This window comes from Pigmentiphaga sp. (assembly GCF_033795525.1).
Taxonomy (GTDB): Bacteria; Pseudomonadota; Gammaproteobacteria; order Burkholderiales; family Burkholderiaceae_B; genus Pigmentiphaga.
The window spans coordinates 959029-1010287 of the sequence record NZ_JARYGM010000001.1; the positions used below are offsets into that span (position 1 = coordinate 959029).

Genomic DNA, 51259 nt, shown 5'->3' on the forward strand with positions numbered 1-51259 from the left:
CAGCAATTTCCTCGGCCACGCGCAACACCTCCTGGGCTTGCGCGGCCGCGATGAACACCACGCCACTGCTGTCTGCGACCGCGTAGTCCCCGGGGTGCACCGTGATATCGCCGATACGCACCGGGACGTTGGTACCGCCCTCCGCCACCCGGCCGCGTGCGGTAAACGCCGTAGTGCTCCGGGCATAGATGGGAAAGTCGTATTCGTGAGCTTCGTCGGCGTCCCGTACGGGTCCGTCCGCAATGACACCAGCCAGGCCGCGCACCTTGGCACCCAACGACAGGATGCCTCCCCACGAGCCCGCGTCTATGCCTGTACGCTGCTCGACCACCACGATATCTCCCGGCTGGGCCGACTCGATGGCGGTCGTGCCCAGGTGCCGCGGCGCCCCGTCCAGCCGCGGTGCCTGTTGCGCTTCGACCAGCTTGAGCGTCACCACCCGCCCCGCTATGCGGCGGCTCGCCGACCGCCGCGGCAAGCCCGTCACGGTGCCCTTCAAACCCAGCTTGTCCAGCGCATCCGAAAACGCGCAACTGTCGATCTGCCGCATGCGGCGCACGATGTCCTGGCTATTCATGATGTCCCCTTCCCCGATGCCCTTGCTTTACCGATATGCCTATTGCCACGACGCAAACGCCATGCCGCTGCCGGTGCCTGCCTCCGTGCGATAGCAAGGCACGTAATCGATCAACTCCATTCGCCGCCCCAGATCGTTCATGAGCGCCACTAGCGGATACCAGCTCTTGATCTCGCAGGTGTTGCCTTCGAAATACGACTCCGGCACCGCAGCCAGCGCCGCCTCGTCACCGTCACCCATGGCATCGAGGATGCGCCGGTCCAGTTCCTCGTCCACCACGAAATGCGTAAAGCCGCCCGAAGCGATCACCGCCACGCGCAAATCCGCGGGCAAGGCGTCGATGGCCTTTGTCAGCGCATGGCCCACCTGCAGGCAGCGGCGCGTCAGCGGACGATTGGGCGGCACCCCGACATTGGTGAACAGCGGCACCGAGGGCGGCGGTGCATCTTCCATGATGCGGCGGTAAATGAAACCGAACGCGTGCGGAATGCCATGCTGGCGGTCCGCGCCGCCGGGGAGGCGGTAGGAAACCGCTACGTCGAACCCTCCCCCTACCAACGCGGACACCAGGCTTTCGGCCGTATCGCGGGCGCCAGGATAGACCGCCCCCCCGGGCGGGCAATGCCCTTCCTCGGCGATCGCCACCCCGGGCGGCAGGCGCCGGACCTGTTCCTCGGACAATGGGATGTTGGGAATCTGTTCGCCCGCGTACACGGTAAACGCGGCAGTCAGGTCTTCCCGGAAAACCTCGCGCTGATCATTGCCGAGGATGATGGCCACGTCCGCCCGCGCTTCGCGGAAGCGGCGCGCCATTTCGTCCAAGGCTCGCTGGCACGCCGCGTAGCGGCGCTCGCGCTGCGCCAGGCTCGCTTCCTGCTGGAAGCCCGGCGCGCGTTCAGCCAGCAACGAGGCGTAGTCCATCTGGCGCCCGCGGTACCAGTGGCGCGGATTCTGCCGGTCCGCCCCCGCGCGCAAGTCCCACATCTCGGGCGGCGTGGCCAACAACGGGCCATGCGAACACGCCAGTGCACAAACGATCTCTGCCATAACCGGTTCCCCTTCGGTTGCCCGTGCCGCGGCACGTGGCGGCCGCATTGCCTTTCGGCTTCTTATTACGCATACTGTATGAGTTTACGGCACCCTGCGCAAGACAGGCCTGATCCGTCCTCCCCCCATCTGCTACAGCCAGCCGCTTCCACACAGGAGACATCATGAAACTCATTGGCTTGCCCCCCTCGCCCTACACCGCCCGCGTCCTGCTCTTCGCCCGCATCAAGGGGATAGACCTTCCCCGGGAATCTCCCCCCGGCGGGCTGCGCTCGCCGGAATTCAAGGCACTCAACCCTATTGGCAAGGTGCCCGTCCTGCAAACCGACGACGGCCAAGTGCTGCCCGAGTCCAGCGTCATTTGCGACTACCTCGAGGACCTTGGCGCGGGGCGCACAGGATTACCCGGCGGACCGCTCGACAAGGCCCGTGCCCGCTTGATCGCCCGCGTCTACGACTTGTATGCCGCGCCGCACAGCACGGTACTGATGCGCCAGGTTGGCGAGGCGGATGCGGACCTGAACGCGCGCTCCTCAGCGCTGGCGGGGCTTGCCGCGGGCTTGGCCCATGTCGAAAGACTGCTGGCGGCTTCGCCTTACGCCGCCGGCGATCTCCCTTCGCTGGCGGACTGTGCGCTGCTGCCCCCGGTCGTGCAGCTGAAACGCGTTGCGGTCCCGATGTTCGGCCTGCAAGATCCGACGGCCGGCACAGGCAAGTTCGCGCAATGGTGGCGCGCCATGGAGGCAGATGCCCTGTTTTCCGCCTTCGCAGCCGAATACGACCAGGCCGTGCAAAGCCTGGTCGAGAAAAGGTTGGCCGGGACATAGCGCTTGCGTCACGCGCCCGGCCGCTGCGAGCCGGGCTCCGCGGCTCAGGTCGCCTCTTGCGCCAAGGGGGCGCGATCGAATCCCATGGCCTCGTAGTAGGCCCGGGTGACGGCTTCCGGCTGTCCGGCCTGGAAAATGTAGTCATGCAGGTGCCGGCCGAAGATCGGATGCGCCTTCAGCTCGGCCAACGTCATGCCCTCGGTCAGCACTTCCCGGAACGCCAGGGGCAGTTCCACGCGGCGGTTCCTGTCGGGATCACGCAGCAGCCCTTTGGGCTCCGCGCCGGCGGCCACGGCCTCCAGCTCCTCGAAGAATTTCCTCCGGATCATCGTAATACCCCGGTCGCTGGCGCTCAGGTGCTCGAGCGTACGGTCGGCGATGGTCCCTTGACCAACCCAGGCAACGAAGTCCTGGTTCATCACATGCGTAGCGATCCAGTTCCCGGATTCATCGCGGATAGGACCATACCAGGTCGGTATGCTGTCCTGTACATAAGGCTCGCTTTCCTTGGGAACTCGCGTAAACGACCAGCATACGCTCAGCGTGCGCTGGTCATCTATCGGCACCCGCCATTCGAAATGATCGCCCAGGAACACGGCATTGGGCCATAGGCATACGCGGCCGACCGCCCACAGCGGATCGGCCTTGCTGGCATTGCCCCGCACACGTTTGTAGAGAAACCCGAATTCGAATTCCTCGAAGTCGACCTCCTTGTGCGGCGCCGAGTACGGCTGCAGCACGCCACGCTGGCGCAGGCTCCAGTTGTTGTGCATCCATTCGAAATGCACCGGGTCGATCGAGTTCTCCTGGCATTGGAACCAGTTGCACGGGATTTCGGAAAGAACGATCTGGCGGAATCCGTTGGGCCACGAAAAGGCCTCCCAGTCGGGCAGCAGCGGCGCCGGCTCGGGACCCATGTACGCCCATAGCAGGCCTGCTTTCTCTTGCACCGGATAAGCCTTGATACGCACGCGATCTTTCATGCGCGCCTCGGGATGGGCGAGGTCGTCGTAAGGCTGCTCCAGACAGGAACCGTCCGCCCCGAAACGCCAGCCGTGGTAGTTGCAGCGCAGTCCTTCGAGCTCGGGAAAGCCATGGGTCAAATCGGCGCGGCGGTGCGGGCAATGGCGGTCCACCAGCCCCCATTTGCCGCCGAGGTCGCGATAAAGCACCAAGTCTTCGCCGAAAAGCCTCACCGGCTTGGTGGCCCGATGCTCGAATTCGGTTACGCCGGCGACCGGCATCCAATAGCGCCGCAACAGGTCGCCCATGGGCGTGCCCGGCCCGACGCGGGTCAGTAGCTCGTTCTTCTCTCGAGTCAGCATGGCGGTCTCCTCCAGGCTTCATTGTATATATATATTATATATTACACTTAGACGGAGCAAGCATCGTTTGCGGTCGTCCGCAGCCCGATCCCGGTTGGCGGATGCGGAATCGAGACAGCGCGCCGACCTATAATGCACAGGCTTCGTCAACGCCAGGAAAAGGATCTCTATTGGCCAGCAGACTGCCCCGAACGACCCCGGCATGGACCGCGGTGCCCAATGAAACGCTATCCGGCGGCATCGTGGCCCAGATACGGGCAGCGGTGATGAGCCGGGAAATCGAAGCGGGCCAGTTTCTGGGTAGCGAGGCCGCCCTGTCCGAGCAATTCGGCGTCAGCCGCATGGCCATGCGCGACGCATTGCGCACGCTCGAAGGACTGGGCATCGTCGAAATCCGCATGGGTGCGCGTGGCGGCGTCTGGGTCGCCCAGGGCAACCCGGACCGCCTCGCCGACGCGCTGGCCGTGCACCTGAAGCTGATCGGCGTAACGTCCGGCGAAGTCTTCGATGCCCAGATGGCGATCGAGGAAATGGCGGCCAAGCTGGCCGCCGAGCGGCGTGAAGAAGCGGACCTGGCGCGGCTGAACGCCGTGCTGGCCGAACTCTCCTCGCTCAAGTCGGAACTCAACCGCTTTGCCGATGCGTCGATGCGATTTCACGAAGGCATCGTACTGGCTTCCCACAGCCGGATCCTCCTGGCGCAGTTCCGGGCGCTCAGCATCGTTCTCGAACCCGTATTGCGTCCGCACCTCACCCCTTCCTCCGCGGTGCGCATCATCCGGCACCACAAAATGCTGCTCGCCGCCATCGAAGCCGGCGATGGGCAAGAGGCCGCCCGCATCATGCGGGAACGCCTCACCTACCAGCGCACCAAGACCCTGTCGCAGGAAGCGGCGCCCCGCGCCTGACTCGCAGCTTCTACTACTCCGCCCACTCTCACGCCTGCCTGCGCGGCGGGCGCCCGCGCGCGTCTTTACAGCGCCTTCCGGCTCATGTAGTGTATATGTATATCATAGATAAAAATTCATAAGCCGGGGCGCATGCATCCGGCACCACCAGGAGGAGCACCGCGGACACGTCGGCACAGACGCGGCGCGGCCTTCGCCTGCAACGGCTGCCCTACCCGGGCGGCTCCCTAAGCCGGCTTTGCAGGATGGGAAACATCATGGAGACAGACATGAAGCACGCATCCCTCGTCATCCCGCGGCTGCTTGCCGCGGCCTTGGCATCCGCCTGTTGCATGGGCGCCTACGCTCAGGAGAACGGCAACGCCGCCAAGTATCCCAGCCGTACCGTGAAAATCGTCGTGCCGTACAGCCCCGGCACCAGCGCCGACAGCATCGCCCGGCGCACAGCCGAGCATTTGTCGCATCGACTGGGCCAGAGCGTCTATGTCGAGAACCGGCCCGGCGCCAGCGGCATCATCGGTACCGCCTATGCCGCCGGCGCGGCGCCCGACGGCCATACGCTGATGGTGGGGCCCACCACGCACGTGATCACCCCGGCGTTCCGCCCGACCCCCTACGACCCCGTCAAGAGCTTTACCCCCATCGGCCAGATCGCCGAAAGCGCGCAGGTCATCATCACCGCCACCGGCACGCCCGCGAGCAACTTCCAGGAGCTGGTGGCCTATCTCAAGTCCAAGGGAGACGACGCCGCCTATTCGTCACCGGGCATAGCGTCGACGGCGCACTTGTACACCACGGTGCTGCAGAACATGGTGGGCGCGAAGATGCGCCATATCCCTGCCGGCGGCCTCAACGCCGCGATCATGGATGTCGTGCAGGGCAGCGTGACCATGATGATCGCGCCGATCGAGGCCGCGCGGCCGCTCATCGCCTCTGGCAAGCTCAAGGCGATCGCGCAGACCGGCAGCGCCCGCTCTCCCCTGCTGCCCAACGTGCCGACGCTGGCCGAGCTCGGCCATCCCGACTACCAACTGGCAGTCTGGGTGGGCCTGTACGCGCCCGCCGGCACGCCGACGCCTATCATTGCCCGCCTCAATCGTGAACTGAAGGCCATCTTCGACACACCGGAGGCACGCACCAATCTTGCCGAAAGCGGATTCAATGTCGTCTTGGGCAGCCCCGAGGACCTGGGCCGGCTGACGCGGACGGAATTCGAGCGCTGGACCAAGGTCATCAAGACCGCCGGGATCAATCCGGAGTGAACGGGACCTCAAGCGGCCAACGCCGCATCCCACGCCGCGGCGATCACCGCCCGGTCCAACCCCCTGGTAATGAACACGATGCGAGAGGCCCGGTCATCGTCGGGCCAGCCCGCCAGGCTGACGGGCTCGTGAAACAGGTGCTGGACCGCATGCACTGCCACGGGGGCCGCTTCGCCCCGCACGTTCAGCACCCCTTTGACGCGTAGCAAGGCCGGCCCGTGGAAATAGGCTAGGCCGCCCAGCCAATCGCTCACGCACGCCCAATCCAACGGCTCATCGAACCGGAACGCATACGTACGGATATCCGCGTCATGCCGCAGGCCGGGCGGATGGTTGCAGCCGGGCCCGCAGATATGGCGCGGCATGTCGCCCAGGTAGCGGCCGCCTTCCCCCCCGTCCATCGCCGAGGCGGCCACTTTTGCGGGCAGCAGCGGGATATCGAACACCAAAGCGGGATCGACGACACCCCGGTCGGCGACGACCAGCCTAGCGCCGGGGTTCAGGTGCGCCAGCCGCCGCGCCAGCTGCTCGACGGCTGCGCCGTCGGCCAGGTCGCGCTTGGTGAGGACCAGCCGATCCGCCATGGCCGCCTGCTTGACGGACTCGGGCTGCCGGTCGAGCTGGGCACCGCCGTTGACCGCGTCGACCGTCGTGATGACGCCATCGACCCGGTAGGCGCGGCGCACCCGGGGATCGCGCAGCAAGGAATGCAGTATCGGCGCCGGGTCGGCCAGCCCCGTCGTTTCGACCACGACGCGCCGGAACGCCGGCACGTCGCCTCGCCGACGCTTGGCGTCGAGTTCGCACAAGGTCGCCGCCAGGTCGTCCCGCATGGTGCAACACAGGCATCCGCTGGCCAGCAGGACCGCCTCGCCCTCGACCATCTCGACCAGCTGGTGGTCGAGGCCGATCTCGCCGAACTCATTGATGATGACCGCCGTGTCGGCCATGTCGGGGCACCGCACGAGCCGGCCGAGCAGCGTCGTCTTGCCGCTGCCCAGGAATCCGGTCAGCAGCGAAACGGGAATGCGGGCGTCCAGCCGGTCAGGGGCCATGGCAACAGCCTCGCGGTCGGGGCCGGCGGCGGCTATCGGACAGGCAGCTTGAAGACCTTGCGTGCATTGTCTTCGAAGATCTTCTGCTTATCCGCCGCGCTCAGCCAGTCGAAGCCGTCTATCAGCGGCTTTACGTCATCCATGGACCGGCCGGTATCCGGATCGACGGCCGAGCCCACGCCCGGGCATTCCGTGCCAAACAGGCAGCGGTCCGGCCCCACCGTCTTGATCAACAGGCGCAACGCTTCTTCGGTATAGAGAACGGTATCGAAGTAGAGTTTCTGCATGCGGTCGGTAAAGCGCTCGCCCTCTGGCCGGCGCAGCGTCGGCGCCTGGAACCGGCCCAACTGGTATGGCACCGCGCCGCCGCCGTGGCTGACGACGATCTTCAGGTCCGGGAAGTCCTTGAACACGTCGGAATTGAGCAGGCCGAATACCGCAATCGTTTCTTCATTAATGAAATGCAGCGAATAGGGCACGCGCTCCGAGCGGGATCCCGTGCCATGGATATGCGCCGGCACGTCCAGCTCGCAGAGCTTCTCGTACAGCGGGTACCAGTAGCGGTCGCCCAGCGGCGGCGCCTCCTCGCTGCCGTTCTCGAACGGATCGGGATTGAGCAGGCAGCCGGCAAAGCCGAGCTCCCGTATGCAGCGCTCGAGCTCGGGCAGCACTCTGTCGACCGGCTCGCCGGCTACCTGCGGCAGCCCGGCGACGCCGGCGAAGGTATCCGGGAATAGCTGGGTCTGCCGGTAAATGATGTTGTTGCACTCTTCGGTGAACCAATCGATGATCCGCGCCGGACGCTCGGACTGCATCAGCTGGAAGGGCCGGGGCGATACCAACTGCAGATCGGTCCCATGCTTCTTGAGATAGTCGAGGTGCCCCATCGGCCAGGTCTCCGCCTTGTTGGCGGCCGCGCGGATTTCATCGTCCGTCACCTTGACCTTGCCACGTCCATGGCTCCCGCGAGCGGCCAGCAAGCTGGCCTTGTATGCCCAAAGCTCCGTCGGGGCGCTCACGTGGGCATGGCAATCGATAATCATGATCTCGTCTCCTCGTTGTCGGCGGGCACGGCGCCGCCTGCTGCTATGTCGTGGACGGTCGTTGATGGCGTCTTGTGGCCAGGCAATGCCGCCCGCAAGAATAGGTCAAGCCCCGATGACGTTCAACAACGCATGGCGCCTCTCGTTCGCAACCACCTCGAGCGCGCGCCGCAGGGCCGGGATCAATGCCTCGCGCTGTGTCACGCGTTCAGCCCAGCCCCCCGACGCCTCGGCATACTTCTCGAAGTCCGGCACCGGCTCCAGCGACGATAGCGGGCCGGTCCCCGTGGCGTGGGCCTGAGCGTAGCGCGCGGCATGGGCACCCGGATAGACCGACAGGGCAGAACGGTAGACGGCTTCCCATCGGGCATTGTTGAAGATCACGGTAAGCACTGGAAGCCCCTGGGCAGCGGCAGCGTGGTGGCAGGCCGCCGGATTGGCGAAGATATAGGCCCCGTCGCCGAGCACGCAGATGACGGTCTTGTCCGGCGCCGCCTGCTGGGCGCCGAGCGCGGCGGGCAATCCCCACCCCAGGCCGGCGGCTGGGGAATGCGCGAAATAGGTGCCTGGCTCGTCAAACGTCATCTGGGGCCGGATGGCCGAGTATTCATTGACCAGAATCGCGTCGCGCGGACGCACTTCGTTCAGGCAGTAAGACAGGAACAGCTTGGTGATCGGCCCGTCCTGGGCAAGTACGCGCTGCAATGCGCTGCCGGCCGCCTCGCGCGCCGCACGGGCCGAGGCTTCGATCGCAGCACGGCGCCCGGCGGCGGTCGCCGCGGCGCCGGCCTCGTCGAGCGCGGCATGCAGCGCTTCGATCAACGGCCGGGCGCTGGCGGTCAGCGTCAGGTCGGAGCGGAAACTGCGCACGGGATAGTTGCCGAACAAGGGATCCGTACCGGCATGAGCGACAAAGGCATCGTCCCTCGGAGCCGTCTTGCCGGGAATCCACGGAACATCGGTCTCCAGGAACAACAGCGCATCGGCGCCGGCAAAAACAGCCTGCATGTCATATCCCACGTGCAACCCATGGCTGGAAGGAAAGTTGACATGGCGCGGCTTGGCTTCGGCCACGCCTATGCCGAAACGCTCGGCCAGCGCGACAAGCGCGGCCACCGCGCCTGGGTCGGCGCCGGCAGCGGTTGCGACGATGACCGGATGGGCGGCCGCCGCAAGCTTGTTCGCCAGCTCCCGCACGGCGCGCGTATCGGGATAGGGAGAAGCCGGGATCGCGGGCGGTTTCGAGGGATGGAAACCGTCCAGCTCCTGCGCCAGGATCTCCCGCGGCAGGGTCAAGTACACCGGGCCGCGCGGCTCCGCCATGCTGATGCCGATGGCTCGGTCCACCACCTGTTCCATATTGGAGCCGTCGCGCAGCTCGTAATCCCATTTGACGAGCTCGCGCACCATGCCGCCCTGGTCCCGCATCTCCTGCGCCCAGTGGATCTCGCTGGTCCGCGCGCCCCGCCTGCCCTCTTGGAACAGCGGCGTGCGGCCGGCGGTAAAGAGCATTGGCACCTGGCTGCGGGCGGCGTTCATGACGCCGCACACTGCATTGGCCGCGCCGACGCTCACATGCAACATGACAGCCTGCGGCCGGAGGGACACCATGTAATAGCCGTGAGCCATACCCACCGCGAGGTTCTCGTGGGTGCACAGGATAGCTGTCGGGAAATCGATGCCCGATTCTTCTGCACGCGCGTAGGCCTCGACAATGGATACGGTATCCGTCCCCGCCCCGACATAGAAGTAGTCGATCCCGCGCCGTTTCAACAGCGCAAGATAAGCCTCGCCCACCGATTGCGCCGGCACGGCGCCGCCTTCGGCGGGGAAAGCGTCTGCGCGATCCTGTCTCATCTCGACCCCTTTCTGCGTGGGATGCCCAGCCTCGCTGCGGCCGCCCGCGGGCAGGTCTGCTTCCCGCTTGCCGCACAAACTGTCATACCATTATATAAAAATGGCCAAACCACCACGCCTCAGGGATTTCCCGTGGTGCGCGGCCTTCTTGACATTCCGTATCTAACACGCATACTGTATGTTAATTAGAAAAACGCTGCTCCGGCCGGGAGCGACAGGACGCAAGACGGGAGACACGCACCATGCTCAGCGAGGCAAAGAATCGCCAACTCACCCAGGTCGGGCCCGGGACCCCGATGGGAGAGCTGCTCAGGCGCCACTGGCATCCGATCGCGGCCGTCAGCGAGTTCGACAAGATCGAGACCAAGCCGGTACGCCTGCTGGGCGAGGAACTGGTGCTGTATCGCGACCTGAGCGGAAGCTTCGGGCTGCTGGAGCGCCGCTGCGCCCACCGGCGCGCAGACCTGTCTTATGGCTTCGTGGAGCAGTCAGGACTCCGCTGCAACTACCATGGCTGGCTGTTCGACCAGCAAGGCCGGTGTACCGAGCAGCCATACGAGGACATCGCGGCGCCCCACGCACGGATGAAAGAACGCGTGCGCCTGGCTGCCTATCCGGTCGAGCAGAAGGCCGGCCTGCTATGGGCCTACCTGGGCCCGCAGCCCGCTCCACTGGTGCCGAATTGGGAGCCCTTCACGTGGAAGAACGGCTTCGTCCAGATCGTCATTTCCGAGATTCCCTGCAACTGGCTGCAATGCCAGGAGAACTCCATCGATCCCATTCATTTCGAATGGATGCACAGCAACTGGAGCGTGCGGCTCAAGGGTGCGACCGGTCCGTATGCCCCTACGCACCTAAAGGTCGACTTCGAGGAATTCGAGTACGGCATCGTCTATAAGCGCCTGCGCGAGGATACGAGCGAGGAGCATCCGCTCTGGACTGTCGGCCGGGTATGCCTGTGGCCGCAGGCCTTCTGCCTGGGAGATCACATCGAGTGGCGAATCCCCATGGACGACGAGAACACGCTCAGCATCACCTGGGCCTTCTCACGCGTGCCCAAGGAGCAGGAACCTTACGAGCAAGGACGCATTCCTGCCTGGCATGGTCCGGTCACCGACCCGCGGACCGGCCGATGGATTTCCAGTCACGTCATGAACCAGGACTTCGTTGCGTGGGTCGGTCAGGGCAGAATCGCCGATCGCACCAAAGAGAACCTGGCGTCCAGCGACCGCGGCATCGCCATGCTGCGCAAGCGCTTGGGCGAAGATCTGGACGCCGTTGCGGCCGGGCGGGATCCCAGCGGACTGATACGCGACCCGCGCATCAACGAATGTATCACCCTGCCTATCGCCGGCCGCCATTGGTTCACGGAGGGAATGACGCGCGACCAGCTGCTTGCGCATCCGATCTTCGGCAAGCACCTGGACGACTACCCCTTCCAGGCCGGACAGCCTGCCGAAGTCAAGGCCGAATTCCGAACGGCCATGGGTTTGGCCGGGCGCGACCCACGGCCGGCTAGCGCGGGGCCCGAGGAACCTTGACGACCTGGGCTTCCATGTAGCCTTTCAATCCCAGCTCGGCATACTCCCGTCCCAAGCCCGACTCTTTGCAGCCGCCGAACGGCACGGTCGGCTCGGTCCCCACGTGGTGGTTGACCCATACCGTACCCGCCTCCAGCCTGGCGGCCAGCGCTTCCCCCCTGGCCAGGTCGTTGGTCCACACCGAGCCGCCCAGCCCGAAGCGGGTATCGTTGGCGCGCCGAATGGCATCATCGACATCTGTGTAGCGAATTACCGGCAGCACCGGCCCGAAAGGCTCCTCGTCCACGAGCCGCGTCCCCTCCGCGATGTCGGCAACGATGGTGGGCTCGATGAAATAACCGGGTCCCGGCAAGGCGCGTCCGCCGGTCAGGATGCGTGCACCGCTGCGCCGCGTATCCTCGAGAATGCCGAGCACGCGGTCATACTGCATTTTGTTTTGCACCGGCCCCAGCGCCACCCCGGGGTCGAAGCCGTCTCCCACGCGGGCTTGGCGTGCGAGCGCCACCAGCTCATCGCACATCGCGTCGTAGATACGCTCATGCACGTAAAGGCGCTTGATCGCCATGCAGACCTGTCCGCTGTTGACGAACGCCGCCTGGAACAGGCGTGGCGCGACCTGCGCAGGATCGACATCGTCCAGGACGATGGCTGCATCGTTGCCGCCGAGCTCCAGCGTCACGCGCTTGAGGGTGGCGGCAGCGCTTGCCAGGACCCGCTTGCCGGTCGCGACGGAGCCGGTAAAGGAGATCTTGTCTATCCCCGGATGCTCGGTCATCCATTGGCCGAGCTCATTGCCGCCAGCGACCACGTTCAACACCCCCGGCGGCAGGATGTGCCGGGCCAGCTCGCCGAGCTTCAGCGTGGTCAGCGGCGTATAGGGAGAAGGCTTGACGACGATCGTATCGCCCACATACAGCGCCTGGGTGATCTTGGGTGCGGCCAACACGATGGGCACGTTCCAGGGCGTGATCGCCCCGGCGACTCCCAGCGGACGATAGCGCAGTTCGACACGGCCTTGTGCGTCATCGCGCAACAGGTCCGGCTTGATATCGATACGCGAGAGGTCATCGAACTGCGCCGCCGCGCGCTTGAGTTCGTCACGGGCGCGATCCAGCGGTTTTCCTTGCTCGGAAGTCAGCAGTGGCGCCAGTTCTTCGATGGCCGCTTCGAGCGCCTGGCCCAGCTTCAGAAGATACGCCCGGCGGTCGGCAAACGATCGTTCGCGCCAGGACGGGAACGCCCGCCGCGCCGCCTCGACCGCCCGATCCAGTTGCTCTCGGGAGGCGTCGGGGCACTGCGCGAAGGGCACGCCCCGGGCCGGATTGATGACATCGAAGCGGGCGCCGCTGCCTTCCAGGCGGCCGTCGATGACATGGAAGAACTCGCCGATCCGGCCGGCCTTGGCCGGCCAGCCGCCGCTATCCCAGGATTGGCCATGCCCGGTCTCCTCGCTCGTATGCTTATATCAAACATACTGTATGAGTGATAATCCGGCCATGTCAAGACAACATGCGGCCGTCTCGTCGACGCCTTGTCACCGCCTGCCTGATATCGAGGCCTATGCGAAATCGCGACGCGTCCAACGGGCCAGGCGCGTATACTGGAGCGGGCTCCATCCCACCCCCGACAAGGTTGATGCGGACGATGCAGATATAATCCGTCATACCCTCTGCGGTTTAACGAAACGGTGGAATCCATAACAATGGCACGTACGAGAGCCGACCTGCCCGTGTGGCGCGCGGGGCGCACCGAATCCACGGCAATGCGCGTCGAAAAACAAATCAAAGAAGCGGTACTGGACGGCAAACTGCTGCCTGGCGACTTTCTCGGGTCGGAGAACGACCTGGCCGAACAGTTCCAGGTAAGCCGCCTTCCGATACGGGAAGCCATGGGGCGTCTGCAAGCGCTCGGCGTCGTCGACGTCCGCACGGGGGCCGGCGGGGGAACACGCATCGCCAACGGGAATGACGCCCCTGTCGTCGAAGCCCTCGCGATCCAACTCAAATTGATGGGTGTCGGCTCGGCCGAAGTCTTCGATGCCCAGGTAACCATCGAGGCCAGTGCGGCCGAAATGGCCGCGAAGCTGGCCACGTCCGACGATATCGCGCACATGCGGGCCTGCCTGGCCCAGGTCGAGGAACTGGTCTCGGACCAGGAAGCGTTCACGCCCGAGAAACTGACCAACGCATCGCTGGCCTTTCACCAGTCCATCGTCGATGCCGCGCACAACCAGTTCCTGTCATCGATCATGAAGGCGATTTCGTATGTGCTGTACCGATCGGTGAACCCCTACACCACCACGGCGGTGGGCAAGCGGCTGGTGCAACGGCATCGCAAGCTACTGGCGGCCATCATGGCGAAAGACAGCGCCCTCGCCCGCCAGCTGGTCACCGAACACGTTGCCAAGGTAAGGGCCAAGCACGGCGCGGCGGCCAAGAGTCCTGTCGCCGGCAACTGAACCGCACGGCGGCGGCTGCTGCACGGCGGCCGCTACCATGAAAAACGGCGTCCCAAGGGACGCCGTTTTTCATGCCCATGGCAGGATTGCCGGCTTCAAGCCAGCTTGCCGTGGCACTGCTTGTACTTCTTGCCGCTACCGCAAGGACACGGATCGTTGCGGCCCACCTTGGGAACGACGTTGCGTACCGTCCCGGCGCCGACCGCGGCGGAGGCGGCATTGGCCTCGGCCAGTGCCTCGTCGTAGTCGGAGTGATGGTACTGCACGTTCTGCACATGCGGCAGCGCGGCTTCTTGCTCTGCCTGTTCGACCTGCTCGGCCGACTGTACCCGCACAGTCATCAGGACCTTGACGACATCGTTGCGGATACGGTCCAGCATGCCCGAGAACAGCTCGAAGGCTTCGCGCTTGTACTCCTGCTTCGGGTTCTTCTGCGCATAGCCGCGCAGGTGGATGCCTTGCCGCAGGTGATCCAGCATGCCCAGGTGTTCGCGCCAGTGGGTATCGATGGACTGCAGCAGGATCGAGCGTTCGAACTGGCTCCACATCTCGGCGCCTACCTGGGCGACCTTGCTGTCGTAGGCCTCGGCAGCGGCCTTGAGCAGGCGCTCGAGCAGGTCCTCGTCGGTGAGGTTGGGCTCGCTTTCGAGCATACTGGCCAGCGGCAGCGGCACCTGCCATTCCAGCTCCAGCGTTTTTTCCAACCCGGCGATGTCCCATTGTTCCTCGACCGAGTCTTCCGGCACATACTGGCGGAACACTTCGGTGAAGGCGGCCTGGCGCAGATTGGCGACCATGTCGGCCACCGAAGGCGCTTCCAGCACCTCGTTGCGCTGTGCATAGACGACCTTGCGCTGGTCGTTGGCGACGTCGTCGTACTCCAGCAGCTGCTTGCGAATGTCGAAGTTGCGGGCCTCGACCTTGCGCTGGGCCGACTCGATGGAGCGCGTCACCATGCCTGCCTCGATGGGCTCGCCCTCGGGCAGCTTCAGCCGCTCCATGATGGCCCGCACCCGCTCGCCGGCAAAAATGCGCATGAGCGGATCTTCCAGCGACAGGTAGAACCGCGACGAACCCGGATCGCCCTGGCGTCCGGCGCGGCCGCGCAGCTGGTTGTCGATGCGGCGCGACTCGTGGCGTTCGGTGCCGATGATGCGCAGTCCGCCCGCGGCCTTGACCTGTTCGTTCAGCGGTTTCCATTCGTCGCGCACCTTGGCGATGCGCGCCTCTTTGTCGGCCTCGGACAGCGATTCGTCGGCCCGGATGAGGTCGACCTGCTTGTCGACGCTGCCGCCCAGCACGATGTCGGTACCGCGGCCCGCCATGTTGGTGGCAATGGTGATGTGGCCCGGCTTGCCGGCCTCGGCCACGATCTCGGCCTCGCGGGCATGCTGCTTGGCGTTGAGCACTTCGTGCTTGAGCCCGGCCTTGGTCAGCATGGCCGACAGCAGCTCGGAGTTCTCGATGCTGGTCGTGCCGACCAGGACCGGCTGGCCGCGCTTCTGGCAATCGCGGATGTCTTCCAGGATGGCGTTGTACTTTTCCTGGGTGGTCTTGAACACCTGGTCGTTCTGGTCGGCCCGGATCATCGGCCGGTTGGTCGGCATGATCACGGTTTCCAGGTGGTAGATTTCCTGGAACTCGTAGGCCTCGGTGTCGGCCGTGCCGGTCATGCCGGCCAGCTTCTCGTACATCCGGAAGTAGTTCTGGAAGGTGATCGAGGCGAGAGTCTGGTTCTCGTGCTGGATCTTGACGCCTTCCTTGGCCTCGACGGCCTGGTGCAGGCCGTCGGACCACCTGCGGCCGACCATCAGGCGGCCGGTGAACTCGTCGACGATGACGACTTCGCCGTTCTGCACCACATAGTGCTGGTCGCGGAAGAACAGGTTGTGCGCCCGCAGCGCGGCCATCAGGTGGTGCATCAGGCTGATGTGGCGGGGCTCGTACAGCGATTCGCCGGACGGCAGCAGGCCTTGCCGCTCGAGTATTTGCTCGGCTTTCTCGTGGCCGGCCTCGGACAGGTAGACCTGGTGGCTTTTCTCGTCCACCCAGAAATCGCCGGGGGGTTCGGGTTCGTTCGATTTCGGCTCGGACGCCATGCGGGTCAGCAAGGGCGGCACCGCGTTCATGCGGATGTAGAGCTCGGTATGGTCTTCGGCCTGGCCGGAGATGATCAGCGGGGTACGCGCCTCGTCGATCAGGATGGAATCCACCTCGTCGACCACCGCGTAGTAGAGCGGCCGCTGGCGGCGGTCCTCGACGCGGTACTCCATGTTGTCGCGCAGGTAGTCGAAGCCGAACTCGTTATTGGTGCCGTAGGTAATGTCGGCCTGGTAGGCGGCCTTCTTTTCCTCGTTGGGCTGCTGCGAAACGACCACGCCCACGGTCAGGCCCAGGAAACGGTAGAGCCGGCCCATCCAGGACGCGTCGCGCTGCGCCAGGTAGTCGTTGACTGTCACCACGTGGACCCCGCGGCCGGCCAGCGCGTTCAGGTAGACCGGCAGCGTTGCCACCAGGGTCTTGCCTTCCCCGGTGCGCATTTCGGCGATCCGCCCGGTATGCAGCACGATCCCGCCCAGCAGCTGGACATCGAAGTGGCGCATGCCCAGGACCCGCTTGCCGGCTTCCCGTACGACGGCGAAGGCCTCGGGCAGCAAGTCGTCCAGCGTCTCGCCGTTCTGCAGGCGCTGCTTGAACTCTTGCGTACGGGCCGCGAGTTGCTCGTCGGTGAGAGCGGCCGTCTGGGACTCCAGCGCATTGATGCGATCGACCAACTTGCCATATTGCTTCAGCAGCCTGTCGTTACGGCTGCCGAAAATTTTCTTGAGCAGAGAGGAAACCATGCGCGATATTTGCAAGCAGCCGAGCCACCGGGCGACAGCCTGGCGTCCCAGCCGGGATATGGGATAAGCCAGCCAGTTTAGCACCAGGAGGGCCCACCCCCTACGCCCTTCGCGCGCTCCCTCGAGGGGGCGGCGCTGGCGGACTGGCGCAGTCAGGTCCGCGGCGCCCTGGGCCCGGGGCGGCTGGCTCCCGGCGGCAGCGTCCGGCCCTGCCTGTCGGGTTCGCGCTCGATGGGCGCCGCCGGAGCGCTTCGGGGGGCTACTCCCGGGTCAGCTTGGCCTCCTTGACGATGCGTGCCATCAATTTCTGGTCGTCGGCAAACAGTTTGGCAAAACCGTCGACGCTCCGGGCGTCGGGCGTGACGCCCTGGGTGGCGAGCCGTTCCTTGATGACAGGCATTTCCAGGACCTTGGCCACCGCCGCGTTGATCCGCTGGACCTCCTGGCGCGGGGTACCGGCCGGCGCCAGCAGGCCGAACCAGGATTCGAACACGTACGAGGGCAGGCCCGCCTGGGCGATGGGCGGGACGTTGGGCAGCAGCGGCGAGGGCTGGCGCGAGGTGACGCCGATAATGCGCAGCCGCGGGTCCTGCAGATACGCCCCGACGCCGGCATTGGGCACGATGACGGCATGCGCGCGTCCGCCGGCGACATCGTTGGCGGCTTCCTGGGTGGATTTGTAGGGGATGTGCAGCATGTCCAGCCCTGCCGTACTCAGGAAGTAGGCCATTGCCAGGTGGGTAGAGCTGCCGATGCCTGCCGAACCGTAGTTGAGCTCACCAGGACGCTTACGGGCGTAGGCGATGAACTCGGACACGTTCTTGGCCGGCAGCGCGCTGCTTATCATCAGCACATAGCTCTGGGTGCCGATGTTGGCCACCGGCGTGAAGTCCTTGATAGGGTCGTAGTGCGGCTTGGCGCCCAGCTCGGCCGTGACGAAGTGGCTGGAGGCGGCCATCAGCAGCGTCCGGCCGTCCGGATCGGCGCGCCCCACATTGGCCGTGCCTATGGCGCCGCCGGCGCCTGGACGGCTTTCGATGATGATGGTCTGGCCCAGCGTCTGGCCCAGCTCCTGGTAGAAGGTCCGCGCCAACAGTTCGCGTGCGCCGCCGGCGGCGAAGGGAACGACGATGCGGGTAACGGGGCCATTACCCAGCTGGGCCTGCGCGGGTTTCAACGGTACGGCGGCCGCCATGCAGGCGGCCAGGATTGCGAGCCATTTCATAGTGTCTCCAGAAAGTATAGGAATGGAATGCCAGGGCGGCGGCCCCATGCGTGCTTGTGCCGCCGCCGATCGTCTCTACAGCACGCGCGTGACGTCGTCGAACAATTCGTCGACGGCGTAGCGGCGCGGAATCAGTCGCTGGTCGTGGGCGTAATGAATAATGAGTTCCAGCGCATGTCGATTGGGCTCCACCCCGAACGGCGTGAGATCCGGTGATGTCGCGCCCTGCCTGGCGACGGCCTTGCTATCCCGCAGCAGGCGGTAGACCTCGCGCACGACGTCGGGGTGGCGCTCACACAGCGCGCGGTCGACCGCCACCATATGATTGATCGGTACCATGGCGTGCCGGGCCCCCCAGGCGCTTGCTGCGGCGTGGGGATCGGGCAGTACCGGCGCCAGACGCGGGTCGTCGGGCAGGTCCGTACCGATGATGGCGGCGTCGAGTTCCCCGGCCAGCAGCATGTCCACCATCTTGTGCCCTTCCTCCGCCCGCACTACGCCCGGCGGATCGGGAAACTCCGCCAGGTGCCCGTCTTCGAACGTCACCCAGCGTATGGCGTCCAGGTCCACGCCGTACTCGTCCGCCAGGATGCCGCGTACCCAGGTGACCGTGGTCTGGGCATAAGCGCGAATGCCGATGCGCTTGCCCGCCAGTTCAGCCACGCGCAGCCGGCCGCGTTCGACGTTGTAGACCAGGCAGTGGTGCTGGTAGCGCCCCGCGCCGACCACGGCCGGCATCAGCACCAGCGGCTTGCCATAGGCCTTGGCCTGCAGGAAGGTCACCAGTGCAAGTTCAGCCACGTCGAACGCGCCTTCCCGCACGACGCGCTTGAACGCCCGATTGGCGACCTTGACCGGATCGAACTCGAAATCGACCAGCGGCGAACTGACCTCGCCGCGCTTGAGCGCCAGCGTATTGGGATAATCGCCCAGCAACGTGCGCAGCGTCATCGCCTCCATTACGCCCTCCCTCCGGCCGTGGCATTCAGCGCGGGATACAGCGCCTTGGCCGTACGGTGGAAAATCCACTCGCGCTCGTCGGCGGACAAGGTGGCGGTCGCCTCCAGCGCCTCGCCCAGCAGACTGGCGAGGCTGCCGGCCGATGCCGGGAAGTTGGACCCCCAGGCGATGCGCGAGGCACCGAAGACATCGACGACGCAGCGCAGGAAGCTCGCCTGGGTGGCGGCGCCCTGCTTGGCCTCACGCACGTTATGGGTGGTCAGCTTGAAGAAAAGATTGGGGTAGGACGCCAGAGCGAACAGGCTCGCCGCGGCGGCGTACGGGGGGCCGTCGTCCAGTGTGGGCCGCGCGAAATGATCCAGCAGCACGCGCACACCCGGGAAGCGCCGCAGGATGTTTTCCAGTTGCGGCAGCCCGTCGGCCCGAAGCTGCACGCATACGGGAATATCCAGCTCCTGCGCCCGTTCCCAGGCGGGATAGCCGCGCGGATCGTCCAGCCTGGCCTCCCGGTCGGCCGCAGTGTGGCCGGCGATGAATACCCGCATGCCGTGCAGCCCGACGCTGTGCCAGTGCGAAATACGTTCGACGGCGTCGCCGGCCGTCAGGGCGATCGAATAAACGCCGATGAAGCGATCCGGCCGCGCCGCCACGGCATCGGCGACGTACCGGTTGTCGTGGCCGTAGCACGTGGAGGCCTGCACCAGGGCCACCTTGGCGATGCCGGCTACGTCCATGGCAGCCAGCATGCCCTCGTAGGTAACGGGGCGTTCGCGCGACCACTCGGACTGCTTGCCGGACAGGGGCGCCAGCGGGTAGGCAGACCGGTCCGCAGCGATGACGTGGGTATGGAGATCGATGATCGATGTCGGCTTGGGGAAAGACACGGGGGACTCCTGAGCGAAGGCGCTCATCATGCCCCGTGCAGCATAAGTAAACTACTAAAAAATGCCGCACTATTCATAAGCAATTGCTTATGCTTTTTAGAAGGCCCGATCGATGGCAAGACTCGACTGGTACATCCGCGCGAACCTGAAACCTCGCCATTTGCAATTGCTGGTGGCGCTGGACGAACTGCGCAATCTCGGCAAGGTGGCGGTCAGCCTCAATATCACCCAGCCCGCGGTCTCGCTCGCCCTGGCCGAGCTGGAGAAAGGCCTGGGCTTCAAGCTGTTCGACCGTACCGCCCGGGGCGTACAGCCCAATGTCTACGGCGAATGCCTGATCCGGCAGGCGCGCGTCATGCTCAACACGCTGGCCCAGACCCGCGACGAACTGCGCGCGCTGCTGTCCGGGGCATCCGGCCGCACCGCCCTGGGCGCGATGCCCGCCATGACCTCCGCCCTGGTGCCGCAGGCCCTGGCGGCGCTCAAGCGCGACTCGCCCACGACCACCGTGCACGTCCAGGAAGGCTCGATGGATACCCTGCTGCCCGAGCTGCGGCGCGGCAACCTCGACGTACTGGTCGGGCGCCTGAGCAGCCGGCCGTCGGCCGACTTCAAGGAAGCCGTACTGTTCGAAGGGTCCAGCATGGTGGTCGTGGGCCGGCATCATCCCCTTGCCGGCGCGAAGAACATCGGCTGGGGCGACCTTCGCGGCCATCCCTGGGTACTGCCGCCTGTGGCCTCGCTGCCGCGCGAACCGTTGGAAGCCGCGTTCCAGGACCACGACATTCCCATGCCGAGCGACTACATCGAGACGCTGTCGGTACCGGTGATCGCCACGTATCTTCAAACCACGCAGGCGGTGGGACTGTTGTCGCGGGTGGCGGCCCGCCACTACTGCGACCTGGGGATGCTGGCCATCCTGCCCCTGGAACTGCCCGGGCTGCTGCGGCCGATCGGCTTGACATGGAGCCGGCAGCGCGCCCTGTCGCCGGCCAGCGAGCTGCTGATGAAATGCCTGACGGAGGTTTCCGCGGGACTGAAGCTGTAGAGACTAGTCCAGCGCTCCCGGGGCCGGGAGCGTCACGACCTTGGAAAACGATTCGACAGGCTTCTTGCCCGGGCCGTGGGTGAGGAAGTTATTGGGATTGACGGCCACCCCGCCTAACCGCACCTCGAAATGCAGATGCGAACCGGTGGAACGGCCGGTGCTGCCCACCAGCGCAATGCGCTGGCCGCGCTTGACCAGGTCGCCGGGCTTGACCAGCAGCCGGGAAGCATGGGCATAGCGGGTGACGAGATCGTTGCCGTGGTCGACATCGATCATGTAGCCGTAGCCCGCATGATATTCGGCGGCCTGGACCACGCCGCCGGCAGCCGCCACGATGGGCGTTCCCGACGGCGCGACGAAATCGATGCCTTCGTGTAGCGAACGGGTACCGGTAAAAGGGTCGACCCGCCAGCCGAACGACGATCCGTTATAGCCGTGGGTAACCGGCATGACGGTAGGCGTCATGGCCTTGCGGACCGAAAGCGTGGTGAGCTGGGCATCGAGCACGCTGAGATAGTCGGCACGTTCGGCCAGCTGGGCTTCGAGCCGGTCGAGTTCGGAGCTGACTTCCTGGGCCGACATGGGGTTGGACGACACCAGCAGGCCGCCCCGCCCGGGCACGCCCTTGGCGGAGAAAGCCGGCGCGACGCCTGCGAGCCCGGCCACCCGTTCGCCCAGGGCGTCGAGCTGCATCAGCTTGGCCTGCATTTCGCCCACGCGACGGGCAAGCAGGTTGATGTTCTCGCGCAGCACCGCCTGCTGGCGCGCTTCCTCGCGGCTGCGCTGGACAACGCTCGGTTCGCTCCAGGGCCAGCGGCCGACGGTGGCGTAGTTCAAAAGGAGTGAACCCAGGACGACGATGGCGATGATCGCCGCGATCATCCCCGCAATGAGGCGGGGGGTTATGGTGAGTGTGCGGTCCTCGGACAGACGCGGATGCACTATGATGATCTGCACGGGACGTGCCTCCTGGCTTACAAACAATCGCGCCGTGCGCGGCGCCCGTATCCTCTTTGATGTTCCCGAGACTCGTAGGAGTTCGTGATCGAAACTTTTCGTACCCGGCCGGCTGCGATGACAAGAAAGCGCCGCAAGCAGACCTACACCGATCCCGCGCAGCAGACCGCGGCGCTGTCGTGCCTGGTTCGCGACGGCAAAGGCGCCAGCCTGCTGGGTACGGCACGGCGCCTGATGGATCTGGAGCGACAGGTTCGCGAAGCCTTGCCTGCCCCGCTGGGATCAGCTTGCCGCGTGCTGCGATTCGAGGACGGCCAACTGACGTTGGGTGTGCCAGCGGCCACGCATTCAGCCAAACTGCGCCAGCTGGCGCCGCGGCTGGTGGCAGCCTTGGAAAAGTACGGGTGGCAGGTTAACGGAATCGCGGTCCGCGTTCAAGCGACGCTAACCCGACTCGATGAGACCGAATTGTCACAAACGGCTGCGCGCCGCGAGCCGCCGAGGCCGCTCGGCAAGGAAGGCATCAAGGCGTTCGCCCAGCTGCGCGGGCAGTTGCGGGCGGGTCCATTGGCAGACGCGGTATCGCGGCTGCTGGAACGCCATCAGGAGGAAGATCCGGATGCCAACCGTTAGACCGTAGGTGGGATGTCCATACGGCTGATGGGATGCCGGCCGGCGAACACTGCCGGCCACCGCCTCAAGCGAAGACCCAGTCTTCCTTGAAGGCCTGGGGTGCGGTTGCCTTCGACGTGAAGGTCGCCAGCTCCCACGCGTCGCGCCGTTCAAGCAGCGCCCGCACCAGCTGGTTGTTCATGCCATGCCCCGATTTGTGCGCCACGTAGCGGGAGATCAGGGGCTTGCCGATCAAGTACAGGTCGCCGATGGCATCGAGGATCTTGTGTTTGACGAACTCGTCCTCGTAGCGCAGGCCATCGCTGTTCAAGACGCGGAATTCGTCCATCACGATGGCGTTATCGAGGCTGCCGCCGCGGGCCAGGCCGGCGGCCCGCAGATTCTCGACGTCCTGCATGAAGCCGAAGGTGCGCGCACGGGCGATTTCCTTGATGTAGGAATGCTTGGCGAAGTCGATCTCGGCAAAGTTGGACGTCGCGTCGATGGCCGGATGATGGAAGTCGATGGAAAACGCCAGCGCAAACCCGTCGTACGGTTCGAGTCTCGCCCATTTGGCGGCGCTTCCCTCGCCATCGCGAACCTCGACCGGCTTCAGTACGCGGATGAATTCCTTGGGCGCATCCTGTTCCTCGATACCCGCCGATTGCAGCAGGAACACGAAGGTGCCCGCGCTGCCATCCATGATGGGGACTTCCTCGGCCGTAAGATCGACGTGCAGATTATCGATACCCAGCCCGGCGCAGGCGGACATCAGGTGCTCGACGGTCGATACGCGGACATCGCCCTTTTGCAGGACGGAAGCCATGCGGGTATCGCCCACGGCCAGGGCCGAAGCGGGGAGGTCGACCGGCTCGGGCAGGTCGATCCGGTGGAACACGATACCCGTATTGGGAGCCGCCGGGCGCAGCGTGATTTCCACTCGCCGCCCCGAGTGCAGGCCGACTCCTGTCGTGCGAGTGACGCTTCGTATGGTGCGCTGACAAAGCATGGCGGCTGAAAAGATCCGGGTTAATACTATATTGTAACGTTTCTGTGTTAGAGCGAGGGACCTTTAACAGGTTCCGTGCCCGCTCCGGCTACAAGCGGGCGGCAAAACCGCCCCGACGGCGTCCGCAATTCCCGTGCCACGAAGGCCGGAGCCCGCTCGCAACGCCCGTCAACCCGGCTTGCAGGCACCGCGCCGCCCAGGGAACGGACAGACCCGGCCATCGCCCAGTCCGCCCGCATCGCCCTCGGGCAAGGATGCCGCGGCGGTCTATGCCTACAGTTGCTTGAGCAGGGTTTCGGCGTCGCTGACTTCGTACTTGCCGGCAGCCTCGACATTGAGCTGCTTGACCACGCCGTCTTCGAGCAGCATGGAATAACGCTGCGAACGCACGCCCATGCCGCGTTCGGTCAGATCGAGCTCCAGGCCCAGCGCCTTGGTCCACTTTGCCGAACCGTCGGCCAGCATGCGCACCTTGCCCTGCGTGCCCTGGTCCTTGGCCCAGGCCCCCATCACGAACGCATCGTTCGTGGCCACGCACCAGATTTCATCCACGCCCTTGGCCTTGAGCGCATCGTAATTCTGGACATAGCTCGGCACGTGCTTGGCCGAGCAAGTCGGGGTAAAGGCTCCCGGCACCGCGAACACGGCAATCTTCTTGCCTTTGACGAGATCGCCTACCTGGAACGCATTCGGTCCCAGCGAGCAGCCCTCGGTTTCCACGGCGATGAATTCGGTCAACGTACCGTCGGGCACGCGATCGCCAACTTTGATGGTCATGGAAGACTCCTTGTTATCCAGAAAAAAGGAAAGGCCGGTGGGCAGTATAGGACGCCGCTCGCGCCAAATGCACGATCGCAAGAAAAAATGCCCCCAGCGCCCCAAGGGCCCCCAGCAAAGCCCCCGCCCCGCCCCAAGACGCCCTAACACGTCAGGGCGCCGCGGATCCGGCTCCGCCGGTCCGCCAGCGCCGCCCCCTGGGGGGCGCCCGAAGGACGTAGGGGGGGCCCTGTCAATCAGCCTGCTTGCGCAGGAACGCCGGGATGTCGAGATGCTCCATGCCCGAGCTTTCCAGCGCTTGCACGCGCATGGATGCATCGCGCGGGTTGCGGAAGACCGTGGGGGTGTCGTAGTCGTGGTAGTTGGTGCCGCCGGTCTGGGCGTTGTACGCGGGAATGTTGTCGGTGCCGGTACGCAGCTGGGGCACGGTGTTCTGCACCAACTGGGGCTTGGACTTGTTGCGGCCCAGGCCGGTCGCGACCACGGTCACGCGCAGGTCTTCGCCCATGGCATCGTCGTACGACACGCCGAAGATCACGGTGGCATCCTCGGCCGCGTAGCTGCGGATGGTATCCATGATCTCGCGGGTCTCGCGCATCTTCAGCGAACGGCTGGCGGTGATGTTGACCAGGACGCCGCGCGCGCCGTTCAGGTCGATGCCTTCCAGCAGCGGGCACGCGATGGCCTGTTCGGAGGCCACGCGGGCGCGGTCCACGCCGCTCGCGATGGCCGTACCCATCATGGCCTTGCCCTGCTCGCTCATGATCGTCTTGACGTCTTCGAAGTCGACGTTCACGTTGCCGTCCACGTTGATGATCTCGGCAATGCCGGCGCAAGCGTTGTGCAGCACGTCGTCGGCAGCCTTGAAGCACTCTTCCTGCGTGGCGTCCTCGCCCAGCAGTTCATAGAGGTTTTCATTGAGCACGACGATCAGGGAGTGCACGTGCTGCGACAGGGCGTCGATGCCTTCCTCGGCCATGCGCATGCGCTTGGTGCCTTCGAAATGGAACGGCTTGGTGACGACGGCCACGGTCAGGATGCCCAGTTCCTTGGCGACTTCCGCGACGACCGGGCCCGCTCCCGTGCCCGTGCCGCCGCCCATGCCGGCGGTGATGAACACCATGTTGGCGCCCTGCAGCGCATCGCGGATTTCTTCGCGGGCGGTCTCGGCGGCAGCGCGGCCCTGTTCGGGCTTGGCGCCGGCGCCCAGGCCGCTGCGGCCCAGGCGGATCTGCACCGGCGCATTGGTATGCGACAGCGCCTGGGCGTCGGTATTCGCGCAGACAAAATCCACGCCTTGCACGCCGCGACGGATCATGTGAGCCACGGCGTTTCCGCCGGCACCGCCCACACCCACGACTTTGATAACCGTTCCGCGGGTATCGGTATCGAGCATTTCGAACTTCATAAGAACCTCCGGGGACATTTGGCGGATAAGTGGCGGCTGGGAAATGTGAAATGTGAAATGTGATCGGGCCGAATCGACCATGACCCCGCCTTGGGATCGCGCTTCACGTTTCACCTTCCCCGGTCACGCACCTCCTCGATTCAAAAAAAGGGTTACGACAAACTTCTCAAAACACGGACAGGAACTGCTTCGGCCGGCTTGCGACGACCGGTATGGTCAACGACTTCAAGGTTCAAAGAACGGACACTGCTTCAAGAACGGGTTGGACTCGAAGGACTGCACTCACTCAAAGAACGTATGCGACGGGGCATCGCGTTAAAAATTCCCCAGAAACCACTCTTTCATACGAGCGAAAACCTGTGTGACATTTCCGGTCTGCTGCGCCACCTTCCGGCCGCGCACACGCTGCAGGCGCGCCTCGGACAGCAGGCCCATCACCGTCGAAAAGCGCGGGCTGCGCACCACGTCGGCCAGGCTGCCCGAATACTCCGGCACGCCCAGGCGCACGGGCTTGAGGAAGATGTCCTCGGCCAGCTCCACCATGCCGGGCATCTGCGAAGTACCGCCGGTCAGGACGATCCCCGACGACAGCAGCTCGTCGTAGCCCGACTCGCGGATGACCTGCTGCACGAAGGTGAACAGTTCCTCGACGCGCGGCTCGATGACGGCCCCCAGGGCCTGGCGCGACAGCTGGCGCGGACCGCGGTCTCCCAGGCCCGGCACTTCGATGCGTTCGTCGGGGCTGGCCAGTACCTGCTTGGCCACGCCATAGCGCAGCTTGATTTCCTCGGCGTCGGGCGTCGGCGTGCGCAAGGCAGCCGCGATGTCGCCGGTGATCTGGTCGCCGGCGATGGGAATCACGGCCGTATGGCGGATGGCCCCGCCCGTGAAGATGGCGATGTCGGTCGTGCCGCCGCCGATGTCGACCAGCGCCACGCCCAGCTCTTTTTCGTCCGGCGTCAGGCAGGCCAGGCTCGAGGCCAGCGGCTGCAGGATCAGGTCCTGCACTTCGAGGCCGCAGCGGCGCACGCACTTGACGATGTTCTGAGCGGCGCTGACCGCGCCGGTAACGATGTGCACCCGCACTTCCAGGCGTATGCCGCTCATGCCTATGGGCTCGCGGATGTCTTCCTGGCCATCGACGATGAACTCCTGGGTCAGCACGTGCAACACCTGCTGGTCGGTCGGAATGTTGATGGCCTTGGCCGTTTCGATGACCCGCGCCACGTCGGTGGCGGTGACTTCCTTGTCCTTGATGGCCACCATGCCGCTGGAATTGAAGCTGCGGATGTGGCTGCCGGCGATGCCCGTGAACACGTCGCGGATCTTGCAATCGGCCATGAGCTCGGCCTCCTCCAGCGCCCGCTGGATGGAGTTCACCGTGGTTTCGATGTTGACGACCACGCCCTTGCGCATGCCGCGCGACTCATGCTGCCCGAGACCGAGCACTTCGAAGCGCCCTTCAGGCAGCATCTCGGCCACGACCGCCACCACTTTGCTGGTGCCGATGTCGAGCGCAACGATCAGATCCTTGGTTTCACGAGTCATGGTCTTTTCTGGTTAGGTTGCATGGTTGATGCAGGTTTCCTTGAATTCGTCTTGGTGCTGGCTTCCGGCTTGGCGGTCTTCACCGCGAAGCCGTTCGGATAGCGCAGGTCCGCGTGCTCGAGCCGGCCAATGCGCGCCTCGATCACCGGGATTGCCTGCACGAACCGCTGCACGCGGGATTCGAGCGAAGCCGTATCGGTGCCCGGCGCGGTCGTGGGCTCGCGGCCCAGGTCTATCGTCGCGCCGTTGGACAGCTCCACCTGCCAGGCATAGCGTGGTGTCAGCACTACCCGCAACGGGTCCAGCTTGACCGGACCGAACCAACGCACCAGCTCCGCATAGCGCTGCGCCACCAGCTTTTCCGATCCTTCCGGGCCGGCGAATACCGGCAGATGCCGGTCGTCCTCGACCTCCCCCAGGTTGGCCGTGAACGACTCGCCGTAGGTATTGAGCAAGCGGTTCTCGTTCCACAGGCCCAGCACCTGGTGCTCCTGCACGGTCACCACGAGCGAATTGGGCCACTGCCGGCGCACCGATGCCTGCCGCACCCAGGGCACGGTTTCGAACACCTTGCGCATCTGCTCGAGGTCGGCAGTAAAGAAATTGCCCATCAAGCGGCCCGAGATGGCCGTATGCACACTGGCCGGCGTGACGTGCTGCAGCGTGCCGTCCTCGGCCTCGATCCAGATCGTCTGCAGCGCGAACATCGGCCGCTGCGCCAGCCATAACAGCAGGCACGCCCCCAGCACCAGCGCGGCAGCGAGGTACAAGGTATTGGCAATCAGATTCAGGGTACGGGAGTCGTTCCACACAGAGCGTCCGATTCAAGCGCTTACGAAGAACGGCCCGAAACCTTGCAGCGCGCATCCCGCAGGATTTCCACGCACAAGGCTTCGTAGCTCATGCCGCTGGCGGCAGCCGCCATGGGCACCAGCGAGTGGCCGGTCATACCGGGCGAAGTATTGATCTCCAGTAAATAAGGTTGGTTGTCGGCGTCCAGCATGACGTCTGCCCGTCCCCAGCCCTCGCATCCCAGCGCGCGGTAGGCGGCCAGGCTGATTTCCTGCACGCGGCGGGCCACCTCGGCCGGCAGCGGCGCGGGGCACAGGTAGCGGGTGTCGTCGGTGAAGTACTTGTGCTCGTAGTCGTAATTGCCTTCGGGCGCGATGATCTCGATCACCGGCAAGGCCCGCGCCGACCGGCCCGAGCCCAGCAGCGCAACGGTCAGCTCGCGGCCGCGAATGAAGGACTCCGCGAGCACTTGCTCGTCGTACTGGGCTGCCAGGTCATAGGCTGCGCGCATGCCCGCGGCGTCGGTCACCTTGGTCACGCCTATGGTGGACCCTTCGTGCGGCGGCTTGATGATCAACGGCAGTCCGAGACTGGCGGCAACCGCCTCGAGGTCGGAGTTGCGGTCCAGTGCCTCGAAACGCGGCGTGGGCAATCCTTCGTTGACCCAGATGCGCTTGGTCATGGTCTTGTCCATGGCCAGCGCGGAAGCCAGCGGGCCGCTGCCCGTATACGGCAGGCCCAGCAGCTCGAGCGCGCCCTGCAGCGTGCCGTCCTCGCCATATCGGCCATGCAGCGCGATGAAGACGCAGTCGAAGCCCTCCGCCGCCAGCTCCGCCAGCGACCGCTCGCCGGTATCGAACAGATGCGCATCGACGCCTGACTTGCGCAGTGCCTCGTACACGCCGGTGCCGGACATGATGGACACTTCGCGCTCGGCGGACGTACCGCCGTATAGAACTCCGACCTTGCCGAACTGCGCGCTCATTGCTGTGTCCCTTTCTGATTCGATTCCGTGGCGAACAGCGCCCCGATCCTGGCCGGCATGCCCCCTATGGATCCCGCACCCATCGCGATCACGACGTCGCCGTCGCGCGCGAAATCCACGATGGTCCGGGGCATGTCGGCGATGTCTTCGACGAAGACCGGCTCGACGCGCCCCGCGACCCTGACCGCCCGGGCCAGCGAGCGGCCGTCCGCGGCCACGATGGGCGGCTCGCCGGCGGGATAGACTTCCGCCAGCAGCAGCGCATCGGCCGTACCCAGCACTTTGACGAAATCCTCGAAGCAATCCCGTGTGCGTGTGTAACGATGAGGCTGGAAGGCCAGCACGATGCGATGGCCCGGGTAAGCCCCGCGGGCGGCGGCGAGCGTAGCGGCCATTTCGACGGGATGATGCCCATAGTCATCGATCAGCGTGAAGGTGCCGCCGCCGTTCTCGGCTGCCACGGGGAAAACGCCCGCCTGTGTAAAACGCCGGTTCACCCCCTTGAAGGCGGCAAGCGCCTCGCGAATGGCATCGTCGGCCACGCCGAGTTCGGTTGCGACGGCGATGGTCGCCAGGGCGTTGCGCACGTTGTGCTCGCCCGGCAAATTCAGCACGATCTCGAGCGGCGGCAGTTCCACCTGGCGGTCGCGCCGCAGTACCGTAAAGCACATGCGAGGACCGTCGGCGCGCACGTCGATGGCGCGAACCTGCGCATCCGCAGCAAAGCCGTAGGTCGTCACCGGCCGCGACACGAACGGAAGAATCTCGCGCACGCTGGCGTCGTCCACGCACAGTACCGCCGTGCCGTAGAAAGGCATGCGCTGTGTGAACTCGACGAACGCGCTCTTGAGGCGAGCGAAATCGTGCCCGTACGTGTCCATGTGGTCGGCATCGATGTTCGTGATCACCGACATGACCGGCAGCAGATTCAGGAAAGAGGCGTCGGACTCGTCGGCCTCGACCACGATGAACTCGCCTTGTCCGAGCTTGGCGTTTGCGCCGGCCGAATTCAGCCGTCCGCCGATCACGAAAGTAGGATCGAGCCCGCCCGCCGCCAGCACGCTGGCGATCAGGCTGGTGGTGGTGGTCTTGCCGTGGGTGCCGGCTACCGCGATGCCGCGCTTCAGGCGCATCAGCTCGGCCAGCATCACGGCTCGCGGCACGACCGGGATGCGCTTCAGCCGCGCGGCGATGACTTCGGGGTTGTCGCCGGCTACGGCGGTGGAGGTCACAATCGCGTCGACGCCTTCCACGTGTTCGGCGCTATGGCCCTGTGTAATGCGCGCCCCCAGCTGCGCCAGCCGGCGGGTGGTGGCATTGTCGGCCAGGTCGGAGCCACTGATGCGGTAGCCCAGGTTGAGCAGCACTTCCGCAATGCCGCTCATGCCCGAGCCACCGATGCCAACGAAATGGATGTGTCTGATTCGATGTCTCATGATATTTAACGTCGCGCCGCCGCCTCGCAAATGTCGGCGATCCGCTCGGTAGCACGCGGATGCGCCAGCGCTCGCGCGCGGGTCGCGGTTTCGGCCAGTTCGGCCCGTGTACGTTGCCGCAGCCAGCCGGCCAGCCAGTCGGCCGACAGGGCCGATTGGGGCTGCAGCCATCCTGCCTGCGCCTGGCTCAGGTATTTGGCGTTGGTCGTCTGGTGATCGTCTACTGCATAGGGGAAGGGCACGAACAAGGCCGCCACCCCGGCGGCGCAGACTTCGGCCACGGTCATCGCGCCGGAGCGGCAGATCACCAGGTCGGCGTCGGCATAGGCCTCGGCCATATCGGCGATGAAGGCACGGCAATCGGCGTCCACGCCCGCTTCAGCGTAAGCCGCGCGCAGCGCATCGATGTGCTTTTCGCCCGCCTGGTGCACCACCTCCGGACGTTCGCCGGCCGGCAGCGCGGCAATGGCCTGCGGCACGACGGTGTTGAGCGCCTGCGCGCCCAGGCTGCCGCCGACCACCAGCAGGCGCAGCGGCCCGGTCCGGCTGGCATAACGTCCGGCCGGGGGCGCAACGGCGGCGACTTCAGGGCGGACAGGGTTGCCGGTCAATTCGCCAGGCAAGGCTCCCGGGAAAGCGGTCAGCACCTGGTTGGCCCAGCGAGCCAGGACACGATTGGTCATGCCGGCCACGGAATTCTGCTCGTGGACCACCAGCGGCGTGCCGCGCAGCCTGGCCATCAGGCCTCCCGGCAGCGCGACGTATCCCCCCATGCCCAGCACCACGTCGGGCCGATAGCGGCGCAACGCGGACCGCGCCTGCGCTGCCGCGCGGACCAGCGTGAAAGGCAGCTTGAGCAGGGTAACGGGCCCCTTGCCGCGCACGCCGGAAAAACGTACCGGCGCGAGCGGAATTCCCTGGGGCGGCACCAGGCGGCCCTCCATGGCTTCCGGGTTGCCCATCCATACCACGTTCCAGCCGCGCGCGCGCAAGGCCGCGGCCACCGCGAGCCCCGGCATGATATGGCCTCCCGTACCACCGGCCATCACCATCAGCGTGCGCGGCGCAGCGTTCATAGCCGCCCTCCGCGCATCAGGATCCGGTTCTCGTAGTCCACCCGCATCAGAACGGCGAGCGCCGCCATATTGGCGATGATGCCCGAACCGCCGAAGCTCATGAAGGGCAGCGTCAGTCCCTTGGTCGGCAACAGGCCGAGGTTAACGCCCATATTGATCAGCGCCTGCACGCCTATCCAGAGCACCACGCCCTTGGCAACCAGGCCGCTGAACACGCGATCCATGGCGATGGCCTGACGGCCGATCTCGAAGCCGCGGCGCACGATGACGAAGAACAGCGTCACCACGACCAGCACGCCGACAAAGCCCAGTTCCTCGCCGATGACCGCGAGCAGGAAGTCGGTATGCGCCTCGGGCAGGTAGTGCAGCTTTTCGACGCTCGCACCCAGACCGACGCCGAACCACTCGCCCCGGCCGAACGCGATCAGCGAGTGCGACAGCTGGTAGGCCTTGCCCAGCGCATTGGCTTCGGTCCAGGGGTCCAGGTAGGCGAACAGGCGTTCGCGCCGCCACGGCGCCGCCCAGATCAACAGCAGGAAGGTCGCGACCAGGACGGCAGTGAGACCGCCGAACAGCTTGCCGTTGATTCCGCCCAGAAACAGTATGCCCATGGAAATCGCGACGATCACCACGAAGGCGCCGAGGTCCGGCTCGAGCAGCAACAGCAGACCGCTGGCCGCCATCGCGCAGGCCATAGGCAGGAAGCCGCGCACGAAATTCTGCATGTAGGCCTGTTTGCGCACCGTGTAGTCGGCCGCGTAGATCAGCACGGCCAGCTTCATCAGCTCGGAAGGCTGGAAGTTGACGATGCCCAGCGGCAACCAGCGGTGCGAGCCGTTGACTTCCTTCCCTATGCCGGGAATCAGAACGATGACCAGCAGGAACAGCGCGATGCCGAAGACCGGCATGGACGCCTTCTGCCACGTATCCATGCGGATCGTGAAGACTGCGGTGGCCACGCCCAGGCCCAGCAAGAGGTAGAGCGTATGGCGCACCAGGAAATGGTAGTTGCCATAGTTGGCGAACTTGGGCGAATCGGCCAGCGTGACCGAGGCCGAATACACCATGACCAGCCCGAGCAGCAGCAGGGCGATGGCCGAGGTGACGAGCACCGCGTCGTAATTGAGCATCCGAGTGCGGCTCGGCCGCACGGCATTGACGCTACCGGTCAGTTCGGCGAACAGGCTCATTGCTTCATACCTCCCCCCGGTCGGCCGCGAGGGACTGCACGGCGTCGACGAAGACCTCCGCGCGGTGCTTGTAGTCGCGGAACATGTCGAAGCTGGCGCACGCCGGCGACAACAGGACGGCATCGCCCGGCTGCGCCTGCTCCATGGCGGCGGTGACGGCCGCCGCCAGGTCCCCGCTTTCGATCAGCGGCACGCCGGCCTGGCGCAGCGCCTGGGCGATCTCGGGCGCGTCGCGCCCGATCAGCACCACGGCCCGCGCGTGCAGCGCCACGGCCCGCGCGAGCGGCGCAAAGTCCTGGCCCTTGCCGACGCCGCCGGCGATGAGTACGCACCGCTGTCCCAGGCCTTCGAGAGCGGCCACGGTGGCGCCGACGTTGGTGCCTTTGCTGTCGTCGATGAAATCCACGCCGGCGATGCTGCGCACGAATTCCACGCGATGCGGCTCGCCCCGGTACTCGCGCACGGCACGCAGCAACGGCGCCCACGGCAGCCCTAGACTGCGGGCGAGCAACAGGGCCGCCTGCGCATTCAGCGCATTGTGCGTCCCGCGTATATACAAGGCGTCGACCGGCATCAGGCGATTGATGCGGCCTTCGGGGCGCGTTGCGATCTCGCCCTTTTTGCGCCTTGCCGGCGGCGCATCGACATCGCCGGCGAGCGCTTCGGCCAGCCAGGCCATGCCGTGACTCAGGTCCAGGCCCAGGTCACCGGCCCAGGCCGGCGCTTCGCGGCCGAAACCGCGGACCCGCTCGGCGTCCAGCCGCTCGACCATGGCCGCCACCGCGGGATCGTCGCGATTGACGATGGCCACCGACGCGGCTGCGAGCAGCTTGGCCTTGGCCGCGGTATAGGCTTTCATGTTCCCGTGCCAGTCCAGGTGGTCCTGGCTCAGATTCAGCACAGCGGCAGCATCCGGCTGAAGGCTATGCGTGGTCTCGAGCTGGAAGCTGGAGAGCTCGAGCACCCACGCCTGCGGAAGCTTGTCCTCGTCCAGCGCCGTCATCAAGGCAGTCAGCGCCGCCGGGCTGATATTGCCCGCCACGGCAACCGACAGGCCGGCCGCCTCGAGCAGCTGGCCGGCCAGCGCGCAAACGGTCGTCTTGCCGTTGGTGCCGGTCACGGCCAGCACACGCGGCGAGTAGGAGCGCGTCGCGCCCAGCTCGCCCAGTGCCTGGGCGAACAACTCGATTTCGCCGACCACGGGAATACCGAGCTCGCGCGCGGCGCCGACCAACTCCCGGGCGGGCGCCGCATGCGGCGGCAGTCCCGGGCTGATGACGATGCGGTCGACACCGGCCAGCAGATCCGGATCGAAACAGCGTTCGCCGTTCCGTTCGCACAGCGCCGAATCGCCCAGCCGGAACTCGGCATTAGGAGCACCGTCGCGCAAGTCTTCCAGCCCCGCCGGTTCCGCGCGCGAATCCGCTACGCGCAGGCCGCACCCCGTCCGGACACACCAGCGCACGGCAGCCGCGCCCGATTCGCCCAGGCCCAGGACCAGGGTGAACGGCGCTTGCGGAGTGGCTTGGAACGGAGTTTCCATCGTCAACGATTCGTCCGACACTTAACGCAGCTTCAACGTCGCCAGCCCGACCAGCACCAGCATCATGGTGATGATCCAGAACCGTACGACGACCTGGGTTTCCTTCCAGCCACTGACCTCGAAGTGATGATGCAGCGGCGCCATCTTGAATATCCGGCGGCCTTGGCCATAGCGCTTCTTGGTGTACTTGAACCAGCTCACCTGCAGGATCACGGAAAGCGTCTCCACCACAAACACGCCTCCCATGATGAACAGCACGATCTCCTGCCGCACGATCACCGCCATGGTGCCAAGCGCGCCGCCCAGCGCCAGCGCGCCGACGTCGCCCATGAAGACCTGCGCCGGGTAGGCGTTGAACCACAGGAAGGCGAGTCCGGCCCCGCCCAGCGCCGCGCAAATCACCATCAGCTCCGACGCGCCCGGGATATAGGGAAACAGCAGGTACTTGGAGTAGTCGACCCGGCCGACCACATAGGCGAACACCCCCAGCGCCGCGCCCACCAGGACCGTGGGCATGATGGCCAGGCCGTCCAGGCCGTCGGTCAGGTTGACCGCGTTGCTGCTGCCGACGATCACGGCCCAGGTCAGCGCGATGAAACCGATGACGCCGAGCGGATAGCTCACGCTTTTGAAGAACGGCACGATCAAGTCGGCGCGTTGCGGCAAGTGGTAGCCGAAGCCCCCCGACGCCCAATCGACCAGCAGCGACCAGGTGCCGGCAGCGTCGGGCGCCGAAATCGCGAACGCCAAGTAGACCGAGGCCACCAGGCCGATCAGCGTCTGCCAGAAGAATTTCTCGCGCGCCGGCATGCCTTCCGGATCCCGGCGTACGACCTTGCGATAGTCGTCCGACCAGCCTATCCAGCCGAAACCGAAGGTGACCAGCAGCACCACCCACACGAACCGATTGCTCCAGTCCGCCCACAACAGGGTTGAAACACCGATGGCGATCAGGATGAGCGCGCCCCCCATGGTGGGGGTCCCGCTTTTGACGAGATGGGTTTCGGGACCGTAGGTGCGGACGGCCTGGCCGATCTTGAGTGCAGTGAGCTTGCGGATCACCCGGGGACCCGCGATCAAGCCGATGAGCAGCGCGGTCGCGCACGCGAGCACCGCGCGCAACGTGATGTAGCTGAACACCGAGAAAGCCCGGTAATCCTCGGATAACCACTGGGCCAGTTCAAGCAGCATGCTTACTATTACCAATTGAAGGATGATCGGACGGGAAGCCGGCTTGCAGCGCCTGTACCACCCGCTCCATGCGCATGAAGCGCGAGCCTTTTACCAACACCGATGCGGGATGGGCCGCCATGACGGCGGACGCCACCTGCTCGGCCGTATCGGCGTGCATGCCGCCTTCGCCAAACGCTTGCACGGCGTCCCGTGCGGCCTCGCCCAGGGCGAACAGCGCGTCGATGCCCTGCTGCTTGGCATAGGCGCCGACTTCCGCGTGCATGGCCGGCCCCTGGTCTCCCACTTCGCCCATGTCCCCCAGTACGAGCATGCGCGGCTGCGGCAGAGTCGCCAGCACGTCGATCGCCGCCCTGACCGAATCGGGATTGGCGTTGTAGGTATCGTCGATCAGCAAGGCACCGTCGGGTAGACGATGCCGTTGCATGCGGCCCTTGACCGGCGCGAACTCGGCCAGGCCTCGCACCACGGCGTCCAAGTCGACACCTGCCGCCAGCGCGCACGCGGCCGCGGCGAGAGCGTTGCGCACGTTGTGCAGCCCGGCCGCCGCCAGAACCACCTCGGCCCGCCCTTGCGGGGTATGCAGCAGGAAACGGGTCTCGAACGGATCGAGGCGAATATCCTCGGCCGTGACATCGACCTCGCCGCCCAGGCCGAAACGCAGGCACTGGCGTGTCCCGGCGAGTTCGGCCCAGATGTGGGTGTAGGCGTCGTCGCCGGGAAAGACGGCCACGCCATCGGCGCCCAGGCTGCCGATGACGGCGCCGTTCTCGCGCGCCACGGCTTCCACGGTATGCATGAACTCCTGGTGCTCGCGCTGGGCGTTATTGACCAGCGCCACGGACGGGGCAGCGATGCGGGCCAGCTGGGCGATCTCGCCTGGATGATTCATGCCGAGCTCGACAACGGCGCAACGGTGCGTGTCCCGCAGCCGCATCAGGGTCAGCGGCAGGCCGATCTCGTTGTTGAAGTTGCCTTGGGTGGCCAGGCGCGCCTCCAGACCATGGCGTGCGGCCAGGATGGCGGCAATCATTTCCTTGGTCGTCGTCTTGCCGTTGCTGCCGGTTACGGCCACCAACGGAATGACGAACCGGTTCCGCCACGCCGCCGCGAGCTCGCCCAGGGCGCGGCGGGTATCGGCCACGATGATCTGGGGGATGCCCGCATCATCGACCGGCCGCTGCACCACCGCGGCCACCGCGCCCGCCTCGCCCGCCGCACGCACGTAGGCATGGCCGTCGAAGCGTTCGCCGCTCAGCGCGAAGAACAGTTCCCCGACGGCAACATTGCGCGAATCGGTACCGACGCTGGAGAAGACGGTGCGTTCGGCACCGTCGCCATGCAGCACGCCCTGCATCGCGCCGGCGGCATCGGCGAGGGTCATCAGGCCGGCCGCGGCAGGGGCGGCGCGGTAGTCGGACAGCGCTTTCATTGCTTGCTCGACATCGGAGAACGGATGGCGGACCCCGCCGATTTCCTGGTATGCCTCATGCCCTTTGCCGGCAAGCAAGATAATGTCGTTCGGATGGGCGCCTGCGACGACATCGCGGATCGCGCGCGCGCGATCGAGCTCGGCGCGCACCGCGGCGCCGGCCGGCACCCCGGCGAGTATCTGCTCGATGATGGCCTGCGGTGGCTCGCTGCGCGGGTTGTCGCTGGTCACCATCACCATGTCGGCGTGGATGCAGGCGACCCGGGCCATCTCCGGCCGCTTGCCGGGATCGCGATCGCCGCCGCACCCGAACAGGCAGATGCGCCGGCCGCCGCGCGCCTGGGCCACGGGGACCAGCGCCTCCAGCGCCCGCGCCAGCGCATCGGGCGTATGGGCGTAATCCACCACCACCAGCGGCGCGTCCTCGCCCGGCTGCCGCCCCGGCGCGCCGACAGGCTGCAAGCGTCCCGGCGCGGGCTGGGCGGACGAAAGCGCGGCGGACACCCGCTGCACATTCCATCCCAGTTCGAACAGCACGCCGGCCACGGCCAGCAAGTTGGATACGTTGTATTGGCCGAGCAGCGGCGTCGCGATCTGCACCGCACGGCCCTGCCAGTTCAAGGTGAACATCATGCCGTGGCCGGTGGCGTGCAGGTCCGAGGCCCGCAGCAGCCGCGGCGCGGGATCCGGCGATGCGACCGCTTCCACGGTATAGGCGGTCAGCGAAATCGGCCGGGGCCCCTGCTGCAGCGCGCAGATCAGCCTCCGGCCCGCCTCGTCGTCATGGTTCACGACTGCGGCCGACACGCCCTGCCAGGAGAACAAGCGGGCCTTTTCCGCCTCGTAGGCGGCCATGTCGCCGTGATAGTCCAGGTGGTCGCGAGTCAGATTGGTAAAGACGGCAATATCGACGTGCAGACCGTCCATCCGCCCTTCGGCCAGTCCGATGGACGAGGCCTCGATCGCGACGGCGGCCACGCCATCGCGGCGCATGTCGGCCAGGGCGCGATGCAAGGCCACCGCGTCCGGGGTGGTCAGCCCGGTCGCCAGCGAACGCGAGGTGCCGCCCGAATCCGGCATCTGTATACCCAGCGTACCGATCACGCCGCATGGCGTGCCGTCCGCCGTCAGCACACGCGCAATCCACTGGGTGCAGGACGTCTTGCCGTTGGTACCGGTCACGGCAATGACGCGCATGTCGCGGGAGGGGTCGCCGTACCAGCCGGAGGCCACCACGCCGAGCACCCGCTTCAGGCCGGCCACGGGCAGCGCCGGTATGCCTCGCTCGCCCAGGGTCTGCATCAACGCGGCGGTGCGTCCGGGCTCGGCGTCCTCGAATACGATGGCACTGGCGCCGCGCTCGAGCGCCTGGCCAATGAAATCACGCCCATCGCTGCGGGCGCCGACATAGGCCAGGAAGATGTCGCCACCTTGCACCGCCCGGGAGTCCAGGCGCAAATGCGAGCCTGGACTGACATGCTGACGCAGCCAGTCCAGGATGGACGAGACGGGGGAGGCCGCGGACGTCACAGGCTCTCCTCCAGCGGGTGTTCCGGGATGACCAGCGACTTGAACGGCGCATCGGGCTCCACGCCCAGCATGCGCAATACGCCTCCGGTGATCTTGGAGAAGGCCGGGCCTGCCACCGCGCCGCCGTAGATGCTGCCGGCCGTGGGCTCGTCGATCATGACAGCCACGACGATGCGGGGATTGGACACCGGCGCGAACCCAGTAAACGACGCCACGTATTTCGTGACGTAGGCGCCATTGACGATCTTGCGCGCGGTGCCGGTCTTGCCGGCTACGCGGTATCCCATGACTTGCGCTTGCGAGGCGGTCCCGCCGGGGCCGACCACCGCCTCGAGCATCTGCCGCATGGTGCGTGCGGTCTTGGCAGAGTAGATGCGCGTCCCGGCCGGCGGGCGTTCGGTCTTCAGGAAAGTCAGCGGTACGGTGTCGCCGTCGCGCGCGAACGCGGTATAGGCGTGCGCCAGCTGCACCAGCGACACCGACAGGCCGTAGCCGTAGGACATGGTTGCCTTCTCGATGGGCTTCCATTTGTCGTAGGGACGCAGACGGCCCGCCACCGCGCCGGGGAAATCGAGCTTGGGCGCCTGCCCCAGGCCCAGCTCGGTGTACTTTTCCCACATTTCCTTGTTCTCGAGGCGCTGCGAGATGAGCGTCGTGCCGATGTTGCTCGACTTTTGCACTACGCCGGCGACGTCCAGCTTGCCATAGCCATGCGTGTCGGTGATCGTGCGGCCGTAGAACGTCATGCGGCCCTTGCCGGTATCGACCACCGTGGAGGGCTGCACCCGCCCGAGATCCAGCGCCAGCGCGATCGAGAAAGGCTTGATGGTGGAGCCGGGCTCGAACGTGTCGGTCAATGCCCGGTTGCGCAAACGGGCGCCCGTCAGCGTCTCGCGATGATTGGGGTTGTAGGTGGGCAGATTCGCCAGCGCAAGGATTTCCCCGGTGTGGGTATCCACCACGATAGCGGCGCCGCCCTTGGCCTTGTGGCGCTCGACGGCTTCTTGCAACTGCGAAAACACGAGGTACTGCACCCGGGTGTCGATGGAGAGGGTCAGGTCATGGCCATTGGCCGGTGCGCGCACCGCCTGCACGTCCTCGACTACCCTTCCCAGGCGGTCTTTGATGACCCGGCGGCTGCCCGGACGGCCAGCCAATTGGGAATTGTAGGCCAGCTCGATGCCTTCCTGCCCGCGGTCCTCGACGTTGGTAAACCCGAGCACGTGGCCGAGCACCTCGCCCTCAGGGTAATACCGCAGCGTCTCCCGTTGCTGGTGGATGCCATCCAGGCCGAGCGCGGCCACTTTTTCGGCCACCTCGACCGGCACCTGGCGCTTCAGATACACGAAGGTCTTGTCTTCGTTGGCCAGCTTGCGCTGCAAGTCGCGCAATGGCGTATCGAGCAGCTTGGCCAGCTCGGCCAGCTTGCCCGGCGGCGCCTTCACGTCCTCGGGGATGGCCCAAACGGCCCGCGCCGGGATGCTCGAGGCGACGACCACGCCGTTGCGGTCGGTGATCTTGCCGCGCGACGCCGGCAGGACCAAGGTCCGGGCATAGCGTGATTCGCCCTGTTTCTGCAGGAACTCGTTGGACAGGCCCTGCAAGTACAAGGCACGGACCGCCAGCGTGGCAAAACCCGCGAACAGCAGGAACAGGACGAAGCGCGACCGCCAGGCAGGCAGCTTCAGATGCAAAACGGGATTCTCGGACGAGAACCGCACGCGTTTCATCTCGCTCCTCCCGCCGCCGGCTTGGGCGGCACTGGAACGCCGGGCGGCCCGTAGGGCAGCAGGGCCGGGCCGCTCTGGCCATCGCGCGGTTGCGCGAGGTAGATCGTGCGCGCGGGCGTGACCGGCTCCATCTTCAGCGCCGTACGCGCAACGCTATCGATCAGCGCATGCTTGGCATGATCGGTTTGCTCGAGCTGCAGGCGGCGCCATTCGACGTCGAGGTCGCGCGCCGTCGCCTGCGCCCGCTCGAGCTCGACGAACAGACTGCGTGCCTGGTACTGGCTGCTGACCAGGGCAAGCGCGCAACCCACCAGGGCCGCGGTCAGGACGAAAAGCAGGCGCCCCATGCCGGCCTCCTATGCGCAAGCGAAGGAATGCGCGCGCGGCGTGCGCGAGCGGGCCGGCGGACGCCGCCTGGCACCCGGCGCGTCGGGCATCTTGACGAAGACCTTGCCGCCTCCGGCCGGCAAGTCTGCATGCGTGCGTTCTGCAACCCGCAATACCGCCGAGCGGGCGCGCGGATTGGCGGCGATCTCCTCTTCGCTGGGCAGGATGCGCCCGACGGACTTCAGCACAGGCTGGGGCCGCTCGCTTTCGCGCAGCGGCAGCCGGGCAGTCTCCGCGCCGGGGCGTGCCGCGGCGGCGATGAACTGCTTGACGATGCGGTCTTCCAGGGAATGGAAGCTGATCACCGCCAGGCGGCCGCCCGGAACCAGCAAGTCCAGCGCCGCCGCTAGCGCACGCGGGAGCTCTTCAAGCTCCTGATTGAGGTGAATCCGTATAGCCTGAAAGGTGCGGGTCGCTGGATGCTGACCCTTTTCCCTCGTGCGGACGGCACCAGCCACGATGTCGGCAAGCTCGCCTGTGGTCGTGATAGGCCGTTTCTCGCGGCTAGCTGCAATCGCCTTTGCAATCTGGAAAGCAAACCGTTCTTCACCATAGCGTGCTATGACCTCCCGCATATCGTCGATGCTCGCGTGAGCGAGCCATTGCGCGGCAGTTTCGCCGCGCGTCGTGTCCATCCGCATATCGAGCGGGCCATTGCGCATAAAGGAAAATCCGCGCTGTGCATCGTCGATCTGCGGGGAAGAAATACCCAAGTCCATCATCAGGCCACTGATCCCGGTGACGCCCAACCGGGACAGCTCCTCGGCCAGGGCGCCGAAACCCTCGTGAACCACCGTCACGCGACCATCCTGTCCGGCCAGCGCGCCGGCCTCGGCAATGGCCTGCGGATCCTTGTCGAAAACCACCAGCCGGGCGCCAGGCCCAAGCCGGGCCAGCAATGCGCGCGAATGGCCGCCCCGGCCGAAAGTCGCGTCGACCCACACCCCGGCGCCCACGCCGTCGGCGGGTACAGCCAACGCGTCTATCGTCGGCTCCAACAGAACGGGCCGATGCTGGAATGGGGTCGTCACGGCTTCAGAAAGAAAACTGGTTCAGAACTTCGGGCATGCCCTGCGCCAGCATTTCCTGCTCGCGTTGGGCCAGAACGGCAGCGTCCCAGAGCTCGAAGTGCGCGCCCAGACCGAGCAGCATCACATCGCGGCTGAGGGAGGCGGCGGCACGCAATTCGGGAGCGATCAGGATGCGGCCCGCGTTATCGAGCTCTACATCCTGGGCGTTGCCGAGCAGCAGCCGCTGCAGCGCGCGCGCCTGCATGGGAAATGCGGCGATCTGTTCGCGCTTGGTCTCCCAGATGGGACGGGGGTAGATCAGAAGGCAACCGTCGGGGTGGCGAGTCAGGGTCAGGCGGCCTTCGGCCTGCGCCATCAGCGCGTCACGATGCCTGGTCGGGATCGAGACCCTTCCCTTCGCATCGAGCGTGAGCGCGCTGCTGCCTTGAAACACGACTCGTCACCCCACTTTTTTGCACAAAATTCTACTATTTCCCACTCTAAAGGAGCGCCGAAGCGGGGTCAAGCTGCCCGAAGCAAGTTTCTTCATACGTAACAAGGACTTAGGCGCACTTTGGCCAACATCCACAATGCGAAATGTTCTATAAAATCAGGGCATTGGGATTTGAAGTGAAGGTGGCGCATGAAGAATTGCGAGGCGCCCGCGGCAAAAGGGCCGACAAGGTAACAAAAAACAAGGCATATCGCGGGCCGACGGGCCACGACGGCGGCACAGGCGGCCAGCATCCGCGAAAGAGAGCCCGGGCCCGGGGCGGGATAGCGTATTCCTACGACTGTACGGGCCCATCCCCGCGCTCCAATATGAGTGGCAGAAGAAACGCGCGCCGTATTTCCGGACGCGCGCATTCCGGGAGACGACCATGGAAGCTGCCAGCGCCGGCCGCGGGGCCTGCCTTGCCCTGTTCCTCCACCCCACCGCGCAGACGCAGTCCGGCCGCGCTCTCCGGGGCCGGCAGCCGTGAACGTCGCGCGCTTGCTGGCCCGTGCGGCCCAGGTCCATCCCGACCGGCCGGCCCTCTACCACGGCACGGCGCTGCTGCACGATTACCAAACCCTGGCTGCACGCGCGGCACGCCTGGCGGGCGAGCTGCTGGGCTCTGGCACGGTGGGTGGAGGCTGCGGCAACGAACTGGGCCGCTTCCTGAAGGACGGGGATGTACTGGAACTGGAGGTCAGCGGACTGGGCGTGCTGCGCAACCGTATCGTCGCGCCGCATGTTCCGGAGCCGCCGCCGTTCCCGATCCACATCCCGGTGTAGACCGGCCGTTCACGGGACCGCCGGCAGCGCCAACATGCGGGAAACCAGTTCGCCGACCGTCTTGACCTCGAGCTTGCGCATCAGGCGCAAACGATAGGTTTCCACCGTACGCGGGCTCAGCATCAAATCCTTGGCGATCTGCTTGCTGGTCCGCCCCGCCAGGATCAGGGCCGATATCTCGCGCTCGCGCGGAGTCAGCGCCATGCCCAGGGGGCGCCGCACGCGCAGATCCTCGAACGCCCAGACGGCGCAGGCGTAGGGTTGCTCGGGATCCACCGGCTGGCCCGACACTGCGCACCAGAACATTTCGCCGTTGCGATGGAGCATGATGCGCTCGTCGCGGTAAATGCCCGCGGCCAGCATCGCACGCACGCCGCGCGCACCGATGTCCTCATACTCGGCGTGCGACGGATACAGCATTTCGGTGGTATGGCCCAGCAGTTGCTGACGGGTATAGCCGAACATATCGGCGAAAGCGCGGTTGCAGCGCTCAATGACGCGGTCGCGCGTCACCAACAGCCCGACGGGCGCAAGCTCGAAGGCGAGATCCGGCAGCGCGGAGGCAATGGGAGTCATGGGCTCGACGTACAGGCCCCGGCGACGCGGCCATGAGGGCGGGCCGGCGCCTCCGAGAACCGGGTCTTTTCCGATGACCGCTTTGTACAATACCTGGGCGCGCGCGGCGACGAGGGATTTACCCCCAAGACGGGGGGCCGCCGACGCAGAATGAAGGCAAAGCAGATCGATAGGCCGGATTCTGTAGACGGGTCACCCCGCCGGCAGTCATTCCTCTAGGCCGCCCGTTGCCGGACGGCTCAAGCCACCTACCCGCATGCTCGGACGGACCGCCCTGTGCGGCCGAAGCCGCGCGCATGCCTATTTGGTGTTGCTCCGGATGGAGGTTGCCGCGTTTCACCCTGCAGCGACTCGCCCCGGCCATGCCGAAGCGAACGGCACGGAAGTGGCCGTACCGGTGCGGCATCCGCCGCCCTCGCCGCAGACTCGTCTCTGTGGCCCTGTTCCTCGGCTTCGCGCCACGGCTTGCACCGCGGCGATCGCCGGACGGCCGTTAGCCGCCATCCTGTCCTGTGGAGTCCGGACCTTCCTCGCTGCCTCGAGGGCACCGCGACTGCCTGATCTGCTCCGCCTTGGTATTTTACCGCTGGCGGGTGCGTCCTGGGCGGAAAACTTCCTTATCGTCGTAGAAGCCCGGCGAGGTATTGTCCGGCCACCAGCCGGGCAGGCCGAGCACCGGCAGCGGGCACAGGTCGCGGGTACTGAAGAAAGGCCAGTTATCCAGCCAGTCCGCCACCAGCCGGTCGACCGTGGCGCGCCGCTGGTGCGGCGAGGCGCGGAAATACGAATCGTCGACCGGAATGATCAGCGTATGCGCGGTGATGGATTTGTACGGGCGCACCAGCTTTTCGAGCAGCCCGTGGCCGACGGCCCAGGGCTCGGTCTGCATCAGCGTGGCCGTCCGCCGTTCGACGAACAGCGTGCGCCAATCGAAGCGGCGCAGGGCCTGGGCCAGCTCGTCGCTGGAGCAGGCGAGCACCAGGCCGTTCTCGTCGAAAACCGTGACCGCGTCGCGCAGCGGCCCTCGCCGCGCCCCGGCCGCCGTCTTTTTCAACGCCCGGGCCTGCAGGGCATTCAAGCGGGCCTTGATTTGCGGGAACCCGAACCAGACCAGGCCGTTGAAAAGGTCGTGCAGGTTGTCTCGAGTCGGGATGCGCCCGGTCTGGTAGATATGGGTCTCGTAAGCCCGGTCTTCAGGCAAGTCGGACTGGGGCGCGAATACCAGTGGCTTGCCCGACGCCGCCCGCATCCTGCCATTGCGGGATCCATTGGCAGCCTCGCCGGCCGTGAGCAGCCGGTTCAGGCTATCGCACAGGGGCTCGGCGCTGGCCCTCGCCAGCATTTCGCCCTTATGGGCAATGCCGGCGAACCAGGGCTGCCCCCAATCGATATGGCTTAGATCGATACCCGCCACGGCAGGGTCTCCCCGCCGGCCAGCGGAACGATAGTTTGCAGGCCGAACGGCAGTTCGTCCGGAATGCGAAACGGCTCCCGCACCAGCGTCAGCTTGCCCGTGTTGCGGGGCAGGCCGTAGAAGTCGGGACCGTGGAAGCTGGCGAAGCCCTCGAGCGCGTCCAGCCTGCCCGCATCGTCGAACGCCTTGGCATAGAGCTCCATCGCATGCAGCCCCGTGAAACAGCCGGCGCAGCCGCAGGCGTGTTCCTTCAGCCCCCGGGCATGCGGCGCGCTGTCGGTGCCCAGGAAGAATCGCGGGTTGCCGCTGGTGGCGACCTCCACCAGGGCCTGGCGGTGCGTCTCGCGCTTGAGCACCGGCAGGCAGTACCAGTGGGGCCGGACACCGCCCTGGAACAGCGCATTGCGGTTGTACAGCAGATGCTGGGGCGTGATGGTCGCCGCGATCGGCCCTTCGGCGTCGCGCACGTACTGGGCGGCGTCGGCCGTGGTGATGTGCTCGAACACCACCTTCAAGCCGGGAAAGGCGCGGCGCAGCGGAATCATGACGCGATCGATGAAGACTTTCTCGCGGTCGAATACATCGATGGCCGGGTCGGTGGCCTCGCCGTGCGTCAACAGCGGCATGCCAAGCTTCTCCATCGTCTCGAGCACCTTGCCGCAGCGTCCCAGCAGGTCCGTGACGCCGGCATCGGAGTTGGTAGTGGCCCCGGCGGGATAGAGCTTGACGGCGTAGACCGCGCCCGATTCACGCGCCCGGGCGATTTCCTCGGCCGCGGTATTGTCGGTGAGGTACAGCGTCATGAGGGGGGTGAAAGACTGCCCGTCCCCGCTTTTGTCGAGCGCGGCCAGAATGCGTTCGCGGTAGGCCAGCGCCTGCGCCGTCGTCGTCACGGGCGGCTTCAGGTTCGGCATGATGATGGCCCTGGCGAATTGCCGTGCCGAATGGCCGACGACGGCTTCGAGCGCCTCGCCGTCGCGCAGATGCAAGTGCCAATCGTCGGGGCGGGTAAGAGTAAGCGTCGAGATAGTCATGAATGGGCCGCAGGCGTGTCAAAGGGTGGGCCGCCACAGCAGGCTCGAACGCCGCGGCGGCCCGGCTGCCTTCCATTTTACGACCCCGGCGTGCAGGCACGCGAATTCCGGCTCGGGGCGCACGCTACGTCAGGTTTCAATCCACGACCGGCATGCTGCGCTCGACGATCGACGCCATGATGCCGGCCCCCAGCGGAATGACGGCGTCGTTGAAATCGTAGCTGCTGCTATGCAGGAAACAGCCTTGCTCGGCTCCTCCTTGCCCCAGCCGGAAATAGGCGCCGGGCCTCCCCTGCAGCATGAAAGAAAAATCCTCGGCCCCCATCGACGGCGTCAGGTCGCGAATCACGTTCTCCTTGCCCAGCATGGCGGTGGCGACGTCTGCGACGAAGTTCGCCTCGCGTGGCGTGTTGATGGTGGCCGGGTAGATGCGCTCGTACTTCAGCGTCGCGGTCGCACCGAACCCGGCGGCAATGGACGCCGACAACTCGCGCAAACGCGACTCCACCATTTCCTGCACGGTGCGGCGAAAGGTCCGCACGGTGCCCACCAGCCTCGCCTCGCGCGGGATCACGCTCATTGCGCCCGGATGGCCCGCCTGCACCGAGCAGATCGATACCACGGCGGAATCGAGCGGATTGACATTGCGGGCGACGATGGATTGGGTTGCCGTAATGATCTGGCCCGCCGCCACGATAGGATCGATGGTCTGGTACGGGTGGGCGCCGTGTCCGCCGCGGCCTTCGACGACGATCTCGAAACGGTCGCAGGCCGCCATCATGGGTCCCGGATTGATGCCGACCTTGCCCGCGGGAAGCCCCGGCCAGTTGTGCAGGGCGTAGATTTCGTTACAAGGAAAGATGTCGAAGAGGCCGTCTTCCATCATCGCGCGGGCACCGCCGCGGCCCTCCTCGGCCGGCTGGAAGATCAGGACCGCGGTGCCGTCGAAATTGCGGGTCTTGGCAAGATAGCGCGCCACGCCGAGCAGGATGGCGGTATGGCCGTCGTGGCCGCAGCCGTGCATCAGTCCCGGCTTGTTCGAACGATGAGCGAAGGCGTTGTCCTCCGCCATGGGAAGCGCGTCCATATCCGCCCGCAGGCCCACCATGCGGCCGCTATCGCAGCGGCGGCCGCGAATGACGCCCACCACGCCAGTCTTGCCTATGCCGCGATGCACCTCGACCCCGAGCAGTTCCAATGCCTTGGCAACGATGCCCGAGGTACGAACCTCTTCGAATCCCAGTTCTGGGTGCGCATGCAAATCGCGCCGCAGCAGCGTCAGGTCATCATGAAACTTGCGTATCGCTTCCAGCGGCGAACGCAGCGCCACCCCAGCTTCCATTCCTGCTCTCCGGTCCTGCGGCCGCCGGAAGGCGGCCCGAATATCAATCGATGGCGGTCCCACCGGGGAGTTCCCCCAGCGCTGTTCGACTTGGTGTCAAAAGCTGAATGTCGCCATACCAGCTTTCCGCGTAGCTTCGCGTGTTGTCGGTGTCCGTCATGACCCCGATGCCGATCAGCCTGCCGGGCACCTCGCCGAACAGCTCGATGTAGTCCTGGACGTAATTGCGCTCGTAATCCAGCCATTGGCCCACGCGGTCGGGGCCGGACTCGACGACCTTGAGGCGAATGCGGGAACTATGCGCGTTGACCATGCCGGTTTCCGCCGGCACGCGGGTGTCCCAGGTGTAGATAAGCGTAGCGTAGGGAATGTCGCGGCCCAGGAGCATGCGCGCCGTCTCGGCCAGCATTTGCTCGCGCAATGGCAGCTGGCGCCGGTCGCCATCGAACGCGAGTACCAGGCGCGCCGTCGCGTCCTCCGCTTCCGGCCGCGAGCCGTCCGCATCGGCGATCAGCGCATCGGCCCGCCACGACCAGCGCACATACGGCATGTCCGCCGCCGGCACATCGACGGGAACCCACATCCCACTGGCGGCCTCCTCTGCCACCGCGTGCAGGACGGGACGTTCATGCCCGTCGATGCGCGCCCGGGCGACCTGATAGCGTGTGCGAGCCTTGTCGGGCCGGATGATCCAAGGCTGCCACCCGGCGGGCGGTCCGCCCACCGGAGAGGCCGACTGGGAAAGCCTCAGCGCCGCAACCCCTGCCGGCTCGCCCGTGGCCCTTTCGTCCCCTGCATCCTGGAGGGGGCGGGCGCAGCCTGAAAGCAGCGCCACAGCAGCCAGGACCAAGACTGGAAACCGGGTACGGAACGGCACGGATACAGGCATCTGGAAGCGCCGACGGGCGCTGCGAGGAACGAGGATATGGCCATTCTACCGGGCGTATCGGCCCGGTAAGCGTTGCATACCCGTCTAAAACCGCGCCGAAACGGCGATTCTGTTGGAATTTTGTTGTGGCCTTCCCCGGCAAGGCGATATGCTGCGCTCGCGGGGTTATTCCGCAGTTCTGGAGTCTGCCTCTCGCGCACTGCGGTGTGGCCCTGCTAACGATCTGACGATTGAACCCTTTTTAGGAGTACAGCATGGCCACAGCCAAGAAGGCCCCGGCGAAGAAAGCCGCGCCCGCCAAGAAAGCCGCTCCGGCTAAAAAAGCCCCGGCCGCCAAGAAAGCAGCCCCGGCCAAGAAGGCCGCGACCAAGGCTCCCCGCAAGGTCAACGCAGCCTTCCTCAAGCCCATGACCCCCAGCCCCACGCTGGCCGCCATCATCGGCCCGGCTCCGCTGCCGCGTACCGAAGTCACGCGCAAGATCTGGGAATACATCAAGAAGCACAAGCTGCAAGACCCCAAGGCCAAGCGCAACATCAACGCCGATGCCAAGCTCAAGGAGCTTTTCGGCAAGCCCAGCGTCGACATGTTCGAACTGACCAAGATCGTCAACGCGCACCTGAAGTAAGCCGCCAGGCACGTCGCCCCGGTCTGCGGGGTCGCAGCAGGCGCCCGGCCGCATCGGTCCGGGCGCCTTTGTTTTTGGGATTGTCGGCAGTGTTTCCGCCCCCGTGCAAGCCCTGGCTCCCCGCCCCTGCACGCCGGGCGGAGGGCTAGCGGAGCGGCGGGGCTAGCGGAGCGGCGGGGCTAGCGGCGCAGTGGGGCTAGCGGAGCAGGGGCTAGCCGGGCGGCGACGCTAGCGAGGCGCCGGGTTCCCGCGGCGCAGCACCAGGATCTGCCCTTGTCTGGCATCGGTCAGCAGATACAACTCGCCTTCCGGGCCCACCTCCACGTCCCGTATGCGGCGGCCCATGTCGGTCAGCAAGCGTTCTTCCCGCACCACTTTCTCGCCGTCCAGCTGTAGTCGTACCAATGCCTGCCCACTCAATGCCCCGGTAAAAAGACTACCGGTCCACTGCGGAATGGCCTGGCTGGTATAGAAGGCCAACCCGCTCGGGGATACCGAAGGCACCCAGCTATGCAAGGGCGGGTCGAAGCCGGGCGGCGAGGCTTCCTCTCCGATCTTGCCGCCGCTGTACTCTTCGCCGTAGGTATAGCGAGGCCAGCCATAATTCTTGCCGGCGCGCGCGATGTTGAGCTCGTCGCCTCCTCGCGGCCCATGCTCGACCATCCAGAGCTCCCCGGTACTCGGATGCAGCGCGGCGCCCTGCGAATTGCGATGCCCCAGCGACCAGGTCTCGGGCAGGGCGCCTTGCCGGCCCCGGAACGGATTGTCCGCCGGGACCGCGCCATCGTCCTCGATTCTCACCACCTTGCCATGATGCGTGTCCAGCGCCTGTGCGTCATTGCGGCGGCTGTACCGGTCCCCCAGCGTCACGAACAGCTTGCCGTCCCGCGCAAAGACCAGGCGCGACCCAAAATGCAAGGTGCTCGAATGCTTGGGGGCTTGGCGGAACACCACACGGGAATCGGCGAAGCGCCACTGGCCGTTCTCTTGCACCAACCGCCCGCGTGCCACCGCAGTGCTGTTGCCGCCGGGGCCCGCCTCGGAATAGGTCAGGTAGACCAGGCCATTGCGTTCGAAATCGGGATGCAGCGCCACATCGAGCAGTCCGCCCTGCCCGCGGGCATCGACCTTCGGTGTGCCCGCCACCGGAGCGGACAATTCGCCTTGCCGCGATACCACGCGCAAGCGCCCGGGACGCTCGGTGACCAGGGCTCCGCCTTGCGGCAGCAGGGCCAGTCCCCAGGGATGCTCCAGGTCCTCGCCCCAGGCCGAGAGCGTCACGCCGGTGGGCAGTGCCGCCTTGGTCATGGGTACATCGCTGCCGGGCCTCGCCGGCTGTGCCTGCACGGCAAGCGTCCCCGCGATGAAAGCTGCCACGCTCCAAGCCATGCACCACACTCGTCGCTTCATGTCGTTCTCCTTGCCCGCGATTCGGATCTTGACCGAAAACCGGCGCCGGCGTTCCCGCGCCGTGCCCCACTGCAGGAGCGTACCGCATGCGAGTCTCGCGCCGCACACACGATTGCGCGGTATGGTTGAGGTTTAGGCCACGCAAGAACTCTCCCCATGATCCTGTTGCACCGCCCTTTAGCCATTACCGCCGTAGCGGTCGCCCTCTGTTTCTTTACCGCCTCGTCGCAAGCCGAACGCGACACCGCCCTTGCCGGCCAAAGCGTGGTCGAACCTTTGCAAGGCGGCCAGCACACCAAGGAATATGGACGCAACGGCCAGCTGATCTACGAGGTCATCGAGCGCTCCAAGGTAGAAGGCGGCCGGACCGTTATCGAGGCCGTCGAACGGGAGTGGAGCGAAAATGGCACCCCGCTGCGCGACCAGACCTTTCTGGGCGGCAACGAAATCCGGGGAACGACCTGGCACATGAACGGCCAAGTCAAGGAGCAACGCGTCGACCAGTCGGTGCGCAACCCCAAAGGACCGCCGGGTACTTATGTAGAGCGGTTCTCTGACTCGGGAACGCTGCTGTCTGCGGGCGTCTTTCAGGGAAAATTCCGCCCTGTCGGTACTCATCGCGAGTATGACGAGACGGGCAAACTGAAGCGGGAAATCACCTATGATGCCCGCGGCATCCGTTTATCGGAGCGGACCTACGACGGCAGTGGGGCGGTGAGCCGCAGCGCGCGATTTCTGCCGGACGGCTCGCGCGTGGGGCAGTGAGGGATGGTGAAGCGGAGTGGGGGCGGTAAAAAACAAAACCCCCACTCGGCAACCGAGCGGGGGTTCTGGGGGTAATTAGCCTGACGATGACCTACTTTCACAGACGTACGTCCACTAGCATCGGCGCGAAGGCGTTTCACGGTCCTGTTCGGGATGGGAAGGAGTGGGACCACCTTGCTATGGTCGTCAAGCTTTGACGGGTTGGCCGGCTGTTGATCGCGCCCGGGGGCGCGCTCGAACAACCTGCCCAATTGGAAGAAGCGCAACAGTGGGGACAGCCGTGCTGTCCGGGATGCAGCGCGGGGCTGCATCGGTGTGTGATTGCGCGGCACGTCGCTACAACCGCCAGGGTTATAGGATCAAGCCGCACGGGCAATTAGTATCGGTTAGCTCAACGCATTACTGCGCTTCCACACCCGACCTATCAACGTCCTGGTCTCGAACAGCCCTT

Annotated in this window: 44 protein-coding genes, 2 rRNA genes and 1 other RNA gene (1 of these 47 cut by a window edge); 10 read left to right on the forward strand and 37 right to left on the reverse strand. The window is 65.8% G+C overall.

The window, feature by feature from the left end; genetic code table 11:
* Positions 1 to 577, reverse strand: partial view of an RraA family protein gene (locus QHC78_RS04560; protein WP_319742669.1) — the 5' portion only. The gene continues 92 nt to the left of window position 1, outside the view; 577 of the gene's 669 nt are visible here — the first part of the coding sequence; it begins with the start codon at positions 575 to 577; its stop codon lies off the left edge, out of view.
* Positions 578 to 616: 39 nt separating this feature from the next.
* A complete protein-coding gene (locus QHC78_RS04565; RefSeq protein ID WP_319742670.1) occupies positions 617 to 1624 on the reverse strand; it encodes a DODA-type extradiol aromatic ring-opening family dioxygenase in 1008 nt (335 codons plus the stop codon).
* Positions 1625 to 1788: 164 nt separating this feature from the next.
* Here QHC78_RS04565 and QHC78_RS04570 point away from each other — a divergent pair, with 164 nt between their 5' ends.
* Positions 1789 to 2451, forward strand: a complete 663-nt coding sequence (locus QHC78_RS04570) for a glutathione S-transferase family protein (protein WP_319742671.1) — start codon at positions 1789 to 1791, stop codon at positions 2449 to 2451.
* 44 nt (positions 2452 to 2495) lie between these two features.
* On the opposite strand, the gene QHC78_RS04575 is transcribed toward QHC78_RS04570, so the two are convergent.
* Positions 2496 to 3776, reverse strand: a complete 1281-nt coding sequence (locus tag QHC78_RS04575; RefSeq protein ID WP_319742672.1) for an aromatic ring-hydroxylating dioxygenase subunit alpha — start codon at positions 3774 to 3776, stop codon at positions 2496 to 2498.
* A gap of 170 nt (positions 3777 to 3946) precedes the next feature.
* Between QHC78_RS04575 and QHC78_RS04580 the strand changes: the two genes are divergently transcribed.
* Positions 3947 to 4684 (forward strand): FadR/GntR family transcriptional regulator, encoded by a 738-nt coding sequence (locus tag QHC78_RS04580; RefSeq protein WP_319742673.1) that lies wholly within the window; start codon positions 3947 to 3949, stop codon positions 4682 to 4684.
* Between the two features lie 269 nt (positions 4685 to 4953).
* Complete coding sequence (locus QHC78_RS04585) at positions 4954 to 5946, forward strand: Bug family tripartite tricarboxylate transporter substrate binding protein (RefSeq protein WP_319742674.1); 993 nt, start codon at positions 4954 to 4956, stop codon at positions 5944 to 5946.
* An 8-nt stretch (positions 5947 to 5954) separates the two neighbouring features.
* Here the strand turns inward: QHC78_RS04585 and QHC78_RS04590 are convergent, their stop codons facing one another.
* From QHC78_RS04590 to QHC78_RS04600, 3 genes are all read right to left on the reverse strand, one after another.
* Complete coding sequence (locus tag QHC78_RS04590; protein WP_319742675.1) at positions 5955 to 7001, reverse strand: CobW family GTP-binding protein; 1047 nt, start codon at positions 6999 to 7001, stop codon at positions 5955 to 5957.
* 32 nt (positions 7002 to 7033) lie between these two features.
* Positions 7034 to 8044 (reverse strand): amidohydrolase family protein, encoded by a 1011-nt coding sequence (locus tag QHC78_RS04595; RefSeq protein ID WP_319742676.1) that lies wholly within the window; start codon positions 8042 to 8044, stop codon positions 7034 to 7036.
* Between the two features lie 105 nt (positions 8045 to 8149).
* Positions 8150 to 9901: a thiamine pyrophosphate-requiring protein gene (locus QHC78_RS04600; protein ID WP_319742677.1), complete on the reverse strand. Its 1752-nt coding sequence runs from the start codon at positions 9899 to 9901 to the stop codon at positions 8150 to 8152.
* A 242-nt stretch (positions 9902 to 10143) separates the two neighbouring features.
* Here QHC78_RS04600 and QHC78_RS04605 point away from each other — a divergent pair, with 242 nt between their 5' ends.
* Positions 10144 to 11442 (forward strand): aromatic ring-hydroxylating dioxygenase subunit alpha, encoded by a 1299-nt coding sequence (locus tag QHC78_RS04605; protein WP_319742678.1) that lies wholly within the window; start codon positions 10144 to 10146, stop codon positions 11440 to 11442.
* On the opposite strand, the gene QHC78_RS04610 is transcribed toward QHC78_RS04605, so the two are convergent.
* Entirely contained in the window at positions 11417 to 12832 is a 1416-nt protein-coding gene (locus tag QHC78_RS04610; protein ID WP_319742749.1) for an aldehyde dehydrogenase family protein, read from the reverse strand. The genes QHC78_RS04605 and QHC78_RS04610 overlap by 26 nt on opposite strands.
* Positions 12833 to 13144: 312 nt before the next feature.
* Between QHC78_RS04610 and QHC78_RS04615 the strand changes: the two genes are divergently transcribed.
* Complete coding sequence (locus QHC78_RS04615; protein WP_319742679.1) at positions 13145 to 13900, forward strand: FadR/GntR family transcriptional regulator; 756 nt, start codon at positions 13145 to 13147, stop codon at positions 13898 to 13900.
* Between the two features lie 95 nt (positions 13901 to 13995).
* Here QHC78_RS04615 and secA read toward each other — a convergent pair whose 3' ends face one another.
* The 4 genes from secA to QHC78_RS04635 form a co-directional block, all read right to left on the reverse strand.
* Positions 13996 to 16743, reverse strand: a complete 2748-nt coding sequence (gene secA / locus QHC78_RS04620; RefSeq protein WP_319742680.1) for a preprotein translocase subunit SecA — start codon at positions 16741 to 16743, stop codon at positions 13996 to 13998.
* A 259-nt stretch (positions 16744 to 17002) separates the two neighbouring features.
* Positions 17003 to 17968 (reverse strand): tripartite tricarboxylate transporter substrate binding protein, encoded by a 966-nt coding sequence (locus tag QHC78_RS04625; RefSeq protein ID WP_319742681.1) that lies wholly within the window; start codon positions 17966 to 17968, stop codon positions 17003 to 17005.
* Positions 17969 to 18043: 75 nt separating this feature from the next.
* Positions 18044 to 18919, reverse strand: a complete 876-nt coding sequence (locus QHC78_RS04630) for a substrate-binding domain-containing protein (RefSeq protein WP_319742682.1) — start codon at positions 18917 to 18919, stop codon at positions 18044 to 18046.
* An 8-nt stretch (positions 18920 to 18927) separates the two neighbouring features.
* Positions 18928 to 19812, reverse strand: coding sequence for an amidohydrolase family protein (locus tag QHC78_RS04635; protein WP_319742683.1), 885 nt, complete (start codon positions 19810 to 19812; stop codon positions 18928 to 18930).
* A 112-nt stretch (positions 19813 to 19924) separates the two neighbouring features.
* Between QHC78_RS04635 and QHC78_RS04640 the strand changes: the two genes are divergently transcribed.
* The gene (locus QHC78_RS04640; RefSeq protein ID WP_319742684.1) at positions 19925 to 20860 is read left to right on the forward strand and encodes a LysR family transcriptional regulator; all 936 of its coding nucleotides are present in this window, start codon (positions 19925 to 19927) and stop codon (positions 20858 to 20860) included.
* A gap of 3 nt (positions 20861 to 20863) precedes the next feature.
* On the opposite strand, the gene QHC78_RS04645 is transcribed toward QHC78_RS04640, so the two are convergent.
* Entirely contained in the window at positions 20864 to 21817 is a 954-nt protein-coding gene (locus QHC78_RS04645) for a M23 family metallopeptidase (RefSeq protein ID WP_319742685.1), read from the reverse strand.
* A gap of 84 nt (positions 21818 to 21901) precedes the next feature.
* On the opposite strand from QHC78_RS04645, the gene QHC78_RS04650 reads away from it, so the two are divergent.
* Positions 21902 to 22450: a DciA family protein gene (locus QHC78_RS04650; RefSeq protein WP_319742686.1), complete on the forward strand. Its 549-nt coding sequence runs from the start codon at positions 21902 to 21904 to the stop codon at positions 22448 to 22450.
* Positions 22451 to 22514: 64 nt separating this feature from the next.
* On the opposite strand, the gene lpxC is transcribed toward QHC78_RS04650, so the two are convergent.
* From lpxC to mraZ, 16 genes are all read right to left on the reverse strand, one after another.
* Positions 22515 to 23438, reverse strand: coding sequence for a UDP-3-O-acyl-N-acetylglucosamine deacetylase (gene lpxC, locus QHC78_RS04655; RefSeq protein ID WP_319742687.1), 924 nt, complete (start codon positions 23436 to 23438; stop codon positions 22515 to 22517).
* 273 nt (positions 23439 to 23711) lie between these two features.
* Positions 23712 to 24215 carry a peroxiredoxin gene (locus tag QHC78_RS04660; protein WP_319742688.1) on the reverse strand — a complete coding sequence of 168 codons (504 nt, stop codon included), beginning with the start codon at positions 24213 to 24215 and terminating at the stop codon, positions 23712 to 23714.
* A gap of 232 nt (positions 24216 to 24447) precedes the next feature.
* Positions 24448 to 25623: a cell division protein FtsZ gene (gene ftsZ, locus QHC78_RS04665; RefSeq protein WP_319742689.1), complete on the reverse strand. Its 1176-nt coding sequence runs from the start codon at positions 25621 to 25623 to the stop codon at positions 24448 to 24450.
* Between the two features lie 315 nt (positions 25624 to 25938).
* Complete coding sequence (ftsA, locus tag QHC78_RS04670; protein ID WP_319742690.1) at positions 25939 to 27171, reverse strand: cell division protein FtsA; 1233 nt, start codon at positions 27169 to 27171, stop codon at positions 25939 to 25941.
* Entirely contained in the window at positions 27168 to 27983 is an 816-nt protein-coding gene (locus QHC78_RS04675; RefSeq protein WP_319742691.1) for a cell division protein FtsQ/DivIB, read from the reverse strand. Before QHC78_RS04675 ends, ftsA begins: the two co-directional genes overlap by 4 nt.
* 20 nt (positions 27984 to 28003) lie before the next feature.
* Positions 28004 to 28948, reverse strand: a complete 945-nt coding sequence (locus QHC78_RS04680; RefSeq protein ID WP_319742692.1) for a D-alanine--D-alanine ligase — start codon at positions 28946 to 28948, stop codon at positions 28004 to 28006.
* A complete protein-coding gene (gene murC, locus QHC78_RS04685) occupies positions 28945 to 30384 on the reverse strand; it encodes a UDP-N-acetylmuramate--L-alanine ligase (protein ID WP_319742693.1) in 1440 nt (479 codons plus the stop codon). The genes QHC78_RS04680 and murC overlap by 4 nt, the downstream gene beginning before the upstream one ends.
* A 5-nt stretch (positions 30385 to 30389) precedes the next feature.
* Positions 30390 to 31460, reverse strand: a complete 1071-nt coding sequence (gene murG, locus QHC78_RS04690; protein ID WP_319742694.1) for an undecaprenyldiphospho-muramoylpentapeptide beta-N-acetylglucosaminyltransferase — start codon at positions 31458 to 31460, stop codon at positions 30390 to 30392.
* Positions 31457 to 32650, reverse strand: coding sequence for a putative lipid II flippase FtsW (ftsW, locus tag QHC78_RS04695; protein ID WP_319742695.1), 1194 nt, complete (start codon positions 32648 to 32650; stop codon positions 31457 to 31459). Before ftsW ends, murG begins: the two co-directional genes overlap by 4 nt.
* 4 nt (positions 32651 to 32654) lie before the next feature.
* The gene (gene murD, locus QHC78_RS04700) at positions 32655 to 34193 is read right to left on the reverse strand and encodes a UDP-N-acetylmuramoyl-L-alanine--D-glutamate ligase (RefSeq protein WP_319742696.1); all 1539 of its coding nucleotides are present in this window, start codon (positions 34191 to 34193) and stop codon (positions 32655 to 32657) included.
* 21 nt (positions 34194 to 34214) lie between these two features.
* Entirely contained in the window at positions 34215 to 35384 is a 1170-nt protein-coding gene (mraY, locus tag QHC78_RS04705) for a phospho-N-acetylmuramoyl-pentapeptide-transferase (protein ID WP_319742697.1), read from the reverse strand.
* The gene (gene murF, locus QHC78_RS04710; RefSeq protein WP_319742698.1) at positions 35374 to 38346 is read right to left on the reverse strand and encodes a bifunctional UDP-N-acetylmuramoyl-L-alanyl-D-glutamate--2,6-diaminopimelate ligase MurE/UDP-N-acetylmuramoyl-tripeptide--D-alanyl-D-alanine ligase MurF; all 2973 of its coding nucleotides are present in this window, start codon (positions 38344 to 38346) and stop codon (positions 35374 to 35376) included. The genes mraY and murF overlap by 11 nt, the downstream gene beginning before the upstream one ends.
* A complete protein-coding gene (locus tag QHC78_RS04715; protein WP_319742699.1) occupies positions 38343 to 40076 on the reverse strand; it encodes a peptidoglycan D,D-transpeptidase FtsI family protein in 1734 nt (577 codons plus the stop codon). Before QHC78_RS04715 ends, murF begins: the two co-directional genes overlap by 4 nt.
* Positions 40073 to 40423, reverse strand: coding sequence for a cell division protein FtsL (gene ftsL / locus QHC78_RS04720; protein ID WP_319742700.1), 351 nt, complete (start codon positions 40421 to 40423; stop codon positions 40073 to 40075). The genes QHC78_RS04715 and ftsL overlap by 4 nt, the downstream gene beginning before the upstream one ends.
* Before the next feature lie 9 nt (positions 40424 to 40432).
* Positions 40433 to 41494 carry a 16S rRNA (cytosine(1402)-N(4))-methyltransferase RsmH gene (gene rsmH / locus QHC78_RS04725; protein ID WP_319742701.1) on the reverse strand — a complete coding sequence of 354 codons (1062 nt, stop codon included), beginning with the start codon at positions 41492 to 41494 and terminating at the stop codon, positions 40433 to 40435.
* Between the two features lie 4 nt (positions 41495 to 41498).
* The gene (gene mraZ / locus QHC78_RS04730) at positions 41499 to 41927 is read right to left on the reverse strand and encodes a division/cell wall cluster transcriptional repressor MraZ (protein ID WP_319742702.1); all 429 of its coding nucleotides are present in this window, start codon (positions 41925 to 41927) and stop codon (positions 41499 to 41501) included.
* 525 nt (positions 41928 to 42452) lie between these two features.
* Between mraZ and QHC78_RS04735 the strand changes: the two genes are divergently transcribed.
* The gene (locus QHC78_RS04735; RefSeq protein ID WP_319742703.1) at positions 42453 to 42752 is read left to right on the forward strand and encodes a fumarylacetoacetate hydrolase family protein; all 300 of its coding nucleotides are present in this window, start codon (positions 42453 to 42455) and stop codon (positions 42750 to 42752) included.
* Positions 42753 to 42761: 9 nt separating this feature from the next.
* On the opposite strand, the gene QHC78_RS04740 is transcribed toward QHC78_RS04735, so the two are convergent.
* From QHC78_RS04740 to QHC78_RS04765, 6 genes are all read right to left on the reverse strand, one after another.
* A complete protein-coding gene (locus QHC78_RS04740; RefSeq protein WP_319742704.1) occupies positions 42762 to 43328 on the reverse strand; it encodes a LuxR C-terminal-related transcriptional regulator in 567 nt (188 codons plus the stop codon).
* Between the two features lie 154 nt (positions 43329 to 43482).
* Positions 43483 to 43897, reverse strand: an RNA gene (rnpB, locus tag QHC78_RS04745) — RNase P RNA component class A.
* Between the two features lie 11 nt (positions 43898 to 43908).
* Positions 43909 to 44742, reverse strand: coding sequence for a DUF3025 domain-containing protein (locus QHC78_RS04750; RefSeq protein WP_319742705.1), 834 nt, complete (start codon positions 44740 to 44742; stop codon positions 43909 to 43911).
* The gene (pyrC, locus tag QHC78_RS04755) at positions 44724 to 45776 is read right to left on the reverse strand and encodes a dihydroorotase (protein WP_319742706.1); all 1053 of its coding nucleotides are present in this window, start codon (positions 45774 to 45776) and stop codon (positions 44724 to 44726) included. Before pyrC ends, QHC78_RS04750 begins: the two co-directional genes overlap by 19 nt.
* Before the next feature lie 136 nt (positions 45777 to 45912).
* On the reverse strand, positions 45913 to 47106 hold the full coding sequence (locus tag QHC78_RS04760; RefSeq protein WP_319742750.1) for a M20 aminoacylase family protein: 1194 nt from the start codon (positions 47104 to 47106) through the stop codon (positions 45913 to 45915).
* A 55-nt stretch (positions 47107 to 47161) separates the two neighbouring features.
* Positions 47162 to 48007, reverse strand: coding sequence for a DUF3047 domain-containing protein (locus QHC78_RS04765; protein WP_319742707.1), 846 nt, complete (start codon positions 48005 to 48007; stop codon positions 47162 to 47164).
* 254 nt (positions 48008 to 48261) lie between these two features.
* Here QHC78_RS04765 and QHC78_RS04770 point away from each other — a divergent pair, with 254 nt between their 5' ends.
* The gene (locus QHC78_RS04770) at positions 48262 to 48633 is read left to right on the forward strand and encodes an SWIB/MDM2 domain-containing protein (protein ID WP_319742708.1); all 372 of its coding nucleotides are present in this window, start codon (positions 48262 to 48264) and stop codon (positions 48631 to 48633) included.
* Positions 48634 to 48861: 228 nt separating this feature from the next.
* On the opposite strand, the gene QHC78_RS04775 is transcribed toward QHC78_RS04770, so the two are convergent.
* On the reverse strand, positions 48862 to 50043 hold the full coding sequence (locus QHC78_RS04775; RefSeq protein ID WP_319742709.1) for a PQQ-dependent sugar dehydrogenase: 1182 nt from the start codon (positions 50041 to 50043) through the stop codon (positions 48862 to 48864).
* Between the two features lie 156 nt (positions 50044 to 50199).
* On the opposite strand from QHC78_RS04775, the gene QHC78_RS04780 reads away from it, so the two are divergent.
* A complete protein-coding gene (locus tag QHC78_RS04780) occupies positions 50200 to 50808 on the forward strand; it encodes a toxin-antitoxin system YwqK family antitoxin (protein ID WP_319742710.1) in 609 nt (202 codons plus the stop codon).
* Positions 50809 to 50886: 78 nt separating this feature from the next.
* On the opposite strand, the gene rrf is transcribed toward QHC78_RS04780, so the two are convergent.
* Positions 50887 to 50999: ribosomal RNA gene (rrf, locus tag QHC78_RS04785) — 5S ribosomal RNA — on the reverse strand.
* Between the two features lie 164 nt (positions 51000 to 51163).
* Positions 51164 to 51259 (reverse strand): 23S ribosomal RNA (locus tag QHC78_RS04790); the annotation flags it as partial.

Bases quoted from the DNA above. Each gene is read 5' to 3' on its own strand.
- QHC78_RS04565 (WP_319742670.1), bottom strand. From the start codon at position 1,624: ATGGCAGAGATCGTTTGTGCACTGGCGTGTTCGCATGGCCCGTTGTTG.
- QHC78_RS04570 (WP_319742671.1), top strand. From the start codon at position 1,789: ATGAAACTCATTGGCTTGCCCCCCTCGCCCTACACCGCCCGCGTCCTG.
- QHC78_RS04575 (WP_319742672.1), bottom strand. From the start codon at position 3,776: ATGCTGACTCGAGAGAAGAACGAGCTACTGACCCGCGTCGGGCCGGGC.
- QHC78_RS04585 (WP_319742674.1), top strand. From the start codon at position 4,954: ATGAAGCACGCATCCCTCGTCATCCCGCGGCTGCTTGCCGCGGCCTTG.
- QHC78_RS04590 (WP_319742675.1), bottom strand. From the start codon at position 7,001: ATGGCCCCTGACCGGCTGGACGCCCGCATTCCCGTTTCGCTGCTGACC.
- QHC78_RS04595 (WP_319742676.1), bottom strand. From the start codon at position 8,044: ATGATTATCGATTGCCATGCCCACGTGAGCGCCCCGACGGAGCTTTGG.
- QHC78_RS04600 (WP_319742677.1), bottom strand. From the start codon at position 9,901: ATGAGACAGGATCGCGCAGACGCTTTCCCCGCCGAAGGCGGCGCCGTG.
- QHC78_RS04605 (WP_319742678.1), top strand. From the start codon at position 10,144: ATGCTCAGCGAGGCAAAGAATCGCCAACTCACCCAGGTCGGGCCCGGG.
- QHC78_RS04615 (WP_319742679.1), top strand. From the start codon at position 13,145: ATGGCACGTACGAGAGCCGACCTGCCCGTGTGGCGCGCGGGGCGCACC.
- secA (WP_319742680.1), bottom strand. From the start codon at position 16,743: ATGGTTTCCTCTCTGCTCAAGAAAATTTTCGGCAGCCGTAACGACAGG.
- QHC78_RS04625 (WP_319742681.1), bottom strand. From the start codon at position 17,968: ATGAAATGGCTCGCAATCCTGGCCGCCTGCATGGCGGCCGCCGTACCG.
- QHC78_RS04630 (WP_319742682.1), bottom strand. From the start codon at position 18,919: ATGACGCTGCGCACGTTGCTGGGCGATTATCCCAATACGCTGGCGCTC.
- QHC78_RS04640 (WP_319742684.1), top strand. From the start codon at position 19,925: ATGGCAAGACTCGACTGGTACATCCGCGCGAACCTGAAACCTCGCCAT.
- lpxC (WP_319742687.1), bottom strand. From the start codon at position 23,438: ATGCTTTGTCAGCGCACCATACGAAGCGTCACTCGCACGACAGGAGTC.
- QHC78_RS04660 (WP_319742688.1), bottom strand. From the start codon at position 24,215: ATGACCATCAAAGTTGGCGATCGCGTGCCCGACGGTACGTTGACCGAA.
- ftsZ (WP_319742689.1), bottom strand. From the start codon at position 25,623: ATGAAGTTCGAAATGCTCGATACCGATACCCGCGGAACGGTTATCAAA.
- ftsA (WP_319742690.1), bottom strand. From the start codon at position 27,171: ATGACTCGTGAAACCAAGGATCTGATCGTTGCGCTCGACATCGGCACC.
- QHC78_RS04680 (WP_319742692.1), bottom strand. From the start codon at position 28,948: ATGAGCGCGCAGTTCGGCAAGGTCGGAGTTCTATACGGCGGTACGTCC.
- murC (WP_319742693.1), bottom strand. From the start codon at position 30,384: ATGAGACATCGAATCAGACACATCCATTTCGTTGGCATCGGTGGCTCG.
- murG (WP_319742694.1), bottom strand. From the start codon at position 31,460: ATGAACGCTGCGCCGCGCACGCTGATGGTGATGGCCGGTGGTACGGGA.
- ftsW (WP_319742695.1), bottom strand. From the start codon at position 32,650: ATGAGCCTGTTCGCCGAACTGACCGGTAGCGTCAATGCCGTGCGGCCG.
- murD (WP_319742696.1), bottom strand. From the start codon at position 34,193: ATGGAAACTCCGTTCCAAGCCACTCCGCAAGCGCCGTTCACCCTGGTC.
- mraY (WP_319742697.1), bottom strand. From the start codon at position 35,384: ATGCTGCTTGAACTGGCCCAGTGGTTATCCGAGGATTACCGGGCTTTC.
- QHC78_RS04715 (WP_319742699.1), bottom strand. From the start codon at position 40,076: ATGAAACGCGTGCGGTTCTCGTCCGAGAATCCCGTTTTGCATCTGAAG.
- ftsL (WP_319742700.1), bottom strand. From the start codon at position 40,423: ATGGGGCGCCTGCTTTTCGTCCTGACCGCGGCCCTGGTGGGTTGCGCG.
- QHC78_RS04740 (WP_319742704.1), bottom strand. From the start codon at position 43,328: ATGACTCCCATTGCCTCCGCGCTGCCGGATCTCGCCTTCGAGCTTGCG.
- pyrC (WP_319742706.1), bottom strand. From the start codon at position 45,776: ATGACTATCTCGACGCTTACTCTTACCCGCCCCGACGATTGGCACTTG.
- QHC78_RS04765 (WP_319742707.1), bottom strand. From the start codon at position 48,007: ATGCCTGTATCCGTGCCGTTCCGTACCCGGTTTCCAGTCTTGGTCCTG.
- QHC78_RS04770 (WP_319742708.1), top strand. From the start codon at position 48,262: ATGGCCACAGCCAAGAAGGCCCCGGCGAAGAAAGCCGCGCCCGCCAAG.
- QHC78_RS04775 (WP_319742709.1), bottom strand. From the start codon at position 50,043: ATGAAGCGACGAGTGTGGTGCATGGCTTGGAGCGTGGCAGCTTTCATC.
- QHC78_RS04780 (WP_319742710.1), top strand. From the start codon at position 50,200: ATGATCCTGTTGCACCGCCCTTTAGCCATTACCGCCGTAGCGGTCGCC.